At 70.7% G+C, this 56,492-nt stretch carries 49 protein-coding genes (2 of these 49 only partly in view); 26 read left to right on the top strand and 23 right to left on the bottom strand.

All coding sequences use genetic code 11. The features are described 5' to 3' along the window. Positions 1-1,282 carry the 5' portion of a DNA mismatch repair protein MutS gene (gene mutS, locus ACO2Q3_RS19750; RefSeq protein WP_423309699.1) on the bottom strand. 1,463 nt of this gene lie to the left of the window's left edge, so 1,282 of the gene's 2,745 nt are visible here — the first part of the coding sequence; its start codon is at positions 1,280-1,282; its stop codon lies beyond the left edge, outside the window. A gap of 129 nt (positions 1,283-1,411) precedes the next feature. Here mutS and ACO2Q3_RS19745 point away from each other — a divergent pair, with 129 nt between their 5' ends. After that, positions 1,412-1,957: a GNAT family N-acetyltransferase gene (locus tag ACO2Q3_RS19745; protein ID WP_423309697.1), complete on the top strand. Its 546-nt coding sequence runs from the start codon at positions 1,412-1,414 to the stop codon at positions 1,955-1,957. A gap of 72 nt (positions 1,958-2,029) precedes the next feature. Then, on the top strand, positions 2,030-3,247 hold the full coding sequence (locus ACO2Q3_RS19740) for an amidohydrolase family protein (protein WP_423309695.1): 1,218 nt from the start codon (positions 2,030-2,032) through the stop codon (positions 3,245-3,247). A gap of 167 nt (positions 3,248-3,414) precedes the next feature. On the opposite strand, the gene ACO2Q3_RS19735 is transcribed toward ACO2Q3_RS19740, so the two are convergent. The 3 genes from ACO2Q3_RS19735 to dnaK all read right to left on the bottom strand — a co-directional run bounded on the left by ACO2Q3_RS19735 (position 3,415) and on the right by dnaK (position 7,891). Beyond that, complete coding sequence (locus ACO2Q3_RS19735; RefSeq protein WP_423309693.1) at positions 3,415-4,545, bottom strand: DJ-1/PfpI family protein; 1,131 nt, start codon at positions 4,543-4,545, stop codon at positions 3,415-3,417. A 122-nt stretch (positions 4,546-4,667) separates the two neighbouring features. Then, complete coding sequence (dnaJ, locus tag ACO2Q3_RS19730) at positions 4,668-5,831, bottom strand: molecular chaperone DnaJ (protein ID WP_423309691.1); 1,164 nt, start codon at positions 5,829-5,831, stop codon at positions 4,668-4,670. A 167-nt stretch (positions 5,832-5,998) separates the two neighbouring features. After that, on the bottom strand, positions 5,999-7,891 hold the full coding sequence (dnaK, locus tag ACO2Q3_RS19725; RefSeq protein ID WP_423309689.1) for a molecular chaperone DnaK: 1,893 nt from the start codon (positions 7,889-7,891) through the stop codon (positions 5,999-6,001). Between the two features lie 363 nt (positions 7,892-8,254). Between dnaK and ACO2Q3_RS19720 the strand changes: the two genes are divergently transcribed. Further along, the gene (locus tag ACO2Q3_RS19720) at positions 8,255-8,614 is read left to right on the top strand and encodes a hypothetical protein (RefSeq protein ID WP_423309687.1); all 360 of its coding nucleotides are present in this window, start codon (positions 8,255-8,257) and stop codon (positions 8,612-8,614) included. 77 nt (positions 8,615-8,691) lie between these two features. Then, complete coding sequence (locus ACO2Q3_RS19715) at positions 8,692-9,303, top strand: alpha-ketoglutarate-dependent dioxygenase AlkB (protein ID WP_423309685.1); 612 nt, start codon at positions 8,692-8,694, stop codon at positions 9,301-9,303. Here the strand turns inward: ACO2Q3_RS19715 and ACO2Q3_RS19710 are convergent. After that, positions 9,269-10,510: a glycosyltransferase family 87 protein gene (locus tag ACO2Q3_RS19710; protein ID WP_423309683.1), complete on the bottom strand. Its 1,242-nt coding sequence runs from the start codon at positions 10,508-10,510 to the stop codon at positions 9,269-9,271. The two genes, ACO2Q3_RS19715 and ACO2Q3_RS19710, sit on opposite strands and share 35 nt — an antisense overlap. Before the next feature lie 125 nt (positions 10,511-10,635). Between ACO2Q3_RS19710 and ACO2Q3_RS19705 the strand changes: the two genes are divergently transcribed. Continuing rightward, positions 10,636-11,511, top strand: a complete 876-nt coding sequence (locus tag ACO2Q3_RS19705; RefSeq protein ID WP_423309681.1) for a dienelactone hydrolase family protein — start codon at positions 10,636-10,638, stop codon at positions 11,509-11,511. A 155-nt stretch (positions 11,512-11,666) separates the two neighbouring features. Here the strand turns inward: ACO2Q3_RS19705 and dnaA are convergent, their stop codons facing one another. From dnaA to mutM, 4 genes are all read right to left on the bottom strand, one after another. After that, the gene (dnaA, locus tag ACO2Q3_RS19700) at positions 11,667-13,139 is read right to left on the bottom strand and encodes a chromosomal replication initiator protein DnaA (protein ID WP_423309679.1); all 1,473 of its coding nucleotides are present in this window, start codon (positions 13,137-13,139) and stop codon (positions 11,667-11,669) included. Between the two features lie 404 nt (positions 13,140-13,543). After that, positions 13,544-13,813, bottom strand: coding sequence for a 30S ribosomal protein S20 (rpsT, locus tag ACO2Q3_RS19695; RefSeq protein ID WP_423309677.1), 270 nt, complete (start codon positions 13,811-13,813; stop codon positions 13,544-13,546). Between the two features lie 126 nt (positions 13,814-13,939). Continuing rightward, positions 13,940-14,818: a TraB/GumN family protein gene (locus tag ACO2Q3_RS19690; protein ID WP_423309675.1), complete on the bottom strand. Its 879-nt coding sequence runs from the start codon at positions 14,816-14,818 to the stop codon at positions 13,940-13,942. 17 nt (positions 14,819-14,835) lie between these two features. Continuing rightward, positions 14,836-15,705 (bottom strand): bifunctional DNA-formamidopyrimidine glycosylase/DNA-(apurinic or apyrimidinic site) lyase, encoded by an 870-nt coding sequence (gene mutM / locus ACO2Q3_RS19685; RefSeq protein WP_423309739.1) that lies wholly within the window; start codon positions 15,703-15,705, stop codon positions 14,836-14,838. Between the two features lie 107 nt (positions 15,706-15,812). On the opposite strand from mutM, the gene ACO2Q3_RS19680 reads away from it, so the two are divergent. Next, the gene (locus ACO2Q3_RS19680; protein WP_423309673.1) at positions 15,813-16,571 is read left to right on the top strand and encodes a class I SAM-dependent methyltransferase; all 759 of its coding nucleotides are present in this window, start codon (positions 15,813-15,815) and stop codon (positions 16,569-16,571) included. Positions 16,572-16,578: 7 nt separating this feature from the next. Further along, complete coding sequence (ubiB, locus tag ACO2Q3_RS19675; protein ID WP_423309671.1) at positions 16,579-18,183, top strand: 2-polyprenylphenol 6-hydroxylase; 1,605 nt, start codon at positions 16,579-16,581, stop codon at positions 18,181-18,183. A 124-nt stretch (positions 18,184-18,307) separates the two neighbouring features. Here the strand turns inward: ubiB and ACO2Q3_RS19670 are convergent, their stop codons facing one another. Further along, positions 18,308-18,850: a hypothetical protein gene (locus tag ACO2Q3_RS19670; protein WP_423309669.1), complete on the bottom strand. Its 543-nt coding sequence runs from the start codon at positions 18,848-18,850 to the stop codon at positions 18,308-18,310. 125 nt (positions 18,851-18,975) lie between these two features. On the opposite strand from ACO2Q3_RS19670, the gene coaBC reads away from it, so the two are divergent. Both coaBC and dut read left to right on the top strand, forming a co-directional pair. Next, positions 18,976-20,256, top strand: a complete 1,281-nt coding sequence (gene coaBC / locus ACO2Q3_RS19665; RefSeq protein ID WP_423309667.1) for a bifunctional phosphopantothenoylcysteine decarboxylase/phosphopantothenate--cysteine ligase CoaBC — start codon at positions 18,976-18,978, stop codon at positions 20,254-20,256. Between the two features lie 3 nt (positions 20,257-20,259). Beyond that, positions 20,260-20,715 (top strand): dUTP diphosphatase, encoded by a 456-nt coding sequence (gene dut / locus ACO2Q3_RS19660; protein ID WP_423309666.1) that lies wholly within the window; start codon positions 20,260-20,262, stop codon positions 20,713-20,715. 28 nt (positions 20,716-20,743) lie between these two features. On the opposite strand, the gene ACO2Q3_RS19655 is transcribed toward dut, so the two are convergent. Then, complete coding sequence (locus ACO2Q3_RS19655; protein ID WP_423309664.1) at positions 20,744-22,192, bottom strand: amidase family protein; 1,449 nt, start codon at positions 22,190-22,192, stop codon at positions 20,744-20,746. Positions 22,193-22,194: 2 nt separating this feature from the next. Then, positions 22,195-22,989, bottom strand: coding sequence for a 4-hydroxy-tetrahydrodipicolinate reductase (dapB, locus tag ACO2Q3_RS19650; protein ID WP_423309663.1), 795 nt, complete (start codon positions 22,987-22,989; stop codon positions 22,195-22,197). 271 nt (positions 22,990-23,260) lie between these two features. Between dapB and ACO2Q3_RS19645 the strand changes: the two genes are divergently transcribed. Beyond that, complete coding sequence (locus ACO2Q3_RS19645; RefSeq protein ID WP_423309662.1) at positions 23,261-25,552, top strand: NADP-dependent malic enzyme; 2,292 nt, start codon at positions 23,261-23,263, stop codon at positions 25,550-25,552. Positions 25,553-25,664: 112 nt separating this feature from the next. Further along, a complete protein-coding gene (locus ACO2Q3_RS19640) occupies positions 25,665-26,969 on the top strand; it encodes an Hsp70 family protein (RefSeq protein ID WP_423309660.1) in 1,305 nt (434 codons plus the stop codon). Between the two features lie 8 nt (positions 26,970-26,977). On the opposite strand, the gene ACO2Q3_RS19635 is transcribed toward ACO2Q3_RS19640, so the two are convergent. The 8 genes from ACO2Q3_RS19635 to ACO2Q3_RS19600 form a co-directional block, all read right to left on the bottom strand. Beyond that, positions 26,978-27,766 (bottom strand): phytanoyl-CoA dioxygenase family protein, encoded by a 789-nt coding sequence (locus tag ACO2Q3_RS19635; protein ID WP_423309658.1) that lies wholly within the window; start codon positions 27,764-27,766, stop codon positions 26,978-26,980. 19 nt (positions 27,767-27,785) lie between these two features. Further along, positions 27,786-30,602 (bottom strand): M16 family metallopeptidase, encoded by a 2,817-nt coding sequence (locus ACO2Q3_RS19630; RefSeq protein ID WP_423309657.1) that lies wholly within the window; start codon positions 30,600-30,602, stop codon positions 27,786-27,788. A 141-nt stretch (positions 30,603-30,743) separates the two neighbouring features. Continuing rightward, on the bottom strand, positions 30,744-30,998 hold the full coding sequence (locus tag ACO2Q3_RS19625; protein WP_423309655.1) for a DUF1150 family protein: 255 nt from the start codon (positions 30,996-30,998) through the stop codon (positions 30,744-30,746). A gap of 46 nt (positions 30,999-31,044) precedes the next feature. Next, positions 31,045-31,470 (bottom strand): Hsp20 family protein, encoded by a 426-nt coding sequence (locus ACO2Q3_RS19620; protein WP_423309654.1) that lies wholly within the window; start codon positions 31,468-31,470, stop codon positions 31,045-31,047. A gap of 132 nt (positions 31,471-31,602) precedes the next feature. Continuing rightward, positions 31,603-31,788, bottom strand: a complete 186-nt coding sequence (locus ACO2Q3_RS19615; RefSeq protein ID WP_423309653.1) for a hypothetical protein — start codon at positions 31,786-31,788, stop codon at positions 31,603-31,605. Between the two features lie 161 nt (positions 31,789-31,949). Then, positions 31,950-33,530, bottom strand: a complete 1,581-nt coding sequence (locus ACO2Q3_RS19610) for a DHA2 family efflux MFS transporter permease subunit (RefSeq protein WP_423309651.1) — start codon at positions 33,528-33,530, stop codon at positions 31,950-31,952. Between the two features lie 54 nt (positions 33,531-33,584). Then, positions 33,585-34,769: an HlyD family efflux transporter periplasmic adaptor subunit gene (locus tag ACO2Q3_RS19605; RefSeq protein WP_423309650.1), complete on the bottom strand. Its 1,185-nt coding sequence runs from the start codon at positions 34,767-34,769 to the stop codon at positions 33,585-33,587. A 73-nt stretch (positions 34,770-34,842) separates the two neighbouring features. Further along, the gene (locus ACO2Q3_RS19600; RefSeq protein ID WP_423309648.1) at positions 34,843-36,303 is read right to left on the bottom strand and encodes an efflux transporter outer membrane subunit; all 1,461 of its coding nucleotides are present in this window, start codon (positions 36,301-36,303) and stop codon (positions 34,843-34,845) included. A 151-nt stretch (positions 36,304-36,454) separates the two neighbouring features. Between ACO2Q3_RS19600 and ACO2Q3_RS19595 the strand changes: the two genes are divergently transcribed. From ACO2Q3_RS19595 to ACO2Q3_RS19570, 6 genes are all read left to right on the top strand, one after another. Beyond that, entirely contained in the window at positions 36,455-37,138 is a 684-nt protein-coding gene (locus ACO2Q3_RS19595; protein WP_423309647.1) for a TetR/AcrR family transcriptional regulator, read from the top strand. Between the two features lie 125 nt (positions 37,139-37,263). After that, a complete protein-coding gene (locus ACO2Q3_RS19590; RefSeq protein WP_423309646.1) occupies positions 37,264-38,070 on the top strand; it encodes an IclR family transcriptional regulator in 807 nt (268 codons plus the stop codon). A 10-nt stretch (positions 38,071-38,080) separates the two neighbouring features. After that, a complete protein-coding gene (locus tag ACO2Q3_RS19585) occupies positions 38,081-40,150 on the top strand; it encodes a hydantoinase/oxoprolinase family protein (protein WP_423309644.1) in 2,070 nt (689 codons plus the stop codon). A 3-nt stretch (positions 40,151-40,153) separates the two neighbouring features. Continuing rightward, positions 40,154-41,740 carry a hydantoinase B/oxoprolinase family protein gene (locus ACO2Q3_RS19580; protein WP_423309643.1) on the top strand — a complete coding sequence of 529 codons (1,587 nt, stop codon included), beginning with the start codon at positions 40,154-40,156 and terminating at the stop codon, positions 41,738-41,740. 9 nt (positions 41,741-41,749) lie between these two features. Beyond that, positions 41,750-42,085 (top strand): cupin domain-containing protein, encoded by a 336-nt coding sequence (locus tag ACO2Q3_RS19575; protein WP_423309642.1) that lies wholly within the window; start codon positions 41,750-41,752, stop codon positions 42,083-42,085. A gap of 43 nt (positions 42,086-42,128) precedes the next feature. Next, positions 42,129-42,620, top strand: coding sequence for a VOC family protein (locus tag ACO2Q3_RS19570; RefSeq protein WP_423309641.1), 492 nt, complete (start codon positions 42,129-42,131; stop codon positions 42,618-42,620). Between the two features lie 82 nt (positions 42,621-42,702). Here the strand turns inward: ACO2Q3_RS19570 and ACO2Q3_RS19565 are convergent, their stop codons facing one another. Then, a complete protein-coding gene (locus tag ACO2Q3_RS19565; RefSeq protein WP_423309639.1) occupies positions 42,703-43,194 on the bottom strand; it encodes a hypothetical protein in 492 nt (163 codons plus the stop codon). Between the two features lie 289 nt (positions 43,195-43,483). Between ACO2Q3_RS19565 and ACO2Q3_RS19560 the strand changes: the two genes are divergently transcribed. From ACO2Q3_RS19560 to ACO2Q3_RS19525, 8 genes are all read left to right on the top strand, one after another. Continuing rightward, a complete protein-coding gene (locus tag ACO2Q3_RS19560; protein WP_423309737.1) occupies positions 43,484-44,218 on the top strand; it encodes a GntR family transcriptional regulator in 735 nt (244 codons plus the stop codon). A 220-nt stretch (positions 44,219-44,438) separates the two neighbouring features. Next, positions 44,439-46,865, top strand: a complete 2,427-nt coding sequence (locus ACO2Q3_RS19555) for a TonB-dependent siderophore receptor (protein WP_423309638.1) — start codon at positions 44,439-44,441, stop codon at positions 46,863-46,865. A 55-nt stretch (positions 46,866-46,920) separates the two neighbouring features. Beyond that, positions 46,921-48,225, top strand: coding sequence for a CynX/NimT family MFS transporter (locus ACO2Q3_RS19550; RefSeq protein WP_423309637.1), 1,305 nt, complete (start codon positions 46,921-46,923; stop codon positions 48,223-48,225). An 11-nt stretch (positions 48,226-48,236) separates the two neighbouring features. Next, the gene (locus ACO2Q3_RS19545; RefSeq protein ID WP_423309635.1) at positions 48,237-49,301 is read left to right on the top strand and encodes an LLM class flavin-dependent oxidoreductase; all 1,065 of its coding nucleotides are present in this window, start codon (positions 48,237-48,239) and stop codon (positions 49,299-49,301) included. Further along, a complete protein-coding gene (locus ACO2Q3_RS19540) occupies positions 49,298-49,972 on the top strand; it encodes a cysteine hydrolase family protein (RefSeq protein ID WP_423309633.1) in 675 nt (224 codons plus the stop codon). Before ACO2Q3_RS19545 ends, ACO2Q3_RS19540 begins: the two co-directional genes overlap by 4 nt. A gap of 3 nt (positions 49,973-49,975) precedes the next feature. Continuing rightward, the gene (locus tag ACO2Q3_RS19535; RefSeq protein WP_423309631.1) at positions 49,976-51,355 is read left to right on the top strand and encodes a peptidase M20; all 1,380 of its coding nucleotides are present in this window, start codon (positions 49,976-49,978) and stop codon (positions 51,353-51,355) included. A gap of 68 nt (positions 51,356-51,423) precedes the next feature. Beyond that, on the top strand, positions 51,424-52,233 hold the full coding sequence (locus ACO2Q3_RS19530; protein ID WP_423309629.1) for a TauD/TfdA dioxygenase family protein: 810 nt from the start codon (positions 51,424-51,426) through the stop codon (positions 52,231-52,233). Positions 52,234-52,480: 247 nt separating this feature from the next. Next, positions 52,481-53,365 carry an SMP-30/gluconolactonase/LRE family protein gene (locus ACO2Q3_RS19525; protein ID WP_423309627.1) on the top strand — a complete coding sequence of 295 codons (885 nt, stop codon included), beginning with the start codon at positions 52,481-52,483 and terminating at the stop codon, positions 53,363-53,365. 236 nt (positions 53,366-53,601) lie between these two features. On the opposite strand, the gene ACO2Q3_RS19520 is transcribed toward ACO2Q3_RS19525, so the two are convergent. Continuing rightward, complete coding sequence (locus ACO2Q3_RS19520; protein WP_423309625.1) at positions 53,602-54,444, bottom strand: oxidoreductase; 843 nt, start codon at positions 54,442-54,444, stop codon at positions 53,602-53,604. A gap of 79 nt (positions 54,445-54,523) precedes the next feature. Next, a complete protein-coding gene (locus tag ACO2Q3_RS19515; RefSeq protein ID WP_423309623.1) occupies positions 54,524-55,408 on the bottom strand; it encodes a TauD/TfdA dioxygenase family protein in 885 nt (294 codons plus the stop codon). 274 nt (positions 55,409-55,682) lie between these two features. Here ACO2Q3_RS19515 and ACO2Q3_RS19510 point away from each other — a divergent pair, with 274 nt between their 5' ends. Next, positions 55,683-56,492: the 5' portion of an aromatic ring-hydroxylating oxygenase subunit alpha gene (locus ACO2Q3_RS19510; RefSeq protein WP_423309621.1), read on the top strand. It continues 411 nt past the right edge of the window; only the first 810 of its 1,221 coding nucleotides appear in the window; its start codon is at positions 55,683-55,685; its stop codon lies off the right edge, out of view.

Here is a 56,492-nt window from a genome sequence, read left to right as displayed (position 1 = left end):
CCTCGGGCGCCGGGGCCGGAACCGTCGTTGGCGGCTCCGGCTCGGCGGCGAACAGGGCGGCCAGGGCCTCGGCGGCGCCCAGCCCGTCGCGCAGCGCGCCGAGATCGCGGGGTCCGCCGCGGCCAAGGGCCAGGCGCGACAGCGAGCGGGCCATGTCGCCGGCGCTCTTCAGCAGCACCCGCAGCCGTTCGCGCAGCGCGCGGCGCTCCATCAGCCAGCCGATCGCGTCCAGCCGCGCATCGATCGCCGCGGGCGACAGCAGCGGCCGGGCCAGCCGCGCGGCCAGCAGGCGCGCGCCGGGGGCGGTGACGGTGCGGTCGATCACAGACAGCAGCGATCCGTCGCGGCCGCCCGACAGGGTCTTCTCGATCTCCAGGCTCGCGCGGGTGGCCGGATCGATGGCCATGACGTCGGCTTCGCCGGCGCGCCGAGGCGGGCGCAGCGCCGGCAGGCGGCCGGCCTGGGTGGTCTCCAGGTGCGCGGCGATCAGGCCCAGGGCCGAGATCTCGGCGCCGGCGAGGGTCCCGAAGCCGTCCAGGGTGTCGACCCCGTAGAGGCGCTTCAGGCGGGTCTCGGAGGCGGAAGGCTCGGCCAGGGCGCTGGCCATCGGCTGGATCACCCCGCCTGCCGTCTTCAGCGCCGCCGATACCGCCTCGTCGGCGAACAGCCGGTCTGGGACCAGGGTCTCGGACGGTCCGATCGCGGCCAGGGCCGAGGCCAGGCCCGAGACCTGCACCAGCAGGCATTCCACCTCGCCGGTGGACAGCTCGGCGCTGGCCACCGCCGCCTGGCCGCCGCGTACGGCGATGGCCGCCAGGCGGTTGGAGCCGCGGGCGTCCAGCAGCCCCTCCTCGGTGAGGGTGCCGGGGGTGACCACGCGCACCAGGTCGCGGCGGACGATCGACTTGCCGCCGCGCTTCTTGGCCTCGGCGGGGTCTTCCATCTGCTCGCAGACCGCCACCTTGAAGCCGGCGCGGATCAGCTTGGCCAGATAGGCCTCGGCGGCGTGGGCCGGCACCCCGGCCATGGGGATCGGCTGGCCGCCGTGGGTTCCGCGATAGGTCAAGGTGATGCCGATCGCCGCGGAGGCGCGCTGGGCGTCCTCGAAGAACAGCTCGTAGAAGTCGCCCATGCGGAAGAACACCAGGGCGTCCGGCTGACGCGCCTTGGCGTCGAAGTACTGCGCCATCACCGGCGTGGCGCCGGACGGATCGGGCATGGCGGCTCCGGAAGGCGCGGCGCCGGCGAGGGCGCTGTCGGGACGGAGAATCGGCGCGTTCATCGCGCAAGGCTAGTGCGCCGTGGGCGCCCCTGGAACGGTTTTGCACGCTCATCCACGGGTTTTAGCCTTCTCCGTCCGGGGCGGCGGGCGACCCTTGACCTCGGCGGGGACTGGTCCGAGGTTTTGCGCATGGAACGGCTCGCCCAGCATGTGATCCTTCCGGCCGGTCCGGGTGACGCCCGGGCGCTGGGCGAGGTGCACGTGCGGGCCTGGCGCGAGACCTATCAGGGCCTGCTGCCCGAGACCTACCTGGCGGCCATGCGCCCGGAAATCCACGCCGTGCGCTGGCGCCGCCAGCTCTCCGGCGACGGGACCGGCGAGGTGGTGCTGGCGGTGGAGGGCGCCGAGGGGCTGGTCGGCTACAGCGCCTCCAGTCTCCTGCAGTCCGAGAGCCGGCTCGCCGACGCCGAGGTGTTCACCCTCTACCTGCTGAAGGCGGCCCAGGGACGGGGTCTGGGCGGGCGGCTGCTCGGGGCGGCGGCCAGCGCCCTGGCGGCGCAGGGCGCGCGGTCGGCGGTGATCTGGGTGCTGAGCGGCAACCGCCATGCCCGCGGTTTCTACGCCCACCTCGGCGGGCGGGTGCTGGGCGAGCGGCGGGTGCGCGGCTGGGGCGGGCGGCTGCTGGAAACCGCCTATCGCTGGGACGACATCGACCGGCTGGTGGCCGAACGCTGACGTGCCAGCTTGCAGCGTCGGTCGGCGCGCGGCATCAAGCGCTTCAACTTAGGAACGGTCGGGGCGCGTGGCGTGCTGAGCAGGATTGGCTACGGCCTGGCGACGGCCCTGGTGGCGGCTCTGGCCCTGGCCTGCCTGGCCTGGAGCCTGCTGGTGCCGCCGCCCTATGCCATGCCGCCGCGCGGCGAGGTGGTGATCAAGGACGTCACCCTGGTCAACCCGGGGTTGGGCCGCACGCCGCACGTGGACATCACCCTGCGCGGCGGGGTGATCGTCGCCATCGGCCCCACCGGCCCCACGCCCGAGCGCACCGCCCTGCGCTGTCCGGGCTGCTACGTGCTGCCGGGGCTGATCGACATGGATGCGCGCGGCCCGGACCGCGCCAGCCTGGGCGCCGACCGCCTCGCGGCGGTGGAGGCCCTGCGGCGCGGCGTGACCATGGTGCGCGACCTCGGCGGGGTCGGCGACGGCCTGTTCCGCCTGCGCGACCGCATCGAGGAAGGCCGCCTGCCCGGACCCAGGATCGTCACCTGCGGCGGGGTGATCTACGGCGGCTCCGTCGACCGCGCCCATCGCATCGCCCAGTACGCCATCCGCCGGGGCGCGCGCTGCCTGGCGGCCGGGCCGGGGCTGAACGCGGCGGCGCTGCAGGCCCTGGCGCAGGAGGCCACCGCCGCGCGCATCCCCCTGGTGGCGGCCCGCCCGCGTGACGAGACCCTGGCCAATGCGGGCTTCATCGCCGACGGCGTGGGCCTGCCGGCCGACTGCGCGACCAGTTCCGAGGCGCAGGTGCGGGACCTGGTGCAGGCGGCGGTCGCCCAGCACACCGCGCACACGCCGCTGTTGTCCGCTCCCGCGGCGCCGGGGCGGCCGGCCTGCGCCGGACCGCGGGGCATGGAGACGGTGAAGGCGCTGTTCCATGGCGGCGCCCCGGTCTACGCCGCCTCCGGCGGGCCGCTGAAGGCGTCGGGCGAGGGCTTGCGGCGGGAGCTGACCGCCTTCACGGCCCTGGGGCTGACGCCCGACCAGGCCCTGGTGACCGCCACCACCTCGGCCGGACGGTTCTGGCCGGACGCCACCTATGGCCAGGTGGCCATCGGCCTGCCCGCCGACCTGGACCTCTACCGCCAGGACCCGACCGCCGCCCTGGCCAATCTCGACAGCCTGGACACCGTGATCGCCGGCGGGCGGGTCTATCCGAAGGACCAGCTCGACGCCTGGGCCGAACGCTGCCGCGCGCACTTCCGCGGCTGGTTCTATCGGCTGTTCGCGCCGTACGTGGGCGGTTAGCGGGTCATCCCGTTTTCGACCACGAACCACACGAACCACACAAACCCATTCCACTCCGACACCCCTCATCCTTACGAAGGCCGGAACCCAGGCACGACTCGCCTCCGGCGGGCGTCAGGGTGGAATCGTTCGTGTGGTTCGTGTGGTTCGTGGTTGACGATACGACCCTACGGCCCCCTCGGATATTCCAGCCCCTTGGCGGCGACCCGGGCGGATGCCGGGCCGTAGCGGCGGGCGATATCGGCGAAGGCCAGGTCGAACTGGGCCACGGGTGCGCCGCCGTGCCGCGGCAGCAGGCGCGGGTGCGCCGCCGGCCGGGCGTCGGCCAGCAGCAGCAGGCCGTGGCGCGAGCGGATCGGCGCGGTGGTGGGGCTGGTGGTGGCGATGCTGGCCCGGTAGGTGGCCGACCAGGCGTCGGCGGTCAGGGCCAGGGCGACCTCGTCGAAGCCGGCGGCCACCGGCGCCTCGAGGCGTTCATGGTTCCAGGGACTGGCCAGGGTCATGCCGGCCTCCGCCAGGTCGGGGGCGGCGAACGGAAAGTCGGCGCTGTGGTGCGCCGCGCTCCAGCTGGACACCCCCATCCGCGCGGCGACCTGCGCGGCGCGTTCGCGCCCGGCCATGGCCTCGACGACCGCCAGGCTGGCCGGGATCGACGCGCTGACCCCGGTGGTGGAGATGATCCGCCCGTCCTGCACGTAGCGGCGGTCGCGCACCCAGGTGGTCCGCGGATAGGCCTTTTCCAGCGGGCCGATGAAGTGCCAGTGGGTGGTCGCCCGCCGCCCGCCCAGCAGCCCCGCCTCGGCGAGGTTCCGGGCGCCGGCGCAGATCGACAGGATCGTCGCGCCCCGGGCGTACTGGCCGCGCAGCCACGCGCCCAGCGCCGCCTTGTCCGGGTTGGGCAGGAAGGGGACCACCACCAGGTCCGCGCCCTCGGGATGGGCGGCGTCGAACTGGCTCACGGTCTGGTCGGCCAGGATGCGCAGAGCCATCTGCAGGCGCACCGGTCCGGGGTGGGTGGAGACGGAGACCACATCGGCGACGTCGGCGTCCTTGAGCACGCCGTAGGGGATGGTGAAATCGGTGGTCTCGGTGGCCGCGTTGTCGGCCAGGATCACCACCAGCGGGCGCGCGTGGCCCGGCCTGGGGGGCGGCAGGCTCAGCCGGTCCGGGCTGGCGGAGGATGTCGCCGAGGGGGTGGGGGGCGACGCCTGGGCGCTGGGCAGGCGTTCGGCGCAGGCCAACGCCGCCGCGAGCGTCAGCCCGACGGCGACGGCCGAGAACATCAGATTGCGGCGCATGCCGTCCTCCCGCCTGATCGTGGCGGGACGCTAGGCGGCTATCGCCTTGGCGGAAATGACGGATATCCGGCGATTTCAGCCGGCCAGGCTGTCCTTGCCCCGAGCCCCCCGGAGGCCGGGTCTCAGGTTTCCTGGCCGGTGATGATGTCGTCCCAGAAGCTGCGCGCCTTGGAGAAGAAGTTGGCGGAGCGGGGATGCTGCTGGTCGCCGCACAGGCCGGCGAACTCGCGCATCAGCTCCTTCTGCCGGGCGGAGAGCTTGGTGGGGGTCTCGATGAACAGCTCCACCACCAGGTCGCCGCGTTCGCGCGAGCGCAGGGAGGGCATGCCGCGGCCCTTCAGGCGCACGGTGCGGCCGGTCTGGGCGCCTTCCGGCACCTTGACCTGGATCTTGCATTCGCCGTCGCAGTTCTCGCCGCCCAGCAGGCAGGGCGCCTCGATCTCGCCGCCCAGGGCGGCGATGGCCATGGGCACCGGCACCGAGCACAGCAGGTCCAGGCCGTCGCGCTCGAACAGCTCGTGCGGCTTGACCGACAGGAAGATGTAGAGGTCGCCCCGCGGTCCGCCCCTGGCCCCGGCGTCGCCCTCGCCGGCCAGGCGGATGCGCGCGCCGTCGTCGACGCCGGCGGGGATGCGCACTTCGAGCATCCGCTCCTTGCGCACCTGCCCGTGGCCGTGACAGCTGCTGCAGGGGTCCAGGATGATGCGGCCCGAGCCGCCGCAGCGGGGGCAGGCGCTCTCGATGGAGAAGAAGCCCTGGCTGCGCCGCACGCGCCCCGCGCCGCCGCAGGTGTTGCAGGCGGTGGGGCTGGCGCCCGGCTTGCACCCGTTGCCTTCGCAGCTCTCGCAGGTCATCGCCGCGGGAACCTTGATCTCCACCTCGGCGCCGGCATAGGCCTGCTCCAGGCTGATCTCCAGATCGTAGCGCAGGTCCTGGCCGCGGGCCGGGCCCGACTGGCGCTGGCGGCCGCCGCCGAACATGTCGCCGAAGACGTCGCCGAACACCTCGTTGAAGATGTCGTGCACGTCGCCGAAGCCGGCGCCGTTGGGACCGCCGCCGCCATTGCCGTTCACCCCGGCGTGGCCGAAGCGGTCATAGGCCTGGCGCTTCTTCGGATCCGACAGGACCGAATAGGCTTCGTTGATTTCCTTGAAACGGCTGGCGCTGTCTTCGCAGCCGCCGTTGCGGTCGGGATGGTGTTCCATGGCCAGCTTGCGGAAAGCCGACTTCAGGCCGGCTTCATCGCAGCCGCGCTGGACCCCGAGTACCTCGTAATAATCGCGCATCGACAACGTCAGAGACTCTGGCGGTTTGAGCTTAAGTGGAACGGCCCGCGCCCCGCCGCAAGAGCGGAAGCGTAGAATGCGGGCTTTCGCACGGGAATTCGGCGGCGATGTTCGCCCAAGGCTGGTTCATGCCCTGACATGATCATCGCCGCCGATAGGTCAAAGCGTCACGCCGACTTGTCGTCGTCGACTTCTTCGAACTCGGCGTCGACGACACCGTCATCGGCCGCCGGGGCGTCCGCCGCGCCAGCGCCCTGCTGGGCGTTGTACATGGCTTCGCCCAGCTTCATGGCCGCCTGGGTCAGGGCCTGGGTCTTGGCCTGGATGGCGCTCACGTCCTCGCCTTCCAGCGCCGACTTCAGCTCGGCGATGGCGGTCTCGATGGCGGTCTTCTCGGCCGCCCCCACCTTGTCGCCATGCTCGGTCAGCGCCTTCTCCGTGGAGTGGATCAGGGCGTCGGCGTGGTTCTTGGCCTCGACCATCTCCTTGCGCTTCTTGTCGTCCGCGGCGTTGGATTCGGCTTCCTTGACCATCTTCTCGATGTCGGCGTCCGACAGGCCGCCGTTGGCCTGGATGCGGATCGACTGCTCCTTGGCCGTGGCCTTGTCGCGCGCCGAGACGTTGACGATGCCGTTGGCGTCGATGTCGAAGGTCACCTCGACCTGGGGCACGCCGCGCGGGGCCGGCGGGATACCGACCAGGTCGAACTGGCCCAGCAGCTTGTTGTCGTGCGCCATCGGCCGTTCGCCCTGGAACACCCGGATGGTCACGGCGCTCTGGTTGTCGTCGGCCGTGGAGAAGGTCTGGCTGCGCTTCGTCGGGATGGTGGTGTTGCGCTCGATCAGCGGGGTGAACACGCCGCCCAGGGTCTCGATGCCCAGGGTCAGCGGGGTCACGTCCAGCAGCAGCACGTCCTTGACGTCGCCCTGCAGCACGCCGCCCTGGATGGCCGCGCCCAGCGCCACCACCTCGTCGGGGTTCACGCCCTTGTGCGGTTCGCGGCCGAAGAAGTCCTTCACCGCGTCGACGACCTTGGGCATGCGGGTCATGCCGCCCACCAGCACCACTTCGTCGATGTCGGACTTCTTCAGCCCGGCATCCTTCAGCGCCTGCTCGCAGGGGCCGATGGTCTTGGCGATCAGGTCCTCGACCAGGGCTTCCAGCTTGGCGCGGCTGAGCTTGATGTTCAGGTGCAGCGGGCCGGAAGCGTTCATCGAGATGAAGGGCAGGTTCACCTCGTACTGCGGCGTCGAGGAGAGCTCCTTCTTGGCCTTTTCCGCCTCTTCCTTCAGGCGCTGCAGGGCCAGCTTGTCCTTGCGCAGGTCGACGCCCTGCTCCTTCTTGAACTCGTCGGCCAGGTAGTCGACGATCCGCAGGTCGAAGTCCTCGCCGCCGAGGAAGGTGTCGCCATTGGTGGACTTCACCTCGAACACGCCGTCGCCGATCTCCAGGATCGAGACGTCGAAGGTGCCGCCGCCCAGGTCGTACACGGCGATCTTCTTGCCGTCGCTCTTGTCGAGGCCGTAGGCCAGCGCCGCGGCGGTGGGCTCGTTGATGATCCGCAGCACGTCCAGGCCGGCGATCTTGCCGGCGTCCTTGGTGGCCTGGCGCTGGGCGTCGTTGAAATAGGCGGGGACGGTGATGACGGCCTTCTCGACCTTCTCACCCAGGTAGGCCTCGGCGTCCTGCTTGATCTTCTGCAGGATGAAGGCGCTGATTTCCTGGGGCGAGTAGTCCTTGCCGTGGGCCTTCACCCAGGCGTCGCCGTTGCCGCCCTTGACGATGTCGTAGGGCACCATGCCCCGGTCCTTCTCGACCATCGGGTCGGAGAAGTTGCGGCCGATCAGGCGCTTGATCGCGAACAGGGTGTTGGAGGGGTTGGTCACCGCCTGGCGCTTCGCCGGCTGGCCGACCAGACGTTCGCCGTCCTCCAGGATGGCGACGACCGACGGCGTGGTGCGCATGCCTTCGGCGTTCTCGATCACCTTGGGTTGCTTGCCGTCCATGATGGCGACGCACGAGTTCGTGGTGCCCAGGTCGATGCCGATAATCTTGCTCATGAGAACTCTATCTCGCTCCTTCGTTTGGCGGGCGGTCGCGGTGGCCTTCGCAACAAAGCGCCGTTTGCTTCCGTCCCCGGTTCGATCGGGTTCCAGTAGCCTGGGCCGATCACCTGATCAGCCCCGCTGGTTTCCAAGCCCCGCCTCCGCGCGCGGACGGCGCTGCTTTGAGGCGCATATGGGAACCGGCGTGGCCGCCGCAAGGGCGCACCCATAGGCCAAGCTCTCGGAAAACGCACACAAAACCCGTCGTGGGGAGGCAACTTTCCCCCCTTCTGGAGCATGCGCCGCCGCCCGCCCCTGGTCAGCCTCCGGCGCAGGTTCAGCGGCGTCCGCTTCGGCGCCGGATTTCGGGGGGCTGACATGACGATTCAACGGACGAAACCGATCATCGCGCGGGCGATGCTGGCGGCGCTGGCCGCGGGCTCGCTGCTGGCGGGCGCCACCGGGGCGGCCGCCTCGGAGGACCGGCATGTGCGGATCATCAACGAGACGGACCACACCATGGTCCATTTTTACGCCTCGAACGTGGCCGCCAAGTCCTGGGAGGAGGACATCCTCGGCGACAGCGTGCTCAAGCCCGGCGACGACGTGAAGATCAACATCGACGATGGCACGGGCCACTGCCTGTACGACTTCCGCGCGGTGTTCGACGACGGCAAGGCGCTGGAAAAGCACAATATAAACGTGTGCGAAATCTCGTCCTACCGCTATACCGAGTAGGGTCGAAGGACAGGGACGGGAGCGCCGGGCGAGATCGCCTGGCGCGAGCGAGGGGCGTGGCGTGTAATGGGGGCGCCATGCCCCTCGACGGATTCCGCCTGCTGCCCGGATGCCTCGACGCCGACGCCCAGGCCGAGCTCGCGGCCGAGGTGCTGGCCCTTACGGCGCGCGCGCCGCCCTACCGGCCGACCATCCCCGGCGGCAAGCCGATGAGCGTCGAGATGACCAATCTCGGCCCGCTGGGCTGGGTCACCGATGGGGCGCGGGGTTACCGCTACGAGCCGCGGCATCCGCTGACCGGCGCGCCGTGGCCGCCGATCCCCGCCCGGCTGCTGGACCTCTGGGCGCAGCTGGCGGATCCGGACACGCCGCCCGACGCCTGCCTGGTCAACCTCTACGGCGCCCAGGCGCGGATGGGCCTGCACCAGGACCGCGACGAGGCGGACTTCGGCTTTCCCGTGCTGTCGGTGTCGCTGGGCGACACCGCCCTGTTCCGCATCGGCGGCCTCAAGCGGGGCGATCCGACGCGGTCGGTGCGGCTGGCCTCGGGCGATGTGTGCCTGATCGGCGGGGCGGCGCGGCTGGCGTTCCACGGCGTCGACCGGATCATTCCGGGCTCCTCGCGCCTGCTGCCGGGCGGTGGGCGGATGAACCTCACCCTGCGGCGGGCGCGGCCTCGAGGGGCCTGACGGCCACGCGCGGGAAGGCGCGGGTCAGGATCAGGCCATAGAGGGTCGCGGTGGCGATCAGGCCCAGGGGAATGAGGGCGTATTCCGCGAACGGCCGGGTCAGGATCGGGGCGGCGAACACGAAGGCCAGGGCCGAGGCCTCGAACGGCCGCCAGCCCTTCTCCAGGGCTACCGCGACCAGGAACGCCGCGGCGGGGGCCAGCAGCATCAGGTCGTAGTCGAGGCAATAGGGGGTGGCCAGCAGGCAGGCGGTCATCAGCCCTGCCGCCTTCAGCCGGAAGTCCGCGCTCGAGCGCCACAGCGCGGCCAGCAGGACCCCGGCCGCCGCGGTGGCGAGGCCCTGCGCGGCGTAGGCAAGCGCGACGGAGCCGCCCCACAGGCGCACGGCGGCGAACACGCTCTGGATCTTCCAGAAGCCCGTGCCGCCGGCCTCCAGCACCACCGCCTTGGTGAAGCCGGTGTTGGCGAGGAAGGCCTGCCAGATCTCCACCCCGAACAGGCCCGCGGTGACCCCGACCAGGGCCAGCACCGTGGCCCCGGCGGACGCGAACGCCTTCCAGTGGCCGCCCAGCGCCAGGGCCAGCGGCAGGAACAGGCCGAACTGCGGCTTGTAGGCCACCAGGCCGAACAGCACCCCGGCCAGCAGCGGCCGCTGGCGCAGGCACGCCAGGCCCCCGCCCAGCAGCGCCACGGTGAGGAATCCGTTGTGGCCGTGGGTCAGGTTGATGAACACCGCCGGAAAGGCCGCCGCGATCAGCAGGGCCTCCCGGCGCGGCAGGATCGCGCGGATCGTGGCCAGGTAAAGCGGCAGGGTCACGCCCTGCCAGAGCGCCAGCGCCGCCAGGTAGGGCAGGCTGGCCAGGCCCGCCGCCAGCAGCAGGAAGAATGGCGGGTAGTGCCAGCCGTAATAGGGGATGTCCGCCCGGTGGAAGGCGGCCTGCTGGGCGGCGTAGTGGGCGGCCGGATCGTAGGCGGAGACGGCGTGGCCGCCCAGCGCCAGGCGTCCCGCGGTCCAGACGTCGGAGAAGTCGGCGCCCAGGGGGCGGCCCTTGTAGTCCACGCCGCCGTGGGCCGTGGCGATCATCGCCGCGATGGCGAGGGCGTAGGCGGCCACCAGGATCAGGGCGTAGTTGCGCAGCCGCTCGGCGGTCAGCCAGTCGCCGCGCCTCAGGGCGGCGAACGCATCGCTCCGGGGGACGGGCTCCATGGTCGCGAAGCTTGGGCCGGCGTGCTGAATTTTCCTTTAAGCGGGCCAGCGGCGCACGCGCGTTTTGACAGCGGCCAACCCCTGGCCGACCATGGGTTGCGCACAATCGAAAGCGGAGGATCGCCATGCAGACCCTGAAACGCCCCGAGGGCAACCGGCCGGGCGACCTCGACCTGTCGCGCCGCGCCCTGGGGGCGGCCTTCTTCGCCGGCTATGCGGTGGCGGCCCTGGCGGCGGACGCCGCGCCGATCCACACCGACGAGGCCGGCCTGGTGATCGAGACCGTCACCCTGCCCTCGCAGGGCGGGTCGATCCCGGCCTATGTCGCGCGGCCGAACGCGCCGGGGCGGTTCCCGGCGGTGCTGGTGATCTCCGAGATCTTCGGCGTGCACGATTACATCAAGGACAACTGCCGGCGCCTGGCCAAGCTGGGTTATGTGGCGATCGCCCCGGCCTTCTTCGTGCGGGTGGCCGATCCCGCGCCGCTGGCCGACATACAGGCGATCATGAAGATCGTCGCGGCGGCGCCCGATCCGCAGGTGATGGGCGATGTCGGCGCGGCGCTGAAAGTGCTGCAGGCCAGCCCGCACGTCGACGCCGGCAAGATCGCGGTCACAGGCTGGTGCTGGGGCGGCGGCAAGACCTGGCTGTCCTGCGAGACCTATCCGGAGTTCAAGGCCGGGGTCGCGTGGTACGGCCCGATGCAGCCCCAGACCGTGGACGCCAACCACCTGTCGGCCATCGCCGGCGTCTCGCACCTGCACGCCCCCGTGCTGGGCCTCTACGGGGCCAAGGACGGCCTGGCGCAGCAGATCCCGGCCATGCAGGCGGCCCTGAAGGCTGCCGGCAGGACCGACACCGAGATCGTGGTCTATCCGGACGCCGGCCACGGCTTCCACGCCGACTATCGCGCCAGCTACGTCGAGGCCGACGCCAAGGACGGCTGGGCCAGAATGCTGGCCCACTTCGCGGCCCACGGGGTGAGGCCAGGATCAAGATAGCAAACTCTCTGTCATCCCGGAATCCGCGCAGCGGATATCCGGGACCGCGGCAGGCGCCGCTGTTGGCTACGGATGACAGATTTGCGTTTCCGGCGGTCCCGGATAAGGCGCTGGCGCGCCTTTCCGGGATGACAGCGGGGGGGGGGAGGGAGGCCTCAGCCCCGCAGCTTGCGCATGAGGGTCTCGAGGTCGCGGTTCAGCTGGGCGTCGGCGACGCGCAGCTCCTCGATGCGGCGCACCGCGTGCAGCACGGTGGTGTGGTCGCGGCCGCCGAAGCGCCGGCCGATGTCCGGCAGCGAGCGGGTGGTCAATTGCTTGGCCAGCCACATGGCCGCCTGGCGCGGACGGGCCACCGAACGGTTGCGGCGCTCGGAGATCAGGTCGGCCTGCTTGAGGCTGAAGTGCTCGGCGGTAGCCTTCTGGATGTCGTCGACGGTGACCCGGCGTTCCGAGCCGCCGCGCAGGTGCGGGCGCAGCAGGCCTTGCGTCTCGTCCAGGGTCAGGGCGCCGACGCCGGCGCCGGCGCGCACCACCAGGGTGTTCAGGGCGCCTTCCAGCTCGCGGACGCTGTCGGTGAAGCGGTCGGCCAGGAAGTGCATGACCTCCGGCTTCAGCGTCGCCGAGAAGCCCTGCTGGCGGCAGAGCACCTGCAGCTTGCGGTCCAGGATGCCCAGGCGCAGGTCGCGGTCGGCCGGCTCGATGCCGCATACCAGGCCCGCCGACAGGTGGGAGCGCAGGCGCGCGTCGATCTCGGTCAGGGCGGCCGGCGGGCGGTCGGCGGAGAACACCACGCGGCGGCCGTCCTCCATCAGCGCGGCCAGGGTGTGGAACAGCTCCTCCTGGCTGGACTGCTTGCCGCCGATGAAGTGCACGTCGTCGATCAGCAGCAGGTCGGCCGAGCGCAGCTCGTCCTTGAAGGCGTTGGCCTGGCGCTCCATCAGGGCGCGCACGAAGCTGGACAGGAACCGCTCGGCGGTCAGGTAGACCACCTTGCGTTCCGGCGCGGTGCGCATGGCTTCCCAGGCGAGCGCGCTCAGCAGGTGCGTCTTGCCGAAGCCGTAGGGCCCGTGGAACACCACCGGGTTGAAGTGGCCATCCGCCCAGGAGGCCACCCGCCGGGCCACGGCGTGGGCGAACTCGTTGGCCGGGCCGGAGACGAAGGTGTCGAAGGTGAAGCGATCCTGCAGGCCGCCGGTGCGGGCGCTGCGGACGGCCGCGGCCGGGGCGTCCGAAGACACCGCGTCGATGGCGGCGATCTCGATCACCTTGGGGCGCGCCGACGGGGCGTCGGCGGCGGTCTTGGCCGGCTCGGCGCGGGCGGCGACGTCACCCCCCTCGGCCTCGAACTCCAGGCGGGATTTCAGCACCAGCTCGCGGCCGTCAGGGTCGTTGGCGGCCCACAGCTCGCCGATGCGGCGCCAGGCGTAGCGACGGATCCAGTCCCGGGCGATGCCGGTGGGGGTGACCAGGCACAGGCCGCCGTCCGGCAGGGTGCGCAGGGCCGCCTGCGCCACCCAGGAGCCGAAGGTGTCGTCGCCGAGTTCGCTTTTCAGCGCCTGACTGGCCTTGCCCCACACCGCTACGGCGGGCGTCAACGACGCCATGACTGCAACCCCTTTGTTGGTCATTCTCTGCCCCATCCCCATCCGTCGAACCTCCCACCCCACTGGGAGGCTGGCCGGCGGGACCCCCGCGTCCCGCGACCAGATTCAAAGCAAACTAATCCCCCATCGCCGGACGCTGCCGCCCGCCGTTCCGTTTCATCCGTACAAGCTCGAATGCAGTGAGGAGGCTCAGACTATCGCCGCGGCGGGGGTCGTCAACGAGGATTCTCGACCCGATTCGCCGATATTTCGGTTGACAGTTCGTCCGCCCCAGTACGGCCAAGGAAAAGGCCGCCGATCACAATTTTTGGTAGGCCAAAAACGTCGCATGCGGCGCAGTTCCAGGCACGCGAAAAAACCCTGGCGATTGATATCGCCAGGGTAAAAACTCAATATTTTCAGGTATTTAGAGTGTCGGCGCCCAGGATTTAGGCGACGGCCAGCTTCTTCAACTGCGCCGCCAGCCGCGACACTTTGCGAGAGCCGGTGTTCTTGTGCAGCACACCCTTGCCGACAGCCCGCATCAGCTCGGACTGGGCCTCCACGAAGGCGGTCTTGGCCACGGCCGCGTCGCCGGCGGCGAGGGCCTCTTCGAACTTGCGGATGAAGGTGCGCATGCGCGAGCGGCGCGCCTTGTTGACCTCGGTACGGCGGGCGATCTTGCGGATCGCCTTCTTGGCGCCGGGGTTATTGGCCATGAACCTCTAGACCTCGAATACAGGGACGGCAGGCCGCCTTCGGCCGCGCCCCTCTCAAAAACGGGAGGCGCGGATATACGGGAAGGACCCGCGCGGGTCAATGCGCCGGCTGCGGCATTTGCGACGTCACGGGCCGTCGACCGCAACGCCCTGGGCGCGAAGCATGGCCGGGACGCTGTCGGGGCCCACCAGATGGCCGACGCCCACCACCATCACCACCACGCCACGGCCCTTCAGGCGCTGGCGGATGGTGCGGGTCCAGCGCCGGTCGCGCTCGACGATCAGCCGCTGGTACAGCACCGGCGCCGCCTGCAGCAGCGGGTCCAGCGCGTCGGCCCGGATGGCGGCCGCGTCGCCGGCCATCCAGTCGCCGATCACCTTGTCGTAGGTGTCCGGGCGATCCTCGATCTCGCCCAGGGTCTCGTCCAGCGAAGCGATCTGGGTGTCCATCGGCGCGCCCGCCAGGAAGCCGATCTGCTGCGGCACCGTCTCGAAGGCGCGCCGGCGGGCGGTGACGGGCGCCAGGGCCTGGACCCGGGTCTCGACCCCGTCGCTGGCGCTGGCCCCGAAACGGGCGTCCATGGCCAGGGAGATGGTCACCTCGGCCAGCCAGGGCTTCATCCGGTCGAGCGCCAGGGTGGACAGCGACAGCCGCTCGGCCACCCGCCGCAGCCGCGCCGACTGGGCCGGCGTCAGGTGGTTGGCCAGGCTGTCGTTCGGCGGGAACGGCCCCTGGGACTGGGTCAGGGCGGCGGCCTGTTCCTGGGCGGCCGGGGTGATGGGGATTTCGAACCAGAGCTCGTCGGCCTTGGCCAGGGCGTCGGTCAGAGCCGGCGGCGGCCAGTCCAGGCCGGCGGGCAGGACGTGCACCGAGCCGAACAGCACGATCGTCGCATGCTTGCCGCGCACCACCCACACCGGCGGCCTGGCCGCCGCGGCGCCGGCCGCCAGGCAGAGCGTGGCGACCAGCAGGCCCGCGAGGCCGAGCCGGACGCATCGCTTCATCCCTGGCGCCCCGGCCGTCATGTCTGATGCTCCGGACAGTAGAAGGTTGAGCGGCCGCCCTGGACGGCGCGGGCGATCACGCCCCGGCATCCCGGCCGCTGGCAAGGCTCGTGCTCGCGGCCGTAGGCCTGGAAGCTGTGCTGGAAATAGCCCAGGGCCCCGTCCGCCCCGGCATAGTCCCGCAGCGTCGAGCCGCCGGCCTCGATGGCCTCGGCCAGCACGGCGCGGATGGCGTCGACCAGGGCGTCGATCTTCGGCCGCCGGATCGCGCCCGCCGGCTTGAACGGCGATATCCCCGCGCGCCACAGCGCCTCGCAGACATAGATGTTGCCCAGCCCGGCGACGATCCGCTGGTCCAGCAGCAGGGTCTTGGGCCCCTGCTTGCGGCCCTTGAAGGCGGCGGCGAGGTGGGCGGCAGTGAGGGCCGGGCCGAGGGGCTCGGGACCCAAACCGCCGAACCAGCGGCTGGCTTCGAGGCCCTCGCTGTCGACCAGATCCATGTAGCCGAACCGCCGGGCGTCGAAATAGGTGACCCTGGCGCCGGCGTCCGTCTCGAACAGCACGTGGGCGTGACGGGGGTCGGCAGGCGCGGCCAGGGCGAAGTCGCCGGGGCGTTCGGGCCTGGCGGCGCGCGGATCGTCGATCTCGAAGCGGCCGGTCATGCCCAGGTGCATCACCAGGGTCTGGCCGCGGTCGGTGGGCGCCAGCAGATACTTGGCGCGCCGGTCCAGCCGCTCGATCCGCGCCCCCGTCAGGCGCTGGACGAAGCCCTCGGGAAAGGGAAAGCGCAGGTCGGGCCGGCGGGCCTCGACGCGGACGAGGCGGGCGCCGGCCAGGGTCGGCTCAAGTCCGCGGCGCACGGTCTCGACCTCGGGAAGCTCGGGCATCCGATCTGCGTAGCCGAAGTCGCCCGCCATGGCCATGTCGGCAGACGGCGGCCGGCGCGGTCGGCGGTCGCTGGCGTTGCCGGCGCGCCCGGCTTAAGAGGGTCGGCATGAGCCAGACCCAAGCCACTTTCGGCTTCCAGGACGTCGACCCGCGGGAAAAGCCCGGCATGGTGCGCGCCGTGTTCGACAGCGTGGCGCGCCGCTACGACCTGATGAACGACCTGATGAGCGGCGGCGTGCACCGGCTGTGGAAGGACGCCGCCGCCGCGCGGATGAACGCCCAGCCCGGCGAGCTGATCATCGACTGCGCCGGCGGCACCGGCGACATGGCGCACCGCTTCGCCAGGATGGCGCGCGCGGCCAAGGCCCGGCGCGGCGGCGCGGACGCCCGCATCGTCATCGTCGACTACAACGCCGAGATGGTGGCCGCCGGGCGCAATCGCGGCGGGGCTCCCGAGATCGCCTGGTCCGTGGGCGACGCCCAGAACCTGCCCCTGCCGGACGCCGTGGCCGACGCCTATTGCATCTCGTTCGGTCTGCGCAACGTCACCGACATCGCCCGGGCCCTGCGCGAGGCGCGGCGGGTGCTCAAGCCCGGCGGGCGCTTCCTGTGCCTGGAGTTCTCCCGGCCGACCACCGAGGCGCTGGCGCGGCTCTACGACGCCTATTCCTTCAAGGTGATCCCGGCGATCGGCGCGCGGGTGGCCAACGACCGGGCCTCGTACCAGTACCTGGTGGAGAGCATCCGCCGCTTCCCCGACCAGGAGACCCTGGCCGGCATGATGCGCGAGGCGGGCTTTTCGCGCGTGTCGGTGACCAACTTCTCCGGCGGGGTCGCGGCCCTGCACCAGGGCTGGGCCGTCTGACGGCTGCATGGCGGGCCAGATCGTGGGGATCTCCACCTATTTGCGGCTGATCGGCGCGGGCTGGAGCCTGGTGCGCGCCGACGCCCTCCTGCCGCGCGAACTCGGCGAGGCCCTGCCGCCGGGACCCCGCGCGGTGGCCGGGATGCTGCGCCTGTTCGCCGGCGGCGAGGCGCGCAAGGGCCGGCCGGGCGAGCGGCTGGCGCGGGCGCTGGAACGGCAGGGCCCGGTCGGCATCAAGCTGGGCCAGTTCCTGTCGACCCGCGCCGACATCTTCGGCGCCCGCTTCGCCGATGACCTGGCGCACCTGAAGGACCGGTTGCCGCCGTTCCCGGACGCCGTCGCCCGGGCGAGCGTCGCCGACGCCCTCGGCCGTCCGCTGGACAGCCTCTACGCAGACTTCGGCGCCCCGGTCGCGGCGGCCTCCCTGGCCCAGGCGCATCCGGCCCGCCTGGCCGATGGCCGCAAGGTGGCGGTCAAGGTCCTGCGGCCGGGGGTCGAGCGTCAGGTGGCGGGCGACATCGCCGCCATGACCCTGGCCGCCCGCCTGGCCGAACGCTGGGCCCCCGCGTCGCGGCGGCTGGAGCCGGCCGCCCTCGCCGCCACCGTCGGGCGGGCGCTGGAACTGGAGCTCGACCTGCGCTTCGAGGCCGCCGGCGCCGACGAGCTGCGCGCCGTGCTGGCGCAGGACGGCTTCATGAGCGCGCCGCGGGTGGTGTGGGACGGGGTCGCCAGGCGGGTGCTGACCCTGGAGTGGGCCGACGGTCTGCCGCTGTCCGATCCCGCCGCGCTGGAGCAGACCGGACTCGACCGGCGGCGCCTGGCGCAGACCCTGATCCGCGCCTTCCTGGCGCAGGCCCTGGATCACGGCGTGTTCCATGCGGATCTGCACGAGGGCAACCTGTTCGTGCAGGCGCCGGCCGAGATCATGGCGGTGGACTTCGGCATCGTCGGCCGCCTGGCCCCGGAGGCCAGGCGCTACCTGGCCGAGATCCTCTGGGGCTTCCTGCAGCGCGACTACGCCCGCGTCGCCGACGCCCACTTCGAGGCCGGCTACGTGCCGGCGCGCCACGACCGCGCCGCCTTCGCCCAGGCGCTGCGGGCGGTGGGCGAGCCCGTGTTCGGGCGCAAGGCGGCCGACGTCTCCATGGGCCGGCTGCTGGCGCAGCTGTTCGAGATCACCGCCCTGTTCGACATGCGCCTGCGCCCCGAACTGGTTCTGCTGCAGAAGACCATGGTCACCGTCGAGGGCGTCGCGCGGCGCATCGACCCTGGCTCCGACATCTGGGCCGCCGCCGATCCCGTGGTTCGCCGCTGGATGCTGCGCGAGCTCTCGCCCGCGACCCGGGCCCGCCGCCTGGTCAGCGACGCCCGCGCGGTGGTGGGCGCCCTCGCCCGCGCCGCCGAGCAAGGCGCCGCCTCGGACGCAGGCGCATCACCGGTCGCGTACGGCGCCGAGACCGGGGCTCGGCCGCCGGCCGCCCAGGCGGCGACGGCCGCGCCGGCGCGGGAGGGCGACGTGCCGTCCAACGTCGCCTTCCTGCTGGGCGTGCTGACGGCGGCCCTGTTCTTCCTCGCCGCCTTCTTCGCCGCCCCATACTGGCTGCATCGCTAGCTGGCTGCATCGCTAGTTCACGCCGCCTTCGGGCGGAACCGTCCCGCGACGATAGATCTGATCGATTTCAAGCCGTTGGAGCGGATCTCGGCGGAATGCCGGATCCGCCCTGCCTCGCCCCGCCCTAGCTGTCGGCGCTGTCACCCTTGCCCTTGCCGCGGTCGGCCTCGCGCGTCTTCTGCTGGGCCCAGTAAGCCGCGCCGTCGTGCGGCTTGAACATGGTGCGCGGCGCGCCGTCCTTGGCGACCACGGCGAAGGTGTTGCTATGGGCGTCATAAATCAGCCGGTCGCCGTTGCTGCGGTTGATGGTCTCGGCGCCGGACGGCGGGTTGTCGACGAAGGCGTGCACCCGGGTGACGTAGTCGTCCTCGTTGGCCGCGCCGAATTCGGAGCCATGCTTGCCGAACTGGTATTGGGCGTTGTCCTCCGCCCCGTGGCGCTTGTTGGCCGCCCACACCGGCTTGCCGTTGACCTGGCGCACCGGCGCACCGTCGGCCGAGCGGCTCTCGTTGCCGCCGCCACTCTCGCCGCCGGCGCCGGACCTGTCGGCCTGACCGCCGCCGGACGCCTGTACGTCCTTGCTCTGCACCGCCGTCGGATGCCCGCCGCATGCGGCCAGACCCAGCGTCAGGGCGCCCAGTGCGCCCGCCAGAAGCACAATCCTCATGAATCCCTCCAGTGTCATACCCTCATGGGGAGAACTTATCGAACAAAGAAAGAACAAGTTAAGGCGTTTGTCCAGAGGTTGTGTTCGGGTAAACAGCGGGCGGTTCTGCCAGCGGGAGCCCGGCCTTGAGCGACCTCAACTCCAGCAAGGGTGACGGCTCCGGCGCAGGTGACGGCGCCGCCGGCCGCGTGCTGCTGATCGTCGGCGGCGGCATCGCCGCCTACAAGGCGCTGGCGCTGACGCGCCTGCTGCGCAAGGCGGGGATCGGCGTGCGGCCGATCCTGACCCGCGCCGGCGCCCAGTTCGTCACCCCCCTGTCCCTCGCGGCGCTGGCCGAGGACAAGGTCTATCAGGAGCTGTTCTCGCTCACCGACGAGCACGAGATGGGCCACATCGAGCTGTCGCGCTCGGCCGACCTTGTGGTGGTGGCGCCCGCCACTGCCGACCTGATGGCCAAGGCGGCCCAGGGCCATGCCGACGACCTGGCCTCCACCACCCTGCTGGCGACCGACAAGACGGTGCTGATGGCGCCGGCGATGAACGTGCGCATGTGGCTGCACCCGGCCACGCAACGCAATCTGGCGACCCTGAAGGCCGACGGCGTCGAGATCGTCGGCCCCGACGACGGGGCCATGGCCTGCGGCGAGTTCGGCCCCGGCCGGATGGCCGAGCCGGAAGCGATCTTTGCGGCGATCCAGCGCCTGCTGGCCGGCCGGACGACCCTGGCCCTGCCGCAGGCGGGGCTGCTGACGGGGCCCGGCCCCCTGGCGGGAAGGCACGTGCTGCTGACCGCGGGGCCGACCGCCGAGCCGCTGGACCCGGTGCGGGTGCTGACCAACCGCTCGAGCGGCAAGCAGGGCTTCGCCATCGCCGGCGCCCTGGCCCGGCTGGGCGCGCGCGTGACCCTGGTGGCCGGCCCCGTGGCGGTCGAGACGCCGCCCGGGGTGACCCGGGTCAATGTCGAGACCGCGGTGGAGATGCTCGACGCCTGCCAGGCGGCGCTGCCGGCGGATGCGGCGGTGTGCGTGGCGGCGGTGGCCGACTGGCGGCCGGATGAGGTGTTCGGCGTCAAGCTGAAGAAGGGCCACGACGGCCCGCCGGTGATCCGGCTGGTGGAGAACCCCGACATCCTGGCCACGCTCTCGCGGCCCGGTCCCGCCCGCCCGCGGCTGGTGGTGGGCTTCGCCGCCGAGACCAACGACCTGGAAGCCAACGCCCGCGCCAAGCTCAGCCGCAAGGGCTGCGACTGGGTGGTGGGCAACGATGTCAGCCAGGACGGCATCATGGGCGGCGACGACAACGAGGTGCTGCTGGTCAGCGCCCGCGGCGTCGAGCACTGGCCCAAGGCCTCCAAGACCGAGGTGGCGGGCCGCCTCGCCGACCGCATCGCCGAATTCCTGAGGTAGACCGTGAACCCGAAAGTCGCCATCGCCCGCCTGCCGCATGCCGAGGGCATCCCCCTGCCGGCCTACGAGACGCGTGACGCCGCGGGCATGGACCTGCGCGCCGCCGTGCCCGAGGACGCGCCGATGGTGCTGCGCCCGGGCGATCGGGCGGCGGCGCCCACGGGCCTGACCATGGCCATCCCGCGCGGCTACGAGGGCCAGGTGCGCCCGCGCTCGGGCCTGGCGCTGAAGGCCGGCGTGACCTGCCTGAACAGTCCCGGCACCATCGACGCCGACTATCGCGGCGAGGTGAAGGTGATCCTGATCAACCACGGCGCCGAGGACTTCACCATCCGCCGCGGCGACCGCATCGCCCAGCTGCTGATCTCCCCGGTGGAGCAGGCGGTGTGGGAAGAGGTGCAGAGCCTGGACGAGACGGCGCGCGGGGCCGGCGGGTTCGGCTCGACCGGCGCCAGCTGACCCGCAGTCCGCGCCGGCGCGCGCCGGTTCAGTGGGTCTCCAGCGCCGGCGGCCGCTCGAAGCCGCCCAGCCGTTCCTCCAGCGCCTCGGCGATCGACAGGCAGCGGCTGTCGGCGCCGCGCGGGCCGATGATCTGCACGCCCACCGGCAGCCCCTCCGCGGAGCGCCCGGCCGGCATGGCGGTGGCCGGCAGGCCGAGCGCGGTGGCCAGGGCGATCCAGCGCAGCATGGCGGTATAGGGCATCTGCGTCCCGTCCGAGGCGCGCAGGATGCGCTTCTGGAACGGCCGATGGTCGTGCGGAAAGGCGGCGACCGGCGCGACGGGGGCGATGATCACGTCGAACGCCGTGAACGCGTCGCTGATCTGGTCGCCCAACAGGGCGCGGGTCTCGTTGGCCTCGATCCATTCGGCGTGGCTGGCGGTGTAGGCCAGCGTCAGGTCCGGCCAGCCGCCCGGGCTGAGGCCGAAGGCCCGCGCCAGCTTCGCCGGTCCGCGCAGCCGCTCCAGCCGCCGGCGCTGGGTCGGTTCGAGATCCGTGCCCACCAGCGCGCCCAGCAGCACCTGGTAGGCGGCCAGCAGCCTGGGCGCATCCACCGGGCTCTTGATCGGCCGCACGTCGACGCCCAGCGTCCGCAGCGCCTCGCCGAAGCCCTCCACCACGCCGCGCACGTCGGGATCCAGCAGGAAGGCCGGCTCCTCGGTCCACAGCCCCACCTTCAGGCCGCGCAGCTCGGCCGGCGGCGCCTTGGCGGCCAGCGGTCCGTTCTCGATCACCGATAGCAAGAGGCGCAGGTCGCGCGCCGAACGGGCCATCGGTCCGACCACGTTGAGGTCGCGCTCGGCATGGGCGCCGGGGGCCGGCGGCACGTGGCCGATCTGCGAGACCAGCCCCCAGGTGGGCTTGTGCGAGAACACGCCGCAGAAGCTGGCCGGCACGCGCAGGGAGCCGCCGATGTCCGAGCCCAGCTCCAGCGCGGTCATGCCGGACGCCAGCGCCGCCGCCGCGCCGCCCGAGGAGCCGCCGCAGGTGCGTTCCAGGTCCCAGGGATTGTTGGTGGTCCCGTAGAGGGCGTTGAAGGTCTGCCAGTCGCCGGCCATCACGGGGGTGTTGGTCTTCCCCCAGACCACGGCGCCGGCGCGCTTGATGTGGCCGACGGCGGCGGCGTCTCGGGCGCGCCGGCGGCGCAGGACGTCGAGGCCGGAGGAGGCCGGCATCCCCTCGACGTCGAAGGTGTCCTTGATGGTCATCGGCAGGCCGGCCAGCGGACCCATCGGGTCGCCCTTGGCCCGGCGGTCGTCCATCGCCCGGGCGCGTTCGCGGGCGCGCTCGAGGTCCTGCGCCACCACCGCGTTCAGCCGCCCGTTGACCTGGGCGTGGCGCGCCAGGGTGGCCTCCAGCAGGTCGGCGGCGCTGACCCGCCGGCTTTCCAGGATCGCCAGCTGGGCGGTGGCGTCGAGGTCGAAGAATTCGGCCATGGTCAGGACCGGAAGCCGAGGACGTCCTTCATGTCGTAGAGGCCGGGCGGCCGGCCGGCCACCCACGCCGCGGCGGCCATCACCCCGCGGCCGAACAGGCCGCGGTCGCGGGCCGAGTGCGACAGGGTGAGGATCTCGTCCTCGGCGGCGAACACCACCGAGTGCTCGCCGACGATGCCGCCCCCGCGCAGCACGGCAAAGCCGATGTCGCCCTCGCGCCGGGCGCCGGTGATGCCGTCGCGCGCCCGGGCGGCGACCTGGCCCAGGCCTACGCCCCGGCCCTCGGCCGCGGCCTCGCCCAACATCAGGGCGGTGCCCGAGGGGGCGTCGATCTTGCGCCGGTGATGGCTCTCCAGCACCTCGACGTCCCAGTCCTCGGCGGGCAGGCGGCGGGCGACCTGTTCGACCAGCTCGGCCAGGATGTTGACCCCCAGCGAATAGTTGCCCGACTTGACGATCGCCAGCCGCTGGGCGGCGGCGCGGATCGGCGCCTCGTCCTCCTCGGTGAAGCCGGTGGCCCCGATCACCAGGGCCACGTCGCCGATCTCGGCGGCCCGGCGCGCCAGCCCGGCCGAGGCCGAGGCGATGGTGAAGTCGATCACCACATCCGACGCCTTCAGCGCCTCGTCGGCGGTGACCAGCACGTCGGGGCCGCAGGCCTGGCCCTCGGTTCCGGGGCGGTCGAACAGGGCGACCACCTGCATGTCGGCACGCTTGCGGGCGAGGTCGCTCACCACCTGACCCATGCGGCCGAGGGCGCCGGCGACGCCGATGCGGATAGGGGGACGGTCGGCCATGCGCGGGGATCCATCGACGAAAGCGAAGAATTGCCCGCCGGGCGCGCCGGAGGGGACAGGGCCGCCTATTCGCGCCACCCGCGGCCGACGGTCAATCCATTCGAGGGCGATTGCGGGGACGAAAGCCGCGCCATGAGCGGGTTCCGTAGCGAAAGCTCACGCCATGGCTGGTTGTCGCGCGCAGGCGTGGCCGCTAGGTTGCGCGCCTTTTTCGTATCTTGAGGGGGGAGCGCAGGGCCACGCAAGCCCGGCGCCCAGGAAAGACAGCCGCATGAGCGACGCTGAAAAACGCACCTTTACCGATGACGAGGCCCTGGCCTTTCACAAGTATCCGACGCCGGGCAAGATCGCCGTGGTGCCGACCAAGCCGATGGCCACCCAGCGCGACCTGTCGCTGGCCTATTCGCCGGGCGTGGCCGTTCCCGTGCTGGCCATCGCCGACGATCCGGACCTCGCCTACGACTACACCTCCAAGGGCAACCTGGTGGCGGTGGTCTCCAACGGCACGGCGATCCTCGGCCTGGGCAACCTGGGGGCCCTGGCCTCCAAGCCGGTGATGGAAGGCAAGTCGGTGCTGTTCAAGCGCTTCGCCGACGTCGATTCCATCGACATCGAGGTCTCGGCCACCGACCCGGACGAGATCATCACCGTGGTCAAGAACATCGGCGTCTCGTTCGGCGGCATCAACCTGGAGGACATCAAGAGCCCCGAGTGCTTCCGCATCGAGACCGAGCTGCAGGAGCTGCTCGACATCCCGGTGTTCCACGACGACCAGCACGGCACGGCGATCATCTCCGCCGCCGGGCTGATGAACGCCTGCGAGATCACCGGCCGCAAGCTGGCGGATATCAAGCTGGTGCTGAACGGCGCCGGGGCGGCGGGCATCGCCAGCCTGGAGCTGGTCAAGGCGATGGGCGTGAAGCCCGAGAACTGCATCGCCGTCGACACCAAGGGCGTGATCTGGCGCGGCCGCACCGAGTCCATGAACCAGTGGAAGAGCGCCCACGCGGTGGAGACCGACGCGCGCACCCTGGCCGACGCCATGAAGGGCGCGGACGTGTTCTTCGGCCTGTCGGTGAAGGGCGCCCTGACCCAGGACATGGTCAGCACCATGGCCCCCAATCCGATCATCTTCGCCATGGCCAACCCGGATCCGGAGATCACCCCGGAAGAGGTCCACGCCGTGCGCCCGGACGCCATCGTCGCCACCGGCCGCAGCGACTACGCCAACCAGGTCAACAACGTGCTGGGCTTTCCGTACATCTTCCGCGGCGCCCTCGACGTGCGCGCCCGGCGGGTGAACATGGACATGAAGATCGCCTGCGCCCACGCCCTGGCGGCGCTGGCGCGCGAGGATGTGCCCGACGAGGTGGCCGCCGCCTATCACGGCCGGCACCTGAGGTTCGGACCGGAGTACATCATCCCCTCGCCGTTCGATCCGCGGCTGATCTGGTACATCCCGCCGTTCGTGGCCCAGGCGGCCATGGACACCGGCGTGGCGCGCCGGCCGATCCCGGACATGGACGCCTATCGCGAGTCCCTGGCGCGGCGGCTCGATCCCACCGCCGGCTTCCTGCAGAAGATCTCGGGCGCCGTGCAGTCGGCGCCGGCCAAGCGCATCGTCTTCGCCGAGGGTGAGGAGCCGTCGGTGATCCGCGCGGCCTACGCCTTCCAGAGCCAGGGCCTGGGCAAGGCCATCCTGGTCGGCCGCGAGGAACTGGTGCAGGAGAACATGCGCCTGGCCGGCCTCGACCCCGCCGACGTCGAGCTGGAGATCATCAACGCCCGGGTCTCGCGGCACAATCCGGAGTTCCTGGACTTCCTGTACGGCCGCCTCAGCCGCAAGGGCTACCTGAAGCGCGACGTGCAGCGGCTGATCAACCAGGACCGCAACTCCTTCGCCGCCTCGATGGTGGCCCTGGGCTATGGCGACGGCATGGTCACCGGCGTCACCCGCAGCTTCGACCAGGCGCTGGACGAGGTGCAGCGGGTGATCGATCCCGCGCCCGGCGGACGGGTGATGGGCATGTCCATCGTGCTGGCCAAGGGTCAGACGATCTTCATCGCCGACACCAACGTCACCGAGATGCCCGAGGCCGAGGAACTGGTCGAGATCGCCTGCGAGGCGGCCCGGGCCGTGCGCCGGCTGGGCTTCACCCCGCGGCTGGCGTTCATGTCCTATTCCTCGTTCGGCAGCCCGATGGGCACGCGATCGGCCAAGGTGCGCGAGGCGGTGGAACTGCTCGACAAGCGCGGCGGCTGCGACTTCGAGTACGAGGGCGAGATGCCGCCGGAGCTGGCTCTGGATCCGCACGCGCGGGAGAACTATCCGTTCATGCGCCTGTCCGGGCCGGCCAACGTGCTGATCATGCCGGCCATCCACTCGGCGTCGATCTCCACCAAGCTGCTGCAGTCGCTGGGCGAGGCGACGGTGGTCGGGCCGCTGCTGCTGGGGCTGTCCAAGCCGGTGCAGATCTGCCCGCTGTCGGCCTCGGTGTCGAAGATCCTGAACATGGCCATGATGGCCGCCTACGAGCGGCCGCTGGCGGAAGCGGAAGGGTAGGGGTCATGGTCTCGTGACGTCAGCCATCGTGTGCATCGCCAGGGCCTGACCTGCTCCCCGAGGGGGAGGCGGGCGCGTCCGCCTTTTCCCACTCAAGTTCCAGGAGCACGCCATGCCTTCGCGCGGCGCGATCGGTATCGATTTCGGGACCACCAACACCGTCATTTCCACCACCGACGCCGACGGCGCGGCGCATCTGATCGTCTTCCCCAACGACGGGGCTGAGATCGTCGCCTTCCGCTCGGCGCTGAGCTTCCACAGCGATCCGCAGGCGCCGTCGCAGCGGGTCGTGGAGGCCGGCCCCTGGGCCATCGAGGCCTATGTCGAGGAGCCGCTGGAGACGCGGTTCATCCAGTCGTTCAAGAGCTATGCGGCCAGCCCCCTGTTCCAGGACACCGAGGTGCTGGGCCGGCGTTACCGGTTCGAGGACCTGCTCTCGACCTTCCTGCTGCGGCTGCGCGCCCACGCCGGCGGGGCGCTGGACGAGATGCCCGCCACGGCGATCGTTGGCCGCCCGGTGAACTTCGCCGGCCAGCGGCCGGATCCGGCGCTGGCGGTGGCGCGCTACCAGACCGCCTTCGAGCGCCTGGGGTTCAGCGACATCCGCTACGCCTACGAGCCGGTGGCCGCGGCCTTCTTCTTCGCCCGCAAGCTCAAGGCGGACGCCACGGTGCTGGTGGCCGACTTCGGCGGCGGCACCTCGGACTTCTCGCTGGTGCGCTTCACCCGCAGGGGCGGCGAGATCCAGTCCCAGGCCCTGGCCAATTCCGGCGTCGGCCTGGCCGGCGACGCCTTCGACTACCGGATCATCGACCATCTGGTCTCGCCGGAGTTGGGCAAGGGCACCAGCTACCGCACGTTCGACAACGTGGCGCCGATCCCCAACCGCTACTTCACCGCCTTCGCCCGCTGGGAACAGCTGGCCCTGCTGCGCGCCTCGCGGGACATGCGCGACATCCGCGGCCTGAGGCGCACCGCCGTCGACAAGTTCAAGATCGAGCGGCTGGTGGAACTGCTGGACGACAACCACGGCTACCGCCTCTACCAGTCGGTCTCGCGGCTGAAGGAGAGCCTCTCTGCCGCCGAGACCGCGACCTTCCTGTTCGAGGCCGGCGACATCCACATCGAAAAGTCGGTGCGCCGCGCCGACTTCGAGGCCTGGATCACGCCTGAGCTGACCGCGATCGAGGGGGCGGTGGACCAGGTCCTGGCGACGGCGGGCCTGAGGCCGGAGGCGGTGGACCGGGTGTTCCTCACCGGCGGCTCGTCCTTCGTGCCGGCGGTGCGGCGGCTGTTCGCCGAGCGTTTCGGCGAGGCCAAGCTGGAAGGCGGCGGCGAGCTGGTGTCGATCGCCTCGGGGCTGGCCTACATGGGCCTGGAACGCGATCTCGACGGCTGGACGGAGCGGGCGGGGTAGGCGGGCGCTCAGGCGTCCACGTAGTACTGCCGCTGCGGATCGTTGGCGGCGCGCGTCTCGCCGTTGAACGGATCGTAGGCGACGACGCCGTCCGGGGCGTACTGCAGGATGTACGAGCGGCGGGTCTCGGCGGTCAGGTTCGGCCCGGTGCGGTGCGGGGTGAGGGACGAGAACACCACCACGTCGCCCGCCCTGGCGGGCACGGCCACGGTCTCGGACGGCTCGTCCACGCAGCGGATGCCGAGCGGGCACGGCTCATGCGCCAGGGTGCCGAGCCGGTGCAGGCCGGGCGCCACCCAGGGACAGCCATTCTCCAGCGTGGCGTCGTTCAGCGGAACCCAGCAGGTCAGGTACTGCTGCGGCTGCATGAAGGTGTAGCCGTTGTCCTGGTGCCAGGGGAATTCCTCGGGATTGCCCGGCTTCTTGTAGACCGCCTGGTCCCAATAGAGCCGCGCGCCCGGACCCATGATGTCGTGGCAGAGGTCACTGAAGACGGGATGCCGGCTGAACGCCTTCAGCGCTGCCGAGCGCGCCACCAGGTGCACGGTGAAGGTGATGGCGTCGGCCTTGTTGATGAACTGCCGTCCGCCGTGCTTCTCGCGCAGCAGCGCCTCGTAGGCCGCCTCCAGCGGATCGATGGCCGCGCGCACCTCGGCCAGTTCCTCGGCCGAGAAGGCGTTCTCCAGCAGGAAGTAACCCTGTTCGTCGTACTGGCGCGCCTGGTCGGCGGTCAGCCGGCGATAGGGTGGCCTTGTCGGCTTCCAGCCGAACTGCGTGTTGAGCTTGTGCAGGCGCATGCGGCCGGGCCTCCTGCCGTCAGGGCGCCGTCTTCAGCGTGGGGCTGTCAAGGTCGAGCTTGTCGACCGGGATCAGTTCGGCGTCCGGCAGGGCGGCCTTCAGCGGACCGGCGAACACCTTGGCGTCGCCGACGACGATGAAGCTGGCGTGGGCGGGATCGAACTGCTCGCGAGCGAAGTCGGCCACCTGGGCGGCGGTCACGCCGTTCACCCGGTCGGTGTAGACCTTCACCTCGTTCAGATCGATGCCGTAGATCGCCAGGTTGCCGAGTGTGCCGGCCAGGCCGCCGCTGGTGGCCAGGTTGCGGCCGTACTCGCCGACCAGGGCCGACTTGCGCGCCGCCAGTTCGTCGGCGGTCGGCGGCGTGCTGGCCAGCCCCGCGGTGGTGGTGCGCAGCAGACCGACCACATCGCCGGCGGACTCGTTCTTGGTCTGGGCCGAGGCGGAGAAGGAGCCCAGCGTCATGCGCGGCGTGAACCGAGACCCGGCCCCGTAGCTGAGACCGCGCTTGATGCGGATCTCCTCGTTCAACCGCGCCGAATAGCCGCCGCCGAGCACCGCGTTGGCCACCAGCCCCTGGTAGTAGCGGGGATCGGCGCGCGGGACCGAGGTCTTGACCATCACCACCGAGGCCTGGCCCGCGCCGGGCAGGTCCACGGCGATCGCGCGCGGCGGGGCGGTGGGATGCGCCTCGACCGGCGCGGGCGGGGGCGAGGCCGGGCGCGCCCAGCCGCCGAACGCGGTCTGCGCCAGGGCGAAGCCCTGTTCGGGGGTCAGGTCGCCGGTCAGCACCAGGATGGCGTTGTCCGGTCGCCAGTAGGTCCGGTGCAGGCCGACCACGTCGGCGCGGGTGATCCGGGCCAGGGAGCCGGGGGTGCCGTCCGCGGCGTGGCCGAAGGCGGTGCCGGCGAACACCACGGGCGCGGTCAGGGCGCCGGAGAGGCCGCCCGGCTGATGGTAGGTGACGGCCAGGCCGTCGAGATCCTGTTTGCGCACCCGCTCCAGGTCGTCGGGCGCGAACACCGGGTTCTCCGCCACGTCGGCCATGATGGCCATGGCCGGGACGATGGTGTCGGGCAGGGCGCTGAGGGTGACGTTCGAGGACTCCCAGCCCGAGCCGGTCTGCAGGTCGGCGCCGAGCGCCTCGACCTGGGCGGCGATCTGCGGGGCCGAGCGGGTGGCGGTGCCCTCGTCCGCCAGGGCGGCGGTGAGGTCGGCGTCGCCGGCCAGGCCCTTGGGATCGACGTTGGCGCCCGAGCGGATGCTCAGCTGGGCGGTGATCAGCGGCAGGTCGCTGGATTTGGCGACGATCACCCTCAATCCGTTGGGCAGGGTGCGTTCGGCCGCGGTCGGCAGGGTGGAGGGGACCGGCGCGCCGATCGGCGGCGGCGCCTGGCGCTGGCCTTCCGGCGCGAGGGCGGCGACTTCGCCGGTGAACGGCCTGGACGGCGTGGCCTCGACGTGTGTCGGCGCCGGGGCGGGCTCGTTGGCGGGGCGGTCGGACTCCGGCCGGTAGCGGATCACCACCCGGCTGTCGTCGGCCAGGTATTTCTGCGCCACCCGCCGGACATCCTCGGCGGTGACGGCGTTCAGGGCGGCGATGTCGGTGTTGGCGCGGGCGGCGTCGCCCTCTTCGCGCAGGGCGTTGCCCAGTTCGAACGCCCGGCCTTCGATGGTCTCGCGCCGGCGCACGGCGGCGGCGGTGAGCTGGATCTTGGCGGTGGCCAGTTCGGCCTCGCTGACGCCCTTGTCGCGGATCGCCGCCAGCTGGGCCAGCACGGCCGCCTGGCCGTCATCCAGCGACTTGCCGCCGGCCATCACCGCGCCGACGTAGAACAGCCCCGGCTGGGCGCGCAGGTCGGCGTTGGAGAACACCTCCGCGGCCGACTGCTGCTGGTAGACCATGGACGTGTACAGCCGCGAGGACTTGCCGCCGGTGAGGATGGCGTCCAGCACGTTCAGCGCGGGGGCGTCGGGGTCGCTGGCCGAGGGGGCCAGCCAGGTGATCGCGAAGGCCGGCAGCGGCACGTTCGGCCCGTAGTCGGTGTAGGTCTTCGGCCCGCCGCTGCGCGGCGGCTCCACGGCGGTGACGTGCGGGATGGGTGTCGCCGGGGTCTTGATGGCGCCGAAGTACTGGTCGACCCAGGCGTTCAGCTGCGCCTCGTCGAAATTGCCGATCACGATCAGGGCGGCGTCGTCCGGCCGGTAGTAGGTGGCGTGGAAGGCGCGCACGTCGTCCAGCGTCGAGGCCTCCAGGTCCTCGATCGAGCCGATGCCGGGGCGCTTGTACGGGTGGACGGTGAACGAGTGCTGCGGGATCGACAGCCGGAAGAAGCGGCCATAGGGGTCGGCCAGCACCCGCTGGCGCAGCTCCTCCTCGACGACCTTGCGCTCGGAGATGAAGTTGTCCTGGTCCACCACCAGCGAGCCCATGCGCTCGGCCTCGGCCCAGATCAGCCGTTGCAGGTGATTGGCCGGGATCACTTCGTGGTAGGCGGTGGTGTCGTCGGCGGTGAAGGCGTTGTTGGAGCCGCCGACGTCCTCGGTCAGGCGGTCGAAGCTCTCGGCCGGCAGGTCGCGGGTGGCCTTGAACATCATGTGCTCGAACAGGTGGGCGAAGCCGGAGCGCCCGGCCGGGTCGTCCTTGGACCCGACCCCGTACCAGACCTGGACGGTGACGTTCGGCGTGGTGCGGTCGATCGAGGTGTAGAGCTTCAGCCCGTTGGGCAGCACCCGTTCCTTGAAGGCGATCGGCGGGACGGCGGTGGCCGCCTGGGCGGCCGCGCCGGCGAGGGTCAGGGCGAGGGCGGCGGCTGCGGCGGCGAGGCGGACCATGGACGACTCCGGACGGTGAGCCCGCAGCCATATCACCACCGCCGGAGGTGTGAACCTTACAGAGCTTTCATCTGAAAGTGAGCGCGGCGCGCGAGCCGCCGGCCTGCGGGGCTCGCGCGCCGGCGATCTGGCGCCGTCGGGCTAGTGGACCGACACCGGCGCGAGCTCGTGCGCCAGGGCGGCGGCGACGGCGGAGTCCTTGTCGGTCATCACGGCCAGGCGTTCGCCGTCCGCGCGGTGCACGGCATAGAGAATCTGGTCCGGGTCGAGCGAGAAGCTTCGAATCTCTTCCACCGAGGTGTCGGCGAGGATTTCGGCGGCCTTGATCGGGCGAACATAGACAAGGTCCGGCGCGCCCAGATTGGCGAAAGCTTCAGTAGAGAGAACGGGTGTCATTACGACCACCTCCTGAAAATACCCAACGCATGCAAGAGCCGCCGGTTCAGCCGGCCGTCCGGATCGGCACCTGGCGCACGACGTGGGCCGGCTCGGGCCGGACCGCGTCGATGTGCAGGAGGCCATGCTCCAGAAGCGCGCCTTCCACCACCATCCCGTCGGCCAGCACGAAGGTCCTGACGAACCCGCGGGCGGCGATGCCGCGATGCAGATACGCCCGCTCGGGAGAGCTGGACGCCTCGGCGTCGCGCTTGCCGATGACGGTCAACTGGTTGTCGTCGACGGTCACCGACAGCTGGTCCGGCGTGAAGCCGGCCACGGCCAGGGTGATGCGGATCCGGCCATCCCCCGCGTCCTCGACATTGTAGGGCGGGTAGCCTTCGTTGGCGGCCTTGGCGGCGCGCTCGATCAGGTTTCGGGTGTGGTCGAAGCCCAGCAGGAAGGGGCTGTCGAAGAGAAGCGTACGGTTCATCGCGAGCCCCAGGTGAAGCGACTCCGCCGCCCGGCGCCCCAATCAGGCGACGCCGTACGGCTTGACCCCTAGGTGGCGATTGGAAACCCGCTTCGCAAGCCGGGGGCTTTCAGCGGCCTTGCCGGCCCGGCGTCAGTGGCCCTGGTAGTAGACCACCACGGCGCTGATCACGCTGACGGCCAGGATGAAGAAGGCGGCGGCGCTGCCGGCGGTCAGGGCGGTGGCGGCCATCGGCTCGCGCCCGTGCGGGCGACGCGCGCGCCAGGCGGCGATCTCCGCCAGATCCGGGGCGCCGCGGTCGGTATCGGGCTCGGCCATGATCGTCATCCTCTTCGTCATCATCCGGTCAACGCCCGCCGCCGCGCTATCGTTGCCTGTCGAACGTGGCCTGACGATTTCGCCAATGTGGTCCGACGGCGACGGTCAGGTCTTGAACCGCTGGGCCAGGTTTCGCCGCGGTAATGGTTCGCGTCGGCAGATCAGTGTCCCCCGCCCCCGGGGGCCATCGGCCCGGTCTGCTTGGGGGCCAGCCAGACCACGGCCGCGGCGACCACGAACACCACGCTGGTGACCAGGAACATCTGGTCGGTGGCCGCCATCACCGCCTGTCCGGTGGTCAGGGCGTCCAGCTGGCTCACCGCCTGCTCATGGCTCAACCCGCCGTTCATCAGGGTGGCCACCACGCCCATCGGGTCGTTGAGGATGCCCGCCATGTCCGCATGGTTGCGGGTGGAGGTGTTCTCCCAGGCCGTGGTGATCAGCGAGGTGGCGAAGGCGGCCGACATGGTGCGCATGAAGTTCGACAGCCCCGCCGCCGAGGCGGTCTCCTGCGGCTCGACCGACGACAGCGCCAGCTGGCTGGTGGGGATGAAGAAGAACGGCATCGCCAGGCCCTGGGCCAGGAACGGCAGGGCCACGGTCCAGTAGGTGGCGTTGCTGGCCAGGCCCGAGCGGATCACCGCGATCCCGGCCAGCCACAGCACCCCGAAACTGACCAGCAGGCGGCTGTCGAACTTGCCCATCAGCTGGGCGACGATCGGCGACATCACCACCGCCAGCACCCCGCCCCAGGCGGTGGCGTAGCCGGTCCAGGTGGCGGTGTAGCCCATGTTGGTCTGCAGCCAGAGCGGCACCAGCACGATGGAGGCGAAGAACGAGCCGAAGGTCAGGCTGATGGTGATCACCGACGAGGTGAAGCCGCGGTGGCGGAAGATCCGCACGTTGACGATCGGGTTCTCCTCGGTCAGCTCCCAGATCAGGAAGGCCGCGAAGGCGACGGCCGAGACGATGCCCAGGCCGACGATCACCGGGCTGCCGAACCAGTCCAGCTCCTTGCCCTTGTCGAGCATGATCTGCAGCGCGCCGACGAAGGTGATCAGCAGGCCCAGGCCGACCACGTCGACCTTGCGCTTCTCCGTCGGGGTCTCCTGCGAGGTCAGCAGGCGCCAGGCGAAGAAGGCGCAGGCCGCCACCACCGGCACGTTGATGAAGAAGATCCACTCCCAGCCGACCGTGTCGCACAGCACCCCGCCGAGGATCGGCCCGGCGATCGGCGCGACCACGGTGGTCATCGACCACAGGCCCATGGCCTGGCCGCGCTGCTGCGGCGGGAAGATGCTCATCATCAGGGTCTGCGACATCGGCATGATCGGCCCGCCGCACAGGCCCTGCATCACCCGGAACAGCACCAGCGCCGGCAGGCTGGGGGCCAGGCCGCAGAGGGCCGAGCAGATGCCGAAGCCGGTGATGCCGAAGAGGAACATCCGCACGGTGCCGAAACGCCCGGCCAGCCAGCCGGTCAGCGGCACCATGATCGCCTCGGCCACCGAATAGGAGGTGATCACCCAGGTGCCCTGGCTGGACGAGACCGCCAGCCCGCCGGCGATGTTGGGCACCGAGACGTTGGCAATGGTCATGTCCAGCACGACCATGAAGTTGCCGATCGCCAGCAGGAAGCCGGCCAGCCACAGGGTCCCGCCGGTGAGCGGCGTGGGCTGCCCGGGTGTGGCCTGGGCGGGTCTGGCCTGGGCGGGCCTCGCGGATATGGCCTGGGCGGTCATGCAAGCGACCTCTTGGCTGGATCGGACAGGGGCGGACGGGGAGGGCTGCGCGGGCTAGCGGCTGGTGTCGATGTCGGCCTTCATCGACAGGCCGACGCGCAGGGGATGTTTCGCCAGCTCGGCCGGATCGAGGGCGATCCGCACCGGCAGGCGCTGCACCACCTTGATCCAGTTGCCGGTGGCGTTCTGCGCCGGGATGATGGCGAAGGCCGAGCCGGTGCCGCCGGCGACGCCAACTACCCGGCCGTGGAACTTCACGCCGTCGCCGTAGAGGTCGCTGGTCAGGGTCACCGGCTGGCCGATGCGCACGTCCTTCAGCTGCACTTCCTTGAAGTTGGCGTCCACGTAGGCGCTCTGGATCGGCACGATGCTCATCAGCGGCGCGCCGACCTGGACATGCTGGCCCACCTCGGTGGTGTTCTTGGCCACCACGCCGTCGATCGGCGAACGGATCACGGTGCGGTCGAGGTCGAGCTGCGCGGCGTCGACCTTGGCGCGGGCGGCGGCCACCTCGGGGTTGTCGCTCACGGTGGTGCCGGCGACCACGGCGGCGGCGACGCGCTGCTGGCCGGCGGCGGCGGTGACGTTGGCGCGCGCCTGGACGACGCCGGCCTCGGCCGAGGCGAGGGCCGCCTTGGCCTGGTCGAAGCGGTTCTGCGCCGACGTCAGCTCGTCGCCGGACACCGCGCCCGAGGCGGCGAGGTTCTGGCGACGGGTCAGATCGGTGCGGGCCCGCTCGAAGTCGGCGCGGGCGCTCTCCACCGTGGCCTGGGCGCGCACCACGTCGGCGTTGCGCGCGGCGGTGTTGGCCGCCTGGGCGTCGTTGGTGGCGAAGTAGCCCTGCACCCGGCGCTCCGCCTGGGCCAGGTTCGCCTGCGCCTGGGCCAGGGCGATCTTGGCGTCGGTCGGATCCAGGGTGACCAGGATGTCGCCCTTCTTCACCGGCTGGGTGTCGCCGCTGGGCGTGGTCAGGATGGCGGCGCTGACCAGGGGGGTGATCTCGGCGGTGTCGGCCTGGACGTAGGCGTTGTCGGTGTCGACGTGGTGCGAGGCCACCAGCACGTAATAGGCGCCCCAGATCGCGGCGGCGACGGCCACGCCGATCCCCAGCCAGGTGAACAGCCGCCGGCGGCGTGAGCCGTTCTTCTGGGCGGCCGCGGTCTTCGGCGGGATGGTGGTGGTCGTGCCGCTGGGCGGGCCGGCGGCGATGGGGGGATTGGCGTCGGTGCGAGCGTCCATCGGGGTATTCCGTTACGCGAAGGGGCGGATCGGGGAGGATCTGGCCTGGATGAGGGGGTGGATGTCTGGGGGATCAGGACTTGGCGAAGCCGCCGCCCAGGGCGCGGACCAGGGCGACGTCGAGGGTGAAGGCGCGCGCCTCCAGGTCCGCCAGGGCGCGGCGGTTCTGGATCAGGCCGTCCTCGGCGGTGAGCACGGCGACGTATTCCGACAGCCCGCCCTCGTAGCGCAGGCGCGCCACCTTGTAGGCGCTCTCGCTCGCCGCCAGCGCCTCGCGGCGCTGCACCAGCTGGCGCTGGATCGACTGGGCTGAGGCGGCGGAGTCGGCCACGTCCTGCAGCGCCTGGGTCAGGGTCTGGTCGTAGTCGGCCACTGCCAGGTCGTACTGGGCCCGCGCGCCGCGATAGGCGCCGCGCAGACGCCCGCCGTCGAAGATCGGCAGGCGCACGGCCGGGCCGATCTGGCCGATCGCCGAGCCGGCGGCGGTCAGCTGGGCGATGCCCAGCGACTGCTGGCCGATGAAGCCGGTCAGGCTGACGTCCGGATAGAAGTCGGCCTTGGCCACGTCGATGCGCTTGCCGGCCTCCTCGACCCTCAGGCGGGCGGCGACGATGTCGGGACGCCGGCCCAGCAGGTTGACGGTGAGGTTCTCCGGCAGGCCGAACGCCTTCACGGCCCCGGGTTGCGGGCGGCTGATGTCCAGGCCCCGGTCGGGGCCCTCGCCCAGCAGCACGGCCAGCCGGTGGCGGGCGATCAGGATCTGTTCGTCGAGCGATTCCAGGTCGGCCTTCGCGGCCGGGGTGGCGGCCAGCGCCTGGTCGAGCTCGGCGCGGGTATCGAGGCCGTTCTGCACCCGCTGGCTGGTCAGGTCCGCCGTCTCCTGGCGGATGCGCACGGTGTCGGCCGCCACGTCGCGCTCGGCATAGAGCCGCGCCAGATCGCCGTAGGCCTGCGCCACGGCCGAGGACAGGGTCAGCCGCGCCTGGGCGGCGTCCGCCTTGGCCGCCTCGGTCTCGGACACGGCCGCGGCGAGGGCCGCGCGGTTCTTGCCGAACAGGTCGAGGTCGTAGGAGGCGTCCAGGGTGATGCGGCCCTGGTCCTTGAAGCCGCTGGGCAGGTACTGCTGGATGAACGGCGGATAGCCCAGGTTCTTGCTCTGCTCGGTCTCGGTCACGGTGCCGTTGAAGGTCACCTGCGGCAGCTCCGCGGCCTTGGCCTGCTGCGCCTGCGCGGCGGCCAGCCTCAGGCGCGCCTGCGCCTGCGCCAGGGTGGGCGAGCCCTTCAGCGCCTCGTCGATCAGCGCCGTCAGCTGCGGATCCTTGTAGGCCTCCCACCAGCGGTCGGACGGCCAGTCCGCGGCCGGCGCCTGGAAGCTGCGCTGGGTGGCCAGGCTGTCGGCGGCCATCGGCTGAGGCCGCGGTCCGGCGTCCGGCACGGTGACGCAGGCGCCCAGCGCCAGGGCGCTGGCGGCCGCCAGCAGCGGAAGGACGAGGCGTCGCGCGGCCTTCGGGCGCGGGAGGAGCGAGGCGGTCATGAGCGATCTCTTCTTGGCCGTCCAGGCGTCGGTGCGACGGATTGGCGGCGTAACTTGAAATAACCGTACGGTACGGTCAGTTCTGATCTTGCGTGGTTTCATACCGCCCAGTATGAGAGCGTCAAGAGGAAACCGTACGGTACGGTCAGAAATGATGACACTTGCTGACAGCAGTCCGCCTGCGACCGAAGGCGACGAGGCGGCGGCGCATGAGGCGCTGTCGAAGAGCGACCGCCGGCGCCAGGCGATCCTGGACACCGCCAAGGACATCTTCCTGAAGGAGGGCTATGCGGCCGCCTCGATGTCGGCGATCGCGGCGCGGGTCGGCGGCTCCAAGGGCACGCTGTACAACTACTTCCGCTCCAAGGAGGAGCTGTTCGCCGCCTTCATGCGCGATGTCTGCGGCAAACAGGCCGACGATCTGCTGGACCACATGCCGGACCTTGGCGATGACCCCCCGTCGGCGCTGACCGAGATCGGCGTGGGGCTGTGCTCCCTGGTGCTGTCGCCCGAAGTCATGGCCATCAGCCGCCTGGTGGTGGCGGAGTCCGAGCGCTTTCCGGAACTCGGCCACGTGTTCTACGAGACCGGCCCGCACCGGGGCGAGCTGCGGCTGCAGGCGCATTTCGAGCGGGCGGTGGCGCAGGGCCATCTCAAGCCCGGGGACACCCTGCGCATGGCGCGGCGGTTCAAGAACCTCTGCCTGGGCGACCTGTTCGACCGCCGCATGTGGGGGATCATCCCCCGGCCCGACCCGGAGACCTTGAAATCCTCGGTGGAGGAGGCGGTCTACATCTTCCTCTGCGCGTACGGGACCCGCCCGCCGGTCCGGTGAGCGGGACAGCCCACTAAAATTTCTCACTGAAGCGCCCGGCCGCCTTGACACCTCCAGCGGCCGGGCGAATTTTGTCTCCACAATCGAAACGATGTTCCGTTCAGTGGAACGTCTGGAGGCGCAGGGTGCTGGTGGGACTCAGCGAGACGGAAGCGGAAGGCGGGGCCGGTTCGGGCCTGTCCTCGGTCGACCTCGTGCTCGACCTGGTGGAACTGCTCGCGGCCCAGCCGCGGCCGCGCGGCGTCAGCGACATCGCCCGGGACCTCTCGATCTCCAAGGCCCGCGCCCACCGCCACCTGCGGGCGCTGGTGCAGCGCGGCTACGTCCGCCAGGATCCCGAGACCGAGCGCTACGAGATCGGCGTCAAGCTGCTGGCCCTGGGCGAGGCTGTCCGCGACCGCTTCGACATCCTCACCGCCATGCGGCCGGAGATGACCCGCCTGCGCGAAGCCACCGGCCAGGCGGTGACCGCCTCGGCCCTGGTCGAGGGCCAGGTGACGGTGCTGGAGATGCTGCAGGGCCGCACCCTGGTGGAGTTCGGCATCCGCCCCGGCGCGCGGCTGCAGTTCCATGCCTCGGCGCACGGCCTGATCGCCCTGGCGTTCGGCCCGCCGACCCTGCTGGACCAGGTGCTGTCTGCCCCGCGCGAGACCTTCACCCCGGCCACGGTGACGGGCGCCGACGCCCTGCGCGCCGAGGTTGAGCGGGTCCGGCGGCAAGGCTGGGCCACGGCCCAGGATCAGGTGCTGACCGGGGTCAACGCCCTGGCGGCGCCGGTGTTCGACCATCGCGGCGTCTGGCAGGGCGCGCTCGCCATTGTCGGCGCCAGTCAATTCATCCCGGCCCAGCCGGCCGAAGATCAGATCGCCGATGTCGTACGGGGGGCCGAAGAGGCGTCCCGGCGGCTCGGCTGGAGGGCCCGTGCGGCGTGAGTGAGTTCCAATGACCTATTCCCTGGCGATTGATATCGGCGGCACCTTCACGGACGCCGTGCTGAAGGGCGACAACGGCGCCCTGGTGGTGGACAAGACCCTGACCACCCACCACGACCTGCTGGAAGGCTTCTTCCGCGGCGTGAACCTGGTGCTGGACAAGGCCGGCGTGCGGGCCGACGAGGTCGATGGCGTGGTCGTGCACGCCACCACCGTGGTGACCAACGCCCTGATCGAGCGGCGCGGCCAGCCGACCGGCCTTATCATCACCAAGGGCTTCGCGGACGTGCTGTCGATCCGCAACGAGCACCGCTACGAGATGTACGATCCGCAGATCGAGTTCGCCGAGCCGCTGATCCCGCGGGCCCTGACCTTCGAGATCGACGAACGCATGCTGGCCGATGGCTCCGTGCTGCGCGGCGTCGACGCCGCCGAAGTCGCCGCCCTGGTCCCGGCGATCCGCGCCGCGGGCGTGGTCTCGGTGGCGGTCTGCCTGATCAACGGCTTCCGCAACCCGGCCAACGAACAGGCCGTGGCCGAGGCCCTGAAGGCCGCCGCGCCTGACCTCTACGTCTCGCTGTCGTCGTCGGTGGCGCCGCAGATCCGCGAGTACCCGCGCGCCTCGACCACGGCGATCAACGCCTACACCGCCCCGATCACCGAGCCCTATCTGAAGGGCCTGGCCAAGGGGCTGTCCGACGCCGGCGCGCCGAACCGGCCGCTGATCATGCTGTCGTCCGGCGGGGTGATCGGCGCCGAGGTGGCCGGCCGCAATCCGGTGCGGATGATCGAGAGCGGCCCGGCCGCGGGCGCCCTGGCGGCGGCCTTCTACGCCGAGCGCCTGGGCCTGGACCGGCTGATGTCGTTCGACATGGGCGGCACCACCGCCAAGGCCTGCCTGATCGAGGAGCGCAAGCCCCTGGTGGCCGGCAGCTTCGAGGTCGACCGCAAGTACCGCTTCTGCGAGGGCAGCGGCATGCCGCTGACCATCCCGTCGATCGACATGATCGAGATCGGCGCCGGCGGCGGCTCCATCGCCCATGTCGACGACCTCGGCCTGCTGAAGGTCGGCCCGCGCAGCGCCGGCTCGCAACCGGGTCCGGCCTCGTACGGCCGCGGCGGGACCGAGCCCACCGTCACCGACGCCGACCTGGTGCTGGGTCTGCTGGACGGCGACAACTTCCTGGGCGGCGACATGAAGCTGGACCGCCCCGCCGCGGTGGCCGCCTTCGCCCGGCTGGGCGACCAGCTCGGCACGTCGCCCGAGCAGACCGCCGGCGGCGTCTACCGCATCGTCGCCGAGACCATGGCCGCCGCCGCCCGCGCCCACGCCACTGACCGCGGCGTCGACCACCGCGGCCTGCCGCTGCTGGCCTTCGGCGGCGCCGGCCCGGTGCATGCCTGCGCCGTCGGCGCGCTGCTGCAGTCGACGGCGGTGATCTTCCCGCCGCAGGCCAGCGTGCTCTCGGCCTTCGGCACCCTGGTGACCCCGCTGCGGCTCGACCTGGTGCGCAGCGCCCTGGGCGAACTGGATAACCTCGACTGGTCGGAGGTCGACCGGCTGGTCGGCGAGATGGAAGCCGAGGGCGTGGCCGCCCTGTCCGACGCCGGCTGCGCGCCGGAGGCGGTGCGGCTGCTGATCGGCGCCGACCTGCGGTACTTCGGCCAGCAGAACGAGGTCGGGGTGATCTTCGACCACGATCCTCGCCAGCGCCGCGACGTGGCGTCCCTGCGCAAGACCTTCGAGGACGCCTACCTGGCGCAGTACGGGGTCAACCCCTCGCACGTGCCGATCGAGATCGTCTCCTGGCGTCTCACCGCCCAAGGGCCGGACATCAGCTTCGACGCGGCCGGGCGCCTGCCGACCGAGCCGGGCGCGGCCAAGTCCGAGCGGCTGATCCCGCTGTGGCCCGACGCCGGGCCGGCCAAGGTCTACGACCGCGACCGTCTGGCCGTCGGCCAGGTGGTGCAGGGGCCGGCGATCATCGAGGAACGCGAGACCACCATTGTGCTGCTGCCGGACTGGACGGCGGTGGTGAACGACATCGGCTGCGTGGTCGCCACGCGGCGGGAGGCCTGAACCATGGACGGCGCCAATCATCCGAAGCTCGACGGCATCGAGCTGGAAATCCTCTGGTCCAACCTGATCGGCATCGTCTCCGAACAGGCCAAGGCCCTGCAGCGCATCGCCTTCAGCCCGATCGTGCGCGAGGCCGGCGACCTGGCCAGCGGCCTGTTCGACGCCCGCGGCCGCATGGTGGCCCAGGCCAATACCGGCACCCCGGGGCACATCAACTCCCTCGCCGCCGCCGGCTTTGCCCTGCACAAGCTGTTCGACGGCAAGCTGGTCCCCGGCGACGTGGTGATCACCAACGACCCGTGGATGTCGGCCGGCCACTTCTTCGACATCACCGTGCTGTGCCCGATCCACTGGGACAGCCGGCTGATCGGCTACATCGGCTCGACCATCCACCACACTGACATCGGCGGCTACGGCATCGGCGCCGGGGCGCGCGACATCCACGAGGAAGGCCTGTGGATTCCGCCCTCGAAGCTCTACGAGGCCGGCGAGCCCAACAAGCTGCTGCACGACATCATCGGCCGCAACGTGCGCACGCCCGACCACGTGTTCGGCGACCTCTCGGCCCAGGTGTCCAGCGGCCGCGCCGGCGGCGAGCGGCTGATCGCGCTGTGCAAGCGCCAGAACCTGAACGACATCGAGGCGGTGGCCGACGAGATCATCGACCGCTCGGAAGAGGCCACGCGCCGGGCGATCCGCGCCCTGCCGGCCGGCACCTGGCACGGCGAGAGCCGGTTCGACGTGCCGGGCGGCGACGTCATCACCCTGAAGACCGCGGTCACCATCGACAACGTCGCCGGTGACGTGCTGATCGACTTCGAAGGCTCCTCGGGCGCCAGCCCGATGGGCATCAACGTGGTGATGAACTACACCCACGCCTATTCCACCTTCGCCGTGCGCAGCTGCCTCAACCCCGAGCAGCCCAACAACTTCGGCTCCCTGGCCCCGATCCGGGTCAAGGCGCCGGAGGGCTCGATCATCAACGCCGCCTACCCGTCGCCGCTGAACGCGCGCCACGTGGTGGGCATGTTCGTGCCGATGCCGATCCTCAAGGCGCTGCACCAGGTGATGCCGGACCGGGTGCTGGCCGAGGGCTCCGGCGCCGTGTGGACGGTGCAGATCCAGGGCAAGCGGGCCAGCGGCGAGGCCTTCACCTCGTCGATGTTCAACTACTCCGGCGGCATGGGCGCGCGGGCGACCAAGCCGGGGCCCAGCGCCACCTGCTACCCCACCGGGGTGGCGGCGGTGCCGGTGGAGATCCTCGAGGCGGCGATGCCGATCGTGTTCGACAGGCGCGAGCTGCGCCCGGGCTCGGGCGGCGCGGGCCGCACCCGCGGCGGCGACGGCCAGGTGATCGCCTTCCACATGCGCACCGACCAGCCCTGGCTGCTGAACGCGGTGCCCAGCCGCCTCGACCGCGGCCCCGACGGCCTCGACGGCGGCGAGCCCGGTGCGGCCGGCCGCTTCCTGGTCAACGGCGCGGCGGTGTCGGAAGGCAAGAAGATCACCATGGCTCCGGGCGACCACGTGGTGCTGGAAACCCCCGGCGGCGGAGGCTATGGCGCTCCCACGACGTTGGCGGCGGAGTAGGAACCGGCGATGGACATCCACAGCATCAACTGGAACGACATCCCGTGGGAGCCGGTGCGTGAGGGCGTCGAGCGCAAGGCCTTCTCCGGCGACGGGGCGACGGTGTCGATGAACCGCCTGCAGCCCGGCCACGAGCCGCGGCCGCACGACCATCCGCACGAGCAGATCGTCTACATCCTGGCCGGCCAGATCGACTTCCACATCGAGGACACCGTCACCCGCCTGGGCCCCGGCGGGCTGCTGGTGGTGCCGCCGAACGCGCGCCACTGGGGCGTCGTGGTCGGCGACGAGGCGGTGATGAACCTGGACGTGTTCACGCCCAAGCGGGCCGAATACGCCAACTGACACCGCAAACAACAACATCCCTCAGCAAGGCCGGGAGGAACCCATGTCCACGCCGCATACCCTGATCTTCGTCGACCTGGCGTCCGACGATCCCGCCGCCGCCGGCCGGTTCTATTCCGAGGTGTTCGGCTGGCGCGACGACGACCGCCCGCTGGGCCTCTACCACCGCATGGTGCCGGGCGGTCAGTTCAAGAACCCGGACGGCTCCGACAGCGAGATCGGCAACCTGCACCTGGGTATCTTCAAGGCCGACAACGCCCGTCCGCACCCGGAGCCGGCCGGCGTCGAACCCCGCTCGCTGAGCCAGGGCGGCCGCAAGCCGCGGGTCTGGATCCTGCTGGGCGACGACGAGTCCGCCGACGACGTGCTCGCCCGCGCCGAGGCGCGGGGCGCCAAGGTGCTGTGGCGCAATCACTACTGGGAGACGTTCAACGGCTACAACTGGGCCTTCGCCGACCCGTGGGGCAACGAGATCATCCTGTGGGGCAAGGCTGGGCCCGAGCCCAAGATCCCGGACAACTTCACCCGCGAATAGGGCTCGCGCCCGTCCAGACGCCCGCGGCGGCCGGTCCGGGAGGATCGGCCGCCGTCTTGCGTTTCAGGCGTTCGGACCTTGATCAGTGACCGCGGTGCTCGCCGCCACCATCGTGGCCATGGCCGCCGCCGCCGTGGTCGCCGCCGCCGCGCCAGCCACCACCACCGCCGTGGTCGCCGCCATGCCAGCCGCCACCACCGCCGTGGCCGCCGCCATGCCAGCCGCCGCCGTGGTAGCCGCCGCCGTGATATCCGCCATGATAGCCGCCGTGCCAGCCGGGACGGCCCCAGCCGCGCCAGCCGATCGGGCCGCCCCACCCCCAGCCGCGCCGCCAGGCGTAGCCGCAGTAGTACCAGCCCGGCCCATGCCAGCCGCCATCATACCAGCAGTAGCGCCGGCCCCCCCAGAAGTACTGGGTCTTCTCGATCCCGGCCGGCTGGCCGGAGTAGACGCCCGAGATCAGCTGGCCTGACGGCGCCGCGGCGTCGGCCCTGACCATGTCGCTCACCGGCCCGGCCACAGCCGCGCCGCCGGCGCCCAATGCGATCGCCGCTGCGGCGATCATTGTCGACATCACACGCATTTTCGGAATTTCCCGTGACGGATGCTCGAAAAGCGTCCCTCGGTAGCAGAACAGCTGCGTTGCGTTCCGGTTCCGTAGCCTGCGGCCCAAGCTGCGCCATGCAACCCGTTGGTGCGCCGGGGGCGGCTACGACCACCTTTGCGCGTCGACACCCTTGCATGACGCAAGGTCGCGCGTTTAATCAATGCTATTATCCGCGTTAAAATTGTCGAATTGAAATTTCAGAATCTGCGCGAGGGAGAAGAACATGGCCGATGGCGAGCCCGGCGGGACGCGGTCCATGCGCCTGATGAGCCGCGACGAGGCGCCGCCGGTGGTCCCCGGCTGGGCGCCCGAGCTGCAGAAGGCCAAGGTCTACGAACAGATCCTGCTGGACGTGATCCTGGGTGAGCTGCCTCCGGGCAGCCGGCTGGACGAACAGGACCTGGTGCGACGCTACGGCGCCGGCCTGGCGGGGGTGCGCGACGCCCTGGGCCGGCTGGCGCTGGAGGGGCTTGTGGTGCGCAAGCCCCGCGCCGGCACCACGGTGGCGCCGCTGGACCTGGTCGAGGTGCGCCAGGCGTTCGAGGCGCGGCGGCTGATCGAGCCGCACTGCGCGGCCCTGGCCGCCACCCATGCGACGCCCGACGACATCGCCGCCCTGCGCAGCGCCTTCGAGGGCGGGCAGGCGGCGGCCCGGGCGCGCGACAGCCGCGCGCTGATCGGCATGGACCAGCAGTTCCACGCCGCGATCGCCCGCGCCAGCCGCAACCCGACCCTCGCCCAGATCGTCATCCCGCTGCAGCACAAGGCCGCCCGCTTCTGGGTCTATTCGATGGTCGAGGATACCGAGGACGAACGGCTGGCCGAGATCGAGCGCCACCAGGAGGTGGTCGACTGCATCACCCGCCACGATGCGGAGGCGGCGCATGCCGCCATGCTCAACATCCTCGGCGTGTTCTCCGAGAACGTGAAGCGGTCGGTCACCGGCGGCTCGGCGAGCGATGCGCCGGCGTCCAAACGCTACCGCGGCTGAGCCGGCGCGGGGGCGTCCGGACGGCCCCGGCGATGATGTCGGCTTGGGCGCCGTCCTGCCACAACTGACCGGTGATTACGCGTTCCGGACATTTTATGTAAAATTTCACTCGCCGATTTTGCACCGCACAATATCCGTGCGCCAGCATGCCTCCAGTCCAGAGGGATCAAGGGGATACCCGCTTTGTGCGGGCGCTCGCTGGACCGCAACGGGGGTCACATTGTCCAAGCACCTCTTCCTTCTCGCGGGCGTTTCCAGCCTCTGCCTGGCCGGCGCCACCCTGGCGCGCGCGGCCGACGCCGCAGCCGCCGGAACGTCCAGCGCGGACTCCACCGTCGGTGAGGTGGTGGTCACCGCCGACAAGGCGGGCCTGCTGGAGCGCCGGCCGAACAACACCGCCATGGGCCTCGACAAGCCGCTGATCGAGACGCCGCGCTCCGCCAGCCTGATCAGCGACACCACGCTGCAGCGCTATGGCATCCAGACCATCGACCGGCTGACGGCGGTGTCGCCCGGCACCTATACGGCCAGCTACTACGGCGTGCCCGGCTCGCTGAACATCCGCGGCACCCTGGCCGAGAACTACTTCATGGGCTTCAAGCGGATCGAGAACCGCGGCACCTATTCCACGCCGATCGGCGATGCGGCGCAGATCGAGATCGTCCGCGGCCCGCCGGCGCCGATCTACGGCCCGGGCAAGATCGGCGGCCTGATGAACTTCATTCCGAAGACCGCCAAGGACTCCGGCGCCTACCTGAGCGAGCCCACCGGCGAGGTGGACATCGTCGCCGGCGACTACGGCAAGAAGAACTTCTCGGCCCAGGGCGGGACGCCGCTGCATCTGGGCGGTGCGCAGGGCGGCCTCTACGGCTACGCCGAGGTCGAGGATTCCGACAGCTACTACTGGGGCATCCACCCCAAGCACCAGCTGGCCGAGGTGTCGGCGAACTTCGACCTGGGCGGTGGCTGGAGCACGGCCCTGATGGGCATGTACTTCCACTCCACCGGCGACGTGCAGACGCCGGGCTGGAACCGCCTGACCCAGGCGCTGATCGACCATCGCACCTACATCACCGGCCGCAACACGGCGCTGACGGACAGCAACGGCAATGGCCGCCTCGACCCGTGCGAGGTCCAGCTGCCCGGCTACTGCCAGTACCCCTACACCATGGCGATCTATCAGCCGTACTTCGGCTTCACGCCGACCACCGACGCGCGCTTCCCACTGACCAGCGGCGTGGGCGCCACGACCCTCAGCCCGCACGACGTCTATGTCAGCAACGCCGACTTCTCGCGCACCAACACCGAGACCCTGTACTATGAGCTCGCCAAGGAGCTTTCGCCGGACAGCAGCCTGAAGCTGCAGTGGTTCTACGACCGGCTGTCGAACGCCCGCTTCGTCAGCTACGGCTTCCCGGCCGACTACCACTCGTGGACCACCGAAGGGCGGCTGACCTACAACTTCAAGCTGGCCAGCAACAACGACTTCATCGTCGCCAAATCCTTCGCCGGCCTTTCCTGGCGCTACTACAAGGGCAACCAGAAGGAGACCTACGACTCCGGCATGATCGCCCTCGACCGGCGCGACCTGTCCGTGGGGGCGACCCCGACGGACATCCTCGCCTCGCCGTTCGATCCGGGCAGCGGCGTCGGCTGGGAAACGGACATCTACAGCCATTGGCACGACACCGGGCTGTTCTTCACCACTGACATCGCCGTGGCCGACAAGCTCGATATCATCGCCGGCGGCCGCTACGACTGGTACGGGGCCACCTCGATCGACAAGGGTGTCTATTCCTTCGAGACGCCGAACTCGGTCAGCGCCAGCAAGGGCAAGTTCACCTACACCATCAGCGGCACCTACAAGCTGGGCTGGGGGTTGATGCCCTACATCACCCATGCCGAGAACGCGTCGCTGGAAGTCGAGCAGGCGGGCGACCTGCGGCCCTCCAACATCGCCAGCGGCGCCTGGCTCACCGACTCCAACCTCACCGAGGGCGGGGTGAAGTTCCAGTGGCTGAACAAGACGCTGATCGGCTCGCTGGCGCTCTACCAGCAGGAGCGGACCCAGCTGTCGGGCCTCAGCAGCATCGTCCAGCGCACCCGCAGCAAGGGCTTCGAGTACGAGGTCCGCTGGGTGGCGACCAAGAACCTGAGCTTCACGCTGGCCGGCAACGGCCAGCGCACCGAGGTGATCGGCCCCGACCACTCGTTCGTCTACATCCCCACCTACACCGTCGGCGTGAACGGGGTGAACGGCTATGGCGGCGCCTTCGTCACCTTCGACTTCTCGACCCTGCCGGGCCGCAGCGGCAACTACGACTACTCGCTGATCCCGCACTCGGTGGTCAGCTTCTTCACCACCTACACCACCGACGACTACAGCTGGGGCCATGCCGGCGCGACGGCGGGCTTCACCTATGCGTCGAAGACCTCGGGCCTGGTGCAGAACGCGGTGACCTATCCGGCCTACACCGTGGTCAACGCCTCGCTGCTGTGGGCCAAGGGACCATATGAGGTCGACTTCAACGTCGATAACCTGTTCGACAAGCTCTATTTCACGCCCGACCAGGACACCTATGCCAACGTCGGGGCCATCCCCAGCATCGGCCGGACCTGGCGCTTCACCTTCAAGGGCAAGTTCTAGAGTTTCAGTTCCCGAGGGCGGCCGCCGGCCGCCTTCCCGCTCGAAAGGCGCAGTGATGGCATCGGCTGAGTGGCGACCCTGGCTGCAGCTCGCGGCGTTCAGCCTGGTGCTGTTCCTGATCACCGCGGCGACCTATTCGTCGCTGGGCGTGGTGCTGCCGCTGATGGTCAAGGACCAGGGCTGGAACTGGACCGAGGCGGGCCTCGGCTTCACCCTGCTGGGGGCCCTGACCGGGGCGTCGTCGATGATCCCGGCCTGGCTGATCCGGCGCTTCGGCGTGGCCTTCACCGTGCTGTTCGGCGGCGCGGTGATGGTCGCCGGCTTCCTGTGCCTGTGGGCCACGCATAGCCTCTGGGCCTATTGGATCGGCTGCGGCCTGTGCGGCGTCGGCTACCAGTCCATGGCGCTCATCCCGGGCACCCACGTGCTGGGGGCGGTGTTCCGCAACCGGGCCCGGGCGTTCGGCATCTATTTCACCTTCGGCTCCCTGGGCGGCGTCGCCGGACCCTGGATGGTGTTCGGAGTGCTGGGGCTGTTTCCCGGCCAGTGGCGGCTGTTCTGGATCATCGCCGCCGCCGCGGCGGCCCTGGTCGGCCTGGTCTGCGCCCTCTCCGTCGGCAGCGCCCGCTGGCTGGCGCAGGCCGGCGAGGACATCGATCACGAGGTCGAGGCCGCCGAGGCCCGACCGGCCAACCATCGCATCTGGCGCACGCACGAGGACTGGACCGCTCGCGAGGCGCTGGCCACGCCGCAGTTCTACGTCCTGCTGGCCGCCTATTTCAGCCACCTGCTGTGCGGGGTGACGGTGGCCAGCCTGTCGGTGGCGCACCTGACGCAGATGGGCGTCGCCGCGGCGGTGGCCGCCGGCATGCTGAGCTTCGAGTCGCTGATGCAGCTGCTCGGCCGCGCCGGCGCGGGGCTGCTGGGCGATCGCATCGATCCGCGCCACCTGCTGATCTTCGCCCTCGCCGCCCAGGTGCTGGGTTCGCTGGCGCTCAGCGTGGCGCACACCTACCCGATGATGGTGCTGTACTCGATCGGCACCGGCCTGGGCTTCGGCCTGACCGTGCTGGCGGTGACGGTGCTGCTGCTCAACTACTATGGCCGCCGGCACAATCTTGAGATCTTCTCCCTGACCTGCCTGGTGGGCGCCGCCTCGGCGCTCGGCCCGCTGATCGGCGGCTTCATCCGCGACCGGCTGGGCAGCTTCGCCCCCACCTTCCAGATCTACGCCGGGGTCATCTTCCTGGTGTTCGTCGCCACCCTGTTCATGCGCCCGCCGCACAAGCGGCCGGCCGCCGAGATCGCCGCCACGCCCGCCGACGAGGACGCCCCCCGCCTCGCCAGACGCGCCGCCTGAAGGAGGTAATCATGTACGACAGTCCCGGAACGCGACACGACTTCGGCGTCTTCCTGCCCGTGGCCAACGGCGGCTGGATCATCTCCAGCACCACGCCCAAGCTGGATGGCCTGTGGCAGCAGAACCTGCAGGCGGCGGTCACCGCCGACGAGCAGGGCCTGGACTTCGTGATGTCCATGGGCAAGTGGCGCGGCTTCGGCGGCGAGACCAACCACTGGGGCACGTCGATGGAGTCGGTCACCATGATGGCCGGCATCGCCCAGGCCACCAAGCGGGTGAAGGTCTGGGCCACGGTGCACACCCTGCTGCACAATCCCGCGGTCACCGCCAAGATGATCACCACCCTGGACCACATCAGCGGCGGACGGGCCGGCCTCAACATCGTCGCCGGCGCCTACAAGGACGAGTTCGGCCAGATGGGGGCCTGGAACCCGAACCTCAGCCACGACGACCGCTATGAGCTGGCCGAGGAATGGACCACCATCGTCAAGCGGCTGTGGTCCGAGCCGAGCGTCGACTTCGAGGGCAAGTACTTCACGATGAAGGACTGCGTGTCCGATCCCAAGCCGATCAGCCGCCCGCGGCCGGACCTGATCTGCGCCGGCATGTCGGACCGCGGCTTCCGCTTCTCGGTGCGCGAGAGCGACGCCTGCTTCATCGGCGGGCGCACCCCGGACGAGCGCCGCGACGCCAGCCGCCGGGCCAAGCGGGTGGCCGAAGAGATGGGCACCAGCATCAAGACCTACGCCATGTGCACCCTGATCTACGCCGAGACCGACGCCAAGGCCGAGGCGCTGGTGAAGACCTATGCCGAGGGCGCCGACATGGGCGCCATCATCGCCATGCTGCAGAGCTGGGGCGTGCCGCCGGAGCGGATCGCCACGGCGGCCAGCCAGCAGGGCGCCTTCATGACCCAGACGGCGGTGGGCTCGCCCGCCACCTGCGCCGAGAAGGTCGAGGAGTTCCTGAGCTACTGTGAGCTGGATGGGCTGATGCTGATCTTCCCGGACTATGTGGAGGGATTGAAGATGTTCGGGACCGAGATCCTGCCGGGCCTGCGGGAAAAGGTGTGGTGAACGCCGTGACCTCGGACCTGGCGGCGGAGACCGCCGCCCTGGACGGCCTGCCGGCCTGGATCGCGCCGGATCGCACCGCCGTGCTGGTGATCGACATGCAGGTGGACTTCGCCTCGCCCGACGGGGTGCTGGGCCAGGCCGGCGTGGACATGGATGTCGTCAAGCCGGCGCTGGCGGCCGCCGAGCGGCTGGTCGACGCCGCGCGCCGGGCAGGGGCCCCGGTGATCTTCGTCGGGCTGATGACCCGCAGCGACACCGACTCCCGGTTCTGGAAGGAGCGCATGCGGCGCCGCGGCGGCTCCCCGGACGAGGACAGCGGCCTGTGCCGCGCGGGCGAGGTCGGCGCGGCCTTCTATGGCCCCACGCCGGCTCCTGGCGAGCTGGTGGTCCCCAAGATCCGCTATTCCGGCTTCTTCGGCACGACCCTGGACGCTGCCCTGAAGGCCCGCGGCGTCGACACCGTGATCGCCTGCGGCCTGACCACCGAATGCTGCGTCGACTGCACCGTGCGCGACGCCTTCCACCTGGACTACCACGTCTTCGTCGCCACCGACGCCTGCGCGGCCTACGAGGTCGACCTGCACGAGGGGACGCTGAAGAGCCTGGAGCTGAACTGCGCCATCCTGGTCGACACCGACCAGGTGCTGGCCGCCTGGCAAGGATTTGAGTGACGCATGGCCGACGGCGCCTTTCCCTTCAATGTTCCCGCGCCCTGCGTCGTCTCCGAGGCTGACCGCGCCGCGGTGGCCGCGGCGATCGACACCCAGGAGCTGACCCAGCTCGCCCTCGACCTCGGCAACATCCCCAGCCCCGCCGGCCACGAGCTGGCGGCCGGCAACTTCGTGTTCGACTGGATGGCGCGCGAGGGCTTCAACCCGCGCAAGGTCGGCGCCGTGCCCGAGCGCAACAACATCATCGGCACGTGGGGCGGGCGTGGGGTTGGCCGCAATCTGCTGTTCACCGCCCACCTCGACACCGAGGCCCCGACCTGGGAGCCGGACCTCGACACCTACAAGTTCCGCCCCGCCACGCTGCAGAACCGCGAGTGGCAGGAGTGCTGGCTGGAGGACGGGGTGCTGTACGGCTACCCGATCGCCAACGACCGCGGGCCGATGAGCTGCTTCCTGATGGCGGCCAAGGCGCTGAAGACCGCGGGCATCGACCTGGCCGGCAAGATGTATCTGACCGCCTGCCCCGGCGAGATCGGCCCCGAGCCGATCGAGGAGCATCGCGGCATCGCCTACATGGGCAAGGACATCGGCGCCCACTACCTGTTCCACCACGGCGGCGTCGCGCCGGACTACGCCATTGCCGCCGAGGGTTGCGACTTCGGCCTGACCTGGGTGGGCTGCGGCTATGCGGTGTTCCGCATCAAGGTGCTGGGCGAGGCGGTGTTCACCCCCCTGCTGAACACGCCGGAAGACCCAGCCGAGCATCCGAACCCGATCTATCGCCTGGGCGGGCTGATCGCGGCGCTGAACCGCTGGGGCCGCGAGTACCAGGTGAAGAACACCTACGACTCCCCCGGCGGGACCGCGGTGCCCAAGACCCAGATCGCCGCCATCCGCGGCGGCGTGCCCTATGCCTTCGGCGCCGGCACCGAGGTGGTCAACGTCTACCTCGAGGTCGGCATGACCCCGCGCCAGACGGTGACCGACATCCTGCATCAGCTGGAGGCGCTGGTCCGCGAGGCGGGCCTGGGCGAGGTGGAGATCGAGCCGGTGATGGCGCGGCACGGCTTCGAGGCCGACGCCGAGGCGGTGGCCCCGCTGGTCGGGGCGGTGGACGCGGCCACGCGGCTGACCTTCGGCCGGCCGGTGGAGCGGGCGGCCAGCGTCTATTCCAGCATGTGGCGCGACCACAACGTGTTCAACATGCAGCGGATTCCGGCGATCACCACCGGCTTCAAGCGCTGGCGCCCCAGTCCCAAGGATCTGGCCGACAGCGCGCTGATCTTCGCCCTGACCGCCATCGCCGTCTGCGGCAAGGCGGAGGCCGGCGACGGCCCCGCGCGCGCCGCGCCGGTCTATGGCGACAATCCGTTCGGCAACTAGCCGTATCGCCCGCGACCAGCGTCTGCTAAAATTTCAGATGAGGCGTATGGAAGTTCAAGGACGTGACGATGGCCTATGAGACCCTGGAGATCCGGCCGCTGACCATGCGGATCGGCGCGGAGATCGGCGGCGTCGACCTCGCCCGCCCGACCAACCGGCAGCTCGAGGAGATCGCCCAGGCCATCGCCGACTACCAGGTGATCTTCTTCCGCGACCAGCGCCTGGACCACGAGAGCCACAAGGCGTTCGGCCGGGCGTTCGGCGAGCTGGCGATCCACTCGGGCGTCGCCGGCATCGAGGGCCACCCGGAGATCGTCGCCATACACGCCGACGCCGATTCCAAGTTCATCGCCGGCGAGAACTGGCACTCGGACCTGACCTGCGACGCCGAGCCGCCGATGGGCTCGATCCTCTACCTGCACACGGTCCCGCCGGTGGGCGGCGACACCCTGTGGTCCAGCATGTACCTGGCCTACGAGACCCTGTCGGACCGGATGAAGGCCTATCTCGAAGGGCTGACGGCGGTGCACGACGCCGACCACGTCTACCGGCCGCTGTTTCCGGACGTGGACAAGAAGTACCCCTGCAACATCCATCCGGTGGTGCGCACCCACCCCGTCACGGGCCGCAAGTGCCTGTTCGTCAACCAGTCCTACACCACCCGCATCGTCGAGGTGGACAAGGCCGAGAGCGACGCCATCCTGCGCTTCCTCTACCAGCATGTGCAGAATCCGAACTTCCAGGTGCGCTTCAGGTGGAAGCCGCACTCGGTGGCCTTCTGGGACAACCGCTGCACCCAGCACCTGGCCACCTGGGACTACTACCCCCAGACCCGCTCCGGCTTTCGCGTGACGGTGGCTGGCGACAAGCCGTACTGAGCGGCTCGCTTTCACTCGTCACCCCGGACACGGCGCGCAGCGCCGCCGATCCGGGGCCGGCCGTCCGGCCGCCGAGACGACCTCCAGCCCGGCGCTACCCACGCAACGACCTATCGCCGTCTTCTGGGGCGCGGAGCCGCTGGCCCCGGCTCTCCGCTGCGCTGCGGCCGGGGTGACGGGAGGGGGATGCCCTTCCATTCCGCTGCGCGCCTCTGCCAAGGTGCCCAGAACGGCGGAGGAAGACGGCATGGGACGGGCGACCAGGGTCCTGGCGGAGGGCCTGTATTTTGGCGAGGGGCCGCGCTGGCGCGACGGGCGGCTGTGGTTCAGCGATTTCTGGGCGCACGCGATCAAGTCGGTCTCGCTGGCCGGCGACGTGCGCGTCGAGGTCGAGGTGGACGGCGACCGGCCCTCGGGTCTCGGCTGGCTGCCCGGCGGCGACCTGATCTTCGTGTCCATGGAGCGGCGCAAGCTGATGCGGCGCGGCGCCGATGGGCAGGTGCGCAAGCATGCCGACCTCTCCGGCATCGCCACCTGGCACTGCAACGACTTGGTGGTCGACGCCGAGGGGCGCGCCTACGTCGGCAACTTCGGCTTCGACCTCGACCACTTCATGGCCGAGCGCACCGCCGGCCGCGGGGCCGATCTGGCGACCTCGACCGCCGACATGGCCCTGGTGACGGCTGACGGCAGGGTGAGCCGCGCGGCCGCGGACCTGCGCTTTCCCAACGGCACGGTGATCACCCCGGACGGCAAGACCCTGATCGTCGGCGAGAGCATGGGCGGCGCCCTGGCCGCCTTCGACATCGGCGCCGACGGGGCGCTCTCCAACCGCCGCGAGTGGGCGTCGATCCGCCCGCGCGTGCCGGATGGCATCTGCCTGGACGCCGAGGGCGCGATCTGGGTCGCCAACGCCGGTGGCCCCGAATGCGTCCGCGTGGCCGAGGGCGGTGAGGTGCTGGAGGTGATCGACACCGGCCAGCCCTGCTACGCCTGCATGCTGGGCGGCGACGATGGCCGCACCCTGTTCATGCTGACCGCCCCGTCCTCGATCCCCGAAGAGTGCTCGGCCGCGCCGAAGGGCAAGATCCTGGTGGCGCAGGTGGATGTGGCGCACGCCGGGCGGCCGTAACGGTCGTGCACGGGAACTCCGCCAGTCCCCCCAGGCTCCACCGTCACCCTCGGGCGTCAGTCCCGAGGGTCCAAGCACGCGTGAGAACGATTGGCGCGCTTCGAAGGGCGCGTCACGACGGAGCGGCTGCCGCCGCAGCGACGCTCCGCTGCCGCTCGCGACTTCGCTTCACGTGTTCATGGATCCTCGGGACAGGCGCCCGAGGATGACGGCAAAGAGGGTGGAATGTCCGCGGCTCAGCTGCCGATCGACACCGTCAGGCCGATGAATTCGCCGAGGTCGTGCTGCAGCTGGCCGGCGGCGCGGGTGGCGTAGTGGACGGCGTCGGCGCCCAGCAGCAGGTGCATCGGCAGGACGTCGGCCTCCAGCACCTTGAGGATCGCCGCGGCGGCCTTGTCCGGGTCGCCGTTCTCATGGCCGGAGCCCTCGACCAGCATGCGGCGGGGCAGGTGGCCGACGCCGTCGTAGTCGGCGATCGTCTGTTCGCTGAGCACCAGCGAGCGCCCGGCGTAGTCGGTGCGCAGGCCGCCGGGGGCAACGTTGATCACCCGGATGCCGAGCTCGGCGACTTCCTGGGCCAGGCACTGGGTGGCGCCTTCCAGGGCGAACTTGCTGGCGGTGTAGGTGGCGGTGCCGCCCCAGGCGGCCAGGCCGCTGACCGAGGTGATGGTCAGGATGGTCCCGGCGCGGCGCTGGCGCATGGCCGGCAGGGCGGCCTGGATCACGGCGATGGCGCCGAACACATTGACCTCGAACTGGTCGCGCATCTCGGCCAGGCTGGTCTCTTCCAGCGCGCCGATCAGGCCGTAGCCGGCGTTGTTGACCAGCACGTCGATGCGCCCGAAGCGGGCCTCGGCGGCCGAGACCGCGGCCTTCACCGCCGCCTCGTCGCGCACGTCCATCAGCAGGCCCAGCGCCCGTTGCGGATCCAGCGCCTTGAACGCGGCGCGGTCGGCCTCGCGCCGGGCGGTGCCGGCCACGAAGTCGCCGGCCGCAAGGGCCGCCTTGGCCAGGGCGAGGCCAAGGCCGGAGGACACCCCGGTGATGAACCACACGCGGGGAGAAGCTTGTTCGGTCATGTGAAATCCGTCTGAAGAGGGTCAGGCTCTGAGGCGGCGAAGGCAGGCCGGGGGACGGCAGCGCCGCCCCCGGCAGGGATCAGTACGGGCGGTCGCCCTTGACCCACAGGCGGTGCATCTCGCGGATGTACTTCTTGTCGTCGTACAGGGTGCCGGTGTGCAGGGTGCAGCGGTTGTCCCACATCAAGAGGTCGCCGGCCTGCCACTTGTGGCGATAGATGAACTGGTCCTGGGTGACGTACTCGACCAGGTCGTCGACCAGCTTCAGGCCTTCTTCCTTGGGCATGCCGACCACTTCGGTCACCGTGCCGGTGGACGGCCACAGGGCCAGGCGGCCGTCGGCCGGGTGGGTGCGCACCAGCGGGTGGATCACGTCCGGGTTCTCGGCCACCAGCTGCGGATCCAGCTCCTCACGGGCGTTGAACTCGCGGTTATGCATGAAGTGAACCCAGGAGTGGTGCAGCTTCAGGTCCCGCAGCTGCGCCTGGCGCTCGGCCGGCAGCTGGTTCCAGGCGGCGACGCAGTCGGCCAGCAGGGTGTCTGAGCCCTCGGCCGGCACCTCGACCGCATAGAGCATGGTCATCATCACCGGCTCTTCCTTGTAGGAATAGTCGGTGTGCCAGCCCACGCCGTCGTTGTGCGCGCCGATCGGCTTGCCGTTCACCACCCGGTTGGAGAGGATGTAGATGTTGGGGAAGCCCGGCAGGCAGTTTTCCTTCAGCGTATGGCCTTCCGGCTCGCCGAAGCGGGAGATGAAGTCCAGCAGGTCCTGCGGGCCCATCTTCTGGCCGCGCAGCGCCAGCGCGCCGTGGCGGTGGAAGGTGTCGACCACCGCGTCCAGCGTGGCCTCGTCGGCCTTGGGCAGGTCGACCCCGATGACCTCGGCGCCGAAGCCGGGCTTCAGTTCGCGGATCTGCAGGGCGGGCGTCTTCTGGGCGGGTTCGGAAAGGGCGGCGTCGGCCATGGCGGACCTCAGGTCAGGCGTTTGATGGTTCGCAGGCTAGCGTCGCCGCGCCTCGCCGTCTTGCCCGGGCGCGCCCGGCGAGTTTCGCGACCGGGGCGGACCGGGCGGGGCTGAACAATCCAAGCCCAGCAAGGCGTTCATGGCGCCGAGAATCCCGGCGAGGCTCTCGTTTGTCGTGGCGCTGAGCAAGTTGTCGTGCGCGCTGGTGCAAGACTGACGAGGTTTTTGCGGCGTAGCGTCAGGCCTCTTCGCCACTCCAGAGCGCCTGACACCCATGAAAGCCGACCTCTTCAACGACGCCTTCTTCGACAGCCTGTCGAGCTCCGTGCTGGACGTCGCCGACGCCGAGAGCCTGCCGCCGGCCTGCTACGTCGACGCCGGCTTCTATGCGTTCGAGAAGGAGGCGGTGTTCAATCACGAATGGCTGTGCGTCGGGCGCGAGGCGTGGGTGAAGGAGCCGGGCGACTACTTCACCACCCACATCATCGACGAGCCGATCGTGGTGGCGCGCACCCGCCAGAACGAACTGAAGGCGATGTCGTCGGTCTGCCAGCACCGCGGCATGCTGGTGGCGGAAGGCCATGGCAACGCCCGCGGCTTCGTGTGTCCCTACCACCACTGGACCTACGGCCTGGACGGCCACCTGGTGAACGCCCCGGCGATGGAGAAGACCTGCGACTTCGACAAGCGGTCGGCCGGCCTGCCGAACTTCAAGGTCGAGGTCTGGGAAGGCTTCATCTTCATCAACTTCGACCCGGACGCGCCGCCGCTGGCGCCGCGGCTGACCGCGGTCACCGAGGTGGTCAAGCCTTACGACCTCGCCAACGCCGAAGGGGCCCGGCCCGGCCCGCCAGGGAAGAACCCCTGGAACTGGAAGGTGATGTTCGAGAACAACAACGACGGCTACCACGCCAGCCGCCTGCACCACGGCCCGCTGCACGACTTCGTGCCCAGCGGCCTGGCCGTGTTCCCCGAACTGCCGGAGGATACCGCCGGCTACTACCGCACCAACGGCACCCTGCACGCGGACGCCAGCTTCAACGCCACCCAGAAGGCGCTGCTGCCGATCTTCCCGGGCCTCGGC

Origin of the sequence: Caulobacter sp. KR2-114, from assembly GCF_049446115.1 — a bacterium.
Lineage (GTDB): Bacteria > Pseudomonadota > Alphaproteobacteria > Caulobacterales > Caulobacteraceae > Acaudatibacter.
The sequence above is the reverse complement of the archived record's forward strand: the minus strand, read 5'-3'. Positions and strand labels throughout refer to the sequence as shown.

Bases quoted from the DNA above. Each gene is read 5' to 3' on its own strand.
- ACO2Q3_RS19520 (WP_423309625.1), bottom strand. From the start codon at position 54,444: ATGACCGAACAAGCTTCTCCCCGCGTGTGGTTCATCACCGGGGTGTCC.
- ACO2Q3_RS19715 (WP_423309685.1), top strand. From the start codon at position 8,692: ATGCCCCTCGACGGATTCCGCCTGCTGCCCGGATGCCTCGACGCCGAC.
- ACO2Q3_RS19595 (WP_423309647.1), top strand. From the start codon at position 36,455: ATGATGACACTTGCTGACAGCAGTCCGCCTGCGACCGAAGGCGACGAG.
- ACO2Q3_RS19530 (WP_423309629.1), top strand. From the start codon at position 51,424: ATGGCCTATGAGACCCTGGAGATCCGGCCGCTGACCATGCGGATCGGC.
- ACO2Q3_RS19580 (WP_423309643.1), top strand. From the start codon at position 40,154: ATGGACGGCGCCAATCATCCGAAGCTCGACGGCATCGAGCTGGAAATC.
- dnaK (WP_423309689.1), bottom strand. From the start codon at position 7,891: ATGAGCAAGATTATCGGCATCGACCTGGGCACCACGAACTCGTGCGTC.
- ACO2Q3_RS19615 (WP_423309653.1), bottom strand. From the start codon at position 31,788: ATGGCCGAGCCCGATACCGACCGCGGCGCCCCGGATCTGGCGGAGATC.
- ubiB (WP_423309671.1), top strand. From the start codon at position 16,579: ATGGCGGGCCAGATCGTGGGGATCTCCACCTATTTGCGGCTGATCGGC.
- ACO2Q3_RS19745 (WP_423309697.1), top strand. From the start codon at position 1,412: ATGGAACGGCTCGCCCAGCATGTGATCCTTCCGGCCGGTCCGGGTGAC.
- dnaJ (WP_423309691.1), bottom strand. From the start codon at position 5,831: ATGCGCGATTATTACGAGGTACTCGGGGTCCAGCGCGGCTGCGATGAA.
- ACO2Q3_RS19620 (WP_423309654.1), bottom strand. From the start codon at position 31,470: ATGAACCGTACGCTTCTCTTCGACAGCCCCTTCCTGCTGGGCTTCGAC.
- rpsT (WP_423309677.1), bottom strand. From the start codon at position 13,813: ATGGCCAATAACCCCGGCGCCAAGAAGGCGATCCGCAAGATCGCCCGC.
- ACO2Q3_RS19560 (WP_423309737.1), top strand. From the start codon at position 43,484: ATGCGCCTGATGAGCCGCGACGAGGCGCCGCCGGTGGTCCCCGGCTGG.
- ACO2Q3_RS19710 (WP_423309683.1), bottom strand. From the start codon at position 10,510: ATGGAGCCCGTCCCCCGGAGCGATGCGTTCGCCGCCCTGAGGCGCGGC.
- ACO2Q3_RS19690 (WP_423309675.1), bottom strand. From the start codon at position 14,818: ATGAAGCGATGCGTCCGGCTCGGCCTCGCGGGCCTGCTGGTCGCCACG.
- ACO2Q3_RS19680 (WP_423309673.1), top strand. From the start codon at position 15,813: ATGAGCCAGACCCAAGCCACTTTCGGCTTCCAGGACGTCGACCCGCGG.
- ACO2Q3_RS19545 (WP_423309635.1), top strand. From the start codon at position 48,237: ATGTACGACAGTCCCGGAACGCGACACGACTTCGGCGTCTTCCTGCCC.
- ACO2Q3_RS19635 (WP_423309658.1), bottom strand. From the start codon at position 27,766: ATGCGCCTGCACAAGCTCAACACGCAGTTCGGCTGGAAGCCGACAAGG.
- ACO2Q3_RS19585 (WP_423309644.1), top strand. From the start codon at position 38,081: ATGACCTATTCCCTGGCGATTGATATCGGCGGCACCTTCACGGACGCC.
- ACO2Q3_RS19575 (WP_423309642.1), top strand. From the start codon at position 41,750: ATGGACATCCACAGCATCAACTGGAACGACATCCCGTGGGAGCCGGTG.
- ACO2Q3_RS19570 (WP_423309641.1), top strand. From the start codon at position 42,129: ATGTCCACGCCGCATACCCTGATCTTCGTCGACCTGGCGTCCGACGAT.
- ACO2Q3_RS19565 (WP_423309639.1), bottom strand. From the start codon at position 43,194: ATGTCGACAATGATCGCCGCAGCGGCGATCGCATTGGGCGCCGGCGGC.
- ACO2Q3_RS19515 (WP_423309623.1), bottom strand. From the start codon at position 55,408: ATGGCCGACGCCGCCCTTTCCGAACCCGCCCAGAAGACGCCCGCCCTG.
- dapB (WP_423309663.1), bottom strand. From the start codon at position 22,989: ATGGCCGACCGTCCCCCTATCCGCATCGGCGTCGCCGGCGCCCTCGGC.
- ACO2Q3_RS19630 (WP_423309657.1), bottom strand. From the start codon at position 30,602: ATGGTCCGCCTCGCCGCCGCAGCCGCCGCCCTCGCCCTGACCCTCGCC.
- ACO2Q3_RS19535 (WP_423309631.1), top strand. From the start codon at position 49,976: ATGGCCGACGGCGCCTTTCCCTTCAATGTTCCCGCGCCCTGCGTCGTC.
- ACO2Q3_RS19605 (WP_423309650.1), bottom strand. From the start codon at position 34,769: ATGGACGCTCGCACCGACGCCAATCCCCCCATCGCCGCCGGCCCGCCC.
- dnaA (WP_423309679.1), bottom strand. From the start codon at position 13,139: ATGACCAACAAAGGGGTTGCAGTCATGGCGTCGTTGACGCCCGCCGTA.
- ACO2Q3_RS19625 (WP_423309655.1), bottom strand. From the start codon at position 30,998: ATGACACCCGTTCTCTCTACTGAAGCTTTCGCCAATCTGGGCGCGCCG.
- ACO2Q3_RS19600 (WP_423309648.1), bottom strand. From the start codon at position 36,303: ATGACCGCCTCGCTCCTCCCGCGCCCGAAGGCCGCGCGACGCCTCGTC.
- ACO2Q3_RS19720 (WP_423309687.1), top strand. From the start codon at position 8,255: ATGACGATTCAACGGACGAAACCGATCATCGCGCGGGCGATGCTGGCG.
- ACO2Q3_RS19735 (WP_423309693.1), bottom strand. From the start codon at position 4,545: ATGCGCCGCAATCTGATGTTCTCGGCCGTCGCCGTCGGGCTGACGCTC.
- ACO2Q3_RS19550 (WP_423309637.1), top strand. From the start codon at position 46,921: ATGGCATCGGCTGAGTGGCGACCCTGGCTGCAGCTCGCGGCGTTCAGC.
- ACO2Q3_RS19640 (WP_423309660.1), top strand. From the start codon at position 25,665: ATGCCTTCGCGCGGCGCGATCGGTATCGATTTCGGGACCACCAACACC.
- ACO2Q3_RS19655 (WP_423309664.1), bottom strand. From the start codon at position 22,192: ATGGCCGAATTCTTCGACCTCGACGCCACCGCCCAGCTGGCGATCCTG.
- mutM (WP_423309739.1), bottom strand. From the start codon at position 15,705: ATGCCCGAGCTTCCCGAGGTCGAGACCGTGCGCCGCGGACTTGAGCCG.
- ACO2Q3_RS19525 (WP_423309627.1), top strand. From the start codon at position 52,481: ATGGGACGGGCGACCAGGGTCCTGGCGGAGGGCCTGTATTTTGGCGAG.
- ACO2Q3_RS19645 (WP_423309662.1), top strand. From the start codon at position 23,261: ATGAGCGACGCTGAAAAACGCACCTTTACCGATGACGAGGCCCTGGCC.
- ACO2Q3_RS19705 (WP_423309681.1), top strand. From the start codon at position 10,636: ATGCAGACCCTGAAACGCCCCGAGGGCAACCGGCCGGGCGACCTCGAC.
- ACO2Q3_RS19670 (WP_423309669.1), bottom strand. From the start codon at position 18,850: ATGAGGATTGTGCTTCTGGCGGGCGCACTGGGCGCCCTGACGCTGGGT.
- ACO2Q3_RS19610 (WP_423309651.1), bottom strand. From the start codon at position 33,530: ATGACCGCCCAGGCCATATCCGCGAGGCCCGCCCAGGCCAGACCCGCC.